Source organism: Pantoea phyllosphaerae (assembly GCF_051025595.1).
Lineage (GTDB): Bacteria > Pseudomonadota > Gammaproteobacteria > Enterobacterales > Enterobacteriaceae > Pantoea.
Genome location: NZ_JBPFDE010000001.1, coordinates 173015 through 230685, shown reverse-complemented (window position 1 = coordinate 230685; position 57671 = coordinate 173015). Strand labels below are relative to the sequence as shown.

The following is a 57671-nucleotide window of genomic DNA, read 5'->3' as shown; positions in this document are numbered from 1 at the left end:
TATGCGTAACTGAGGGGGAGTTCCAGGGTGCGTTCACATCCGTTTCCTGTGCCAGAAAACAAGAAAATCGTGATGAATACCAACAGATTACTCTGACTTAACCTGTCGTGACGCACTGATTGTTTTATAAACATAAAAGGCGTTTCATGCACGCTACCGCCCTTGGCTGTCGCTGCCAATACCGCTTTTGATATCCTGTTTCCAGCCTGTCTTTCTCGGGCCGGTTGCCTGATGCATACCCACGAGACAGATCACAATTCACTACATTGGGTGCCAAATCAGTGGGCGAATATCAACATAAGCGCAGACTTTTAACAGCACGTTGCTATACTAGTTATTACTGGCTTCTTTACAAGTAGGCCCCGCCGTCCCCTGACTATTTTAGGAAAAAGACTACCAGCCATTAGTATTGAGGCCCGCCATCCGGGAAAAATGAAAGTGCAATACCCTGCGCAAAAATCAGATTAATACCCTATTCGCCACGTTAATAAATTCTCCCGCCGCCGTGATACATTCAAAATGGATTCATCAATATTTCATCGGCCCGCCATCTTATGCTTTACCGAATGCTGGCTCAGTGCTGAAAGAAATCAGACGCTATCTTTTCATTATTCTCTGTGGACGCGCTAAACCACGGGCGCGACAGCCTGTTGTACCCTGCCCGCGGCTCCACTATCCTCAGACTTTACTGACTTCGATATATTCAGGCGGCTAAGGCATGTTGGAGGTGTTTGCGGATCCCTCGCTATGGGCGGGGTTAATTACGCTAATCGTTCTTGAACTGGTGCTGGGGATCGATAATTTGGTCTTCATCGCTATTCTGGTGGAAAAGCTGCCCGGCAAAGATCGCGACCGGGCGCGCGTTATCGGTTTACTGCTGGCATTGCTCTGTCGTTTGCTGCTGCTGGCGTCGCTTTCCTGGCTGGTTACCCTGACGCAGCCGCTGTTTACGCTACGCGGCCACCCCTTTAGCGCACGCGATCTGCTGCTGTTGCTCGGGGGGCTCTTCCTGCTCTTCAAGGCAACCACCGAGCTAAACACCCGGCTGGAAGGTCAGGATCATGACGATAATCAACAAAAACGCGGCGCTAAATTCTGGCCAGTCGTGGCGCAAATCGTGGTGCTGGACGCCATTTTCTCGCTGGATGCGGTGATCACCGCCGTCGGCATGGTGAATCAGCTGCCGGTGATGATGACCGCCGTGACCATCGCGATTCTGCTGATGCTGCTCGCCAGCAAGCCGCTGACGCGCTTCGTTAACCGCCATCCGACTATCGTTATTCTCTGCCTGAGCTTTCTGCTGATGATCGGCTTTAGCCTGGTGGCGGAAGGACTCGGCTTCGTTATCCCCAAAGGCTATCTTTATGCGGCAATCGGCTTCTCAATCGTGATCGAGGCGTTTAACCAGCTGGCGCAGCGCAACCGCCGCCGCGCGCTGTCGGCGGGTCGCCCGCTGCGTCAGCGCACGGCGGAAACCGTACTCAGGCTGCTGCGCGGCGAAGCGGACCACGCCGAGCTGGACCCGCAGAGCGCGATGCTGATCGCCGACAGCGATCGCCAGGCGCTGTTTAACCGCCAGGAGCGGGTTATGATCGCCCGGGTGCTCAACTTCGCCCAGCGCCACGTCAACAGCATCATGACCTCGCGTCACGATATCGAACACATCAATCTGGATGATGACCCGGCGGAGATTATGGCGCGGCTCGACCGCAATCAGCATACGCGCCTGCTGATCACCGACCAGAGCAACGAGCTGCTGGGCGTGGTGCACGCCATCGACCTGCTGCATCAGTCGCTGCACCATCAGTCACTGGATTTGCGCGCGCTGGTGCGTCAGCCGCTGGTGTTTCCCGAGCGGCTGACGCTGCTGCAGGCGCTGGAGCAGTTCCGCCAGGCGCGGACCCATTTTGCCTTTGTGGTCGATGAATTTGGCTCGGTGGAGGGCGTGGTCACGCTGAGCGATTTGATGGAAACCATCGCCGGCAACCTGCCCCTTGAGGGCGAGGAGATCGACGCCCGCTACGACGTGCAGACGCAGGGCGAAGGTCGCTGGATCGTTAACGGCAATATTCCGCTGGAGGATTTAGCGCTTTACGTCAGGCTACCTCTGGATGAACGGCGCAGCTACCATACGCTGGCAGGTCTGCTGATGGACAGCCTGCAGCATATTCCCGAAGAGGGTGAGACGCTGCAGGTCGGCAGCTATCAGCTGCGCACCCTGCAGGTGGAGAACCATCGCGTGCAGAAAGTAGAGATCCTGCAACAGACGCAGGATCTCGATTACGAAGTGTGACTCACGGCCGCAGCAGCTTGCGCAGGCTGTCGTCGTCCTCTTTTTTCGGCTGGCGGTCCAGCCACTGATTCAGGCGCGATTTCGCCTCGCTTTGCAGCTGCTGGCGCAGCACCTGGTCAACCGGCAGCGAATACTGCACATTATTCCAGCTGCCGTACATGCGCAGCGGAATCGCCTGCTGCGACAGCAGCGCGACCACCCTGTCGTCGCCTTTCCAGCCGGTGAGCGTCAGGCCGAAGGTCACATCCAGCTGCTGCGTCGGCATATTCACCTCGCCGCCGCCCTGCAGCTTGAGCCGATCGCCCTCGCCTTGCAGATTCGCCAGACGCAACACGCCGTTGTTCAACGCCAGCGTACCGCTAAGCTGGCGCATCCCCTGATCGGCGCTCTCCTCGCCGCTGACCCGGTCGCTGACGCGCGCCACCGCGCGACGCACCATCTGCTGCAGGTTAAGCTGCGCCAGCTTAACGTCGCTGGCATTCAGCTGCGCGTCGCCGCGCCAGTGATGTTTCGCCGCCTCCAGCGAAAGCCCCTCGCCGCTCAGGTCGCCCTTAAGCGAAACGGTGCCCTGAACGATCTGTGGCATGTCGAGGGCGGCGAGCAGCGGCTGAATCGCGACGTGGTTCAGCACCGGCTGCAGCGCGACGCGGGTTTCCGGCTGGCGAATATCGACGGTGCCCGGCACGGAGAAATCGCCGTCGCCCAGCTTGCCGCTCAGCGCGCGCAGGGCAATAAGCCCCTGCTGGCTGGTCACGTCCAGCCCAAAATTTTGCAGCGTCAGACCGTGCCACACCGCGCTGTCCGCTTTTAAATTCACGGCCAGATTCATATCGTTAAGCGGCGAATTGAGATTATTTTGCACGCGCGGCTCGGCAATGACCGGCGCACGGGCGACCGTGGCGTGCTGCGTTCCGCTGCTCGCCTGCGGCGCATTCCCCATCAGGTTATCGAGGTTCAGCTGCGTGGCGTGCAGCTGAAGCGCAAGCTGCTGTGGGGAGGTCAGCGAACCGGTCGCTTCACCCGTCAGCGCGCTGTCGTTAGCGCTCAGCTGCATCTGCGTTAGCGCAAACTGCTGCGTCTCTGCGCGCCAGCTACCCTGCGCGCTCAGCGTGCCTTTAATACCCTGCGGCGGCATACTGGCGCCGCTCAGCGCATAGTTAAGCTCGTCGATTTTGCCGCTCAGGCGGTGCGGATACTGCGACGCGTCAAGCTGGCCTTTTAGCGACAGCACCGCGCTGCGCTGGTTGCGCGTCAGGCTGGTGCTGAGCTCGACATTCGCCAGATGGCGCGCGTCCTGATTGAGAGTGAGGTTGAGGTTGCGGAAGTTGTACTCGTCGCCGCCCGGCTGGCGCCAGATCAGCAGACTATCGGCGACGCGCAGCTGGCTGATATCGAACGACCAGCCGCTGGCGGGCGCGTCGGCTTCGCTGCGGCCGGGCGCAACCGGGGCGTTTTGCGGCTGCTGCGGCGCGCTTTCCGGCGTGGCGCGCACCACGGCGTTGCTCAGCATCACCTGGCTGACGCTGAGCTGGTGCGACAGCAGCGGCCAGAGATTGACATCGAGACGCATATTTTCCGCCGTGACCAGCGGCTGCGACGCGCCGGGCGCGGTCAGGCTCATACGTCCGGCCAGAATGCTGAGCTTAGGCCAGACGTGCCAGCGTAAATCGCCGCTCACCGCCAGCCGATAACCACTACGCTGCTCGACCTGTTTCACCATGTAGGATCGAAAATCGTTTGGATTGACCAGCAGCACCAGCGCGGTCATGCCTGCAACGATGACCACCAGTAAAATGGCCAGCGTGGTTATCACTCTTTTCATCACATCCCCATGTTCGCGGTTTAATCTTTGTCGATACGACTGGCGACAGCACCCTGCTGTCCGCGATATTTAGCGTCTTCGCGACGGTTATAAGGCCGTGCCGCCGGACCAGAAAGCGGTTCGAAGCTCAGCGCGCCGATCAGCATGCCCGGGCGCAGCGCCAGCGGCAGCTTACCGGAATTATAGAACTCCAGCACGATGCGGCCCTGCCAGCCGGGATCGATACGGTGCGCGGTAACGTGCACCATCAGCCCGAGGCGCGCCAGCGAAGAGCGGCCGTCCAGCCAGCCGACCAGATCGTCTGGAATGGTGACCGACTCAAAGGTCACCGCCAGCGCCAGTTCGCCAGGATGCAGAAAAAAGGCTTCGCCCTCCGGCAGCACAATCTCATCGCTCATCACGCGATCCAGCGCCGCGCTGACCTCATCTTTCGGACCGCTTAAATCAATAAAAGCCGCCGTGTGGCCACGGAATGTCCGGAACTGGTTGCCCAGGCGCACATCTACGGTCGCGCCGTTAATGCGCTCGACCGGCGGACGCGGATCGATAGCCAGCCGGCCGTCATCCAGCCAGGCTTCAATATCGCGGTCACATAATCTCATTCACCTGTCTCCATGATATAAGTGTAGCGAACCACCTGAAACGCGCGTGGCAGGCGGCTCGCTGCGCGTCAGACCCGACGCGTCTATTCGAAAAACTGATTGATTCTGGACTTAAGAATATCAATGGCGATACGGTTTTTCCCGCCGCGCGGCACGATAATGTCGGCGTACTGCTTAGAAGGTTCAATAAACTGCAGGAACATCGGACGCACGGTTTTCTGATACTGGCTCATCACTGAATCCATCGAGCGGCCGCGCTCGTTCACGTCACGCTTCATGCGGCGCATCAGGCAGATGTCGAGCGGCGTATCGACGAAAATCGAGAAGTTCATCTCCTGGCGCAGGCGCGCGTCGGTCAGCAGCAGGATCCCCTCCAGAATAATCACCTTCTTCGGCTTCAGATGAATGCTGTCGCGGGTACGCGTATGCTCGACGTAGCTGTAGACCGGCAGATCGATAGCCTGACCCGCTTTTAGCGCCTGCAAATGCTGCAGCAGCAGATCGTGATCCATCGCGCTGGGATGGTCGTAGTTGGTTTTTACCCTCTCTTCCATGGTGAGGTGGCTCTGGTCCCTGTAATAAGCATCTTCCGGGATGACCCCGATATGCTCGTCACCGACCTGATCGCGGATTTCACGATAGAGCGTGCTGGCGATTAAACTTTTTCCGGATGCGGAGGCACCGGCAATGCCCACAATCACGCACTGATGAGACTTGTCAGTCATACTTTTTTTAAGACCTGATACTGGAGCCTGCGCTGTACGCGGATTAGGCGTTTTGACGCAGGACGGAATGGAGAGGGTTTAGTAGGCGCTAAGTATAGGGATTTCACGCTTTTGACGCCAGAGAAAAGCCGCGCGCGCCATTTCAGAATTTCCCCTTTTCAAACCGAAACCATTACCCGATAAACTACCTGACAGATCTGTTTTTACTTATGCGGCTGGCGTATCAGGCGACGGAAACGCGTTCCGCCCCGACGATGGCGCGGGAATATCACTGCCAGCCCACAATAAAGGAAGCTTATGCACTGGAGAACACTGACCTATTTCGGCGACAGCATGCTGCTGATCCCGACTGCGGTAATCATCGCCCTCATCCTGCCGTGGAAGAGCGATAACCGCCGCACGGTCTGGTACTGGCTGCTCGCCTTTGGCCTTGCCGGCCTGCTGGTGAGCCTGTCAAAAATTCTGTTTCTCGGCTTCGGCATCGGTAGCGCCCGCTTCAACTTTACCGGCTTCAGCGGGCACAGCGCGATGTCGGCGACGCTCTGGCCGGTGATGCTGTGGCTGGTCTCTGGCCGCTGGCCGACCCCGCTGCGGCTGATCGCCATCGGCGTCGGCTATTTCATTCCGCTGATGGTGGGCTTCTCGCGGCTGGTCATCCATGCGCACTCCGCCAGCGAAGTGGCAACCGGGCTGCTGCTGGGCTTTACGCTCAGCTCCGCGTTTCTGCTCAGCCAGCGCCGCACCGCGCTAAAGGGCTTTAGCTGGCCGCAGGTCGGCGCGGCCTTTTTAGTGCCGCTGCTGCTGCTGGGACACGGACGCATCGCCACCACGCAGCAGTTTCTTGAACGTTTCTCCGCCGATCTGGCTGGTCTGGAAAAACCCTTCACCCGCGCCGATCTCTTCCGGCAGTAGCCGCGCTGTGCTCTGTTGCGCCGCAGCAGGGCCAGTCAATTCGTTGAATAACGCGCTAATTTGATTTAACAGACCCTTAGAAGCATCAATGTGCTAGCATGCCCCCAAGAGTATGACTGGCGCATTTTTCGTCATCCAGACGCGGTGCGCGCTGCCGGGTTAGTGAATGAGTGTTGAACTGTTGTCCTCGCCGGACAAACCGCAAAGTCCCCTGTTGAACGCCCTGATTCTGGCGGCGCTCGCTTTTTTGCTGACGCTTTTCTGCCTGGAGCTGATCGTCTTTAGCGGCCGCATTTCGTCTCTCTGGTTCGCAACCGCGCTGATGACCATCGTGGTCTTTCGCTCACCCCCCCGACATGCGCCTCTGCTGATAGCGGGCTGTGCGGCAGGCACCGCGCTGGCAAATGGGCTGATACTCGGGTTGGATCTGGCCAATTTAAAATTTACCCTTGTTAATGTGCTGCAGGCGCTGGTGGGCGGCACGCTGCTACGCGCGCTGCTGAAGCCTCAGGCGCCGCTGAACTCGCTGCGCGACTGGCTGCGTTTTGTGATGCTGGTCGGCGCGATCGCGCCGCTCATGGGCGGCGTGCTGGCGCTGTGGATAATGAATATCAGCGGCAGCGGCATCTTCTCGTTTTTCTCGACCTGGGTGGTTTCTGAAATCATCGGTATGCTCGCGCTCGGTCCGGTACTGCTGCTGATGCCCTGGCCGCTGCGCCCCTTAACGATTCGCCTGCGCCGCCTGGCGGAGTTTCTCATTACCCTGTTGCTGACGGCTGGCGCGAGCTGGTTCGCGCTACGCTTTATGCCCTGGCCGTTCACTTTTATCGTGGTGATTCTTTTCTGGTGCGCCGTGCGGCTGCCGAAGCGCGATGCGTTTCTGGTGTTTCTGCTGAACGCCTGCGCGATATCGCTGACCCTGGCGCTCGGCCTGGCCACGCTCAGAACGCGCGGCGACCTGCCGGGGCAGGTTGCCAGCTGGCTCCCCTTTCTGCTGGTGCTGATCCCGAGCCATATCATGGCGCTGGTGATGGACGCCTTCCGGCGCGAAAAGCACCATATCAGCGAAAGCGAAACCCGGTTTCGCCACGCGATGGAATATTCCGCCATCGGCATGGCGCTGGTATCACCCAAGGGGGAGTGGCTTCAGGTTAATCACTCGCTCTGCCTGACGCTGGGCTTTCCCGCCGCCGAGCTGAAAAAGCTCACCTTCCAGCAGATCACTCATCCTGACGATCTGCAAAACGATCTGCAGCATGCCGACCGGCTGCTGCGCGGCGAGGTTGACGCTTATACCATCGAAAAACGCTACTTCCGCAAAAGCGGCGAAATCGTCTGGGTGCGCCTGACGGTGTCACTGGTGCGCGACGGCGCGCAACAGCCGCTCTATTTTATTGCGCAGATTATCGACATCTCGGAGCTGAAGCAGAGCGAGCAGGTGAACCGCCATCTGATGGAGCGCATTACGCTGGCTAACGAGGCGGGGGAAATCGGCGTCTATGAATGGAATCTGACGCGCAACGAGATGATGTGGGACCGCTATATGTACCGACTGTTTGACCTTCCCGCGCACCAGCCGCCCAGCCGCGAGCTGTGGCGCAGTCAGGTGCATCCGGCGGATCGCGAGCGGCTCGACCGCGCGCTGCAGCCGTCGGAAAAGGTCGACGTTTTCGATATTGAGTATCGCATCCTGCGCGTCGACGGCGTGCGCACCCTGCGCACCCAGGCGCGCCGCTTTTTCAACCAGGACGGCCGCATCGAACGCATGCTGGGGATCTGTCAGGATGTGACCCACCTGCGCAACCTGACCGACGCGCTGTTTGAGGAAAAAGAGCGCATGGCGATTACGCTCGACTCTATCGGCGAGGCGGTGATCAGCACCGACAGCGACATGCGCGTGACCTTTATGAACCCGGTGGCGGAGAAAATGAGCGGCTGGCGGCAGGAAGAGGCGGCGGGTATCCCGCTAAGCGAGCTGCTGCATATCACCCAAGGCCTCCACGGCGAGCCGGTGGAAAACCAGCGGCTTCGCCATCTGCCGATGGAGAAAGTCACGCCCGCGCTGGATGACGAGCTGGTGCTGCACGCGGCCGACGGCGGCGTTGTGGCGATCCACTACAGCATTACCCCGCTGCGTACGCTGCAGGGCGAAGAGATCGGCGCGGTCATGGTCATTCAGGACGTCAGCGAATCGCGCCGGATAATGCAGCGGCTCAGCTATAGCGCGCTGCATGACACCCTGACCCGGCTACCGAATCGCGCCAGCTTCGATCGTCATCTGCAGCGTCTGCTGGGCGAGGCGGTGACGCGCGGGCATCAGCACGTGCTGGCGTTTATCGACCTCGATAAGTTCAAAGCGGTCAATGACAGCGCCGGGCACGCGGCGGGCGACGCGCTGCTGCGCGAACTCGCCGAACTGATGCAGCGCCATCTGCGCGGCGCCGATTTTCTGGCGCGCATCGGCGGCGACGAATTCGCCCTGCTGATGCCGGAGTGCGCGCTCTCGCAGGGGCGTGAGGTGGTGCAGCGCATTGTCTCAGCGGTCAACCACTACGCCTTTAGCTGGCAGGGCAGCACGCATTACGTGGGTGCCAGCGCTGGACTGACGCAGATTGCCGCCGACAACGGCGTCGGCGCGGAGGTGCTGTCACAGGCGGACATCGCCTGCTATAACGCCAAAAAAGCGGGCCGTGGGCAGCTTATGGTATACATGCCGCCAGCGCGCTGAGCCGCTTGCCAGCCCTGCTCAGCTGCGCTAAAGTCGCCCCCTTTTTTCCGGGAGGGGCATCAGATGTTCATTGGTTTCGATTACGGTACAGCGAACTGTTCCATTGCCGTGTGCGACGAGGGCACGCCGCGTCTGCTGACGCTGGAGAAGGGCCAGCGCCTGCTGCCGTCGATGATTGCCGCACCGACGCGTGAAGCAGTAAGCGAATGGCTCTATCGCCACCATCAGGTTCCGACACCGGATGCAGAAACCACCGCGCTGCTGCAGCGCGCGCTGCGCTATAACCGCGAAGAGGACATCGAGGTGTCGGCCAACAGCGTGCAGTTCGGCCTGAGCGCGCTGCAGCACTATATGGCGGACCCGGAAGAGACATGGTTCGTAAAATCCCCAAAATCTTTTCTCGGCGCCAGCGGTCTGAAACCGCAGCAGATCGCGCTGTTTGAAGATCTGGTCTGCGCCATGATGCGCCATATCCGCGAGCAGGGCGAAGCGCAGCTCGACACCGCGATCGACCAGGCGGTTATCGGCCGTCCCATCAACTTCCAGGGACTCGGCGGCGATGATGCCAACGCCCAGGCGCAGGGTATTCTGCTGCGCGCCGCGCAGCGCGCCGGTTTCCGCGACGTGGAGTTTCAGTTCGAGCCGGTCGCGGCGGGACTCGATTTCGAGGCGACGCTGGAGAGAGAGACGCGCGTGCTGGTGGTGGATATCGGCGGCGGCACCACCGACTGCTCGATGCTGCTGATGGGGCCGGAGTGGCGCAAGCTGTCGGACCGCCGCGCGAGCCTGCTCGGCCACAGCGGCTGCCGCGTCGGCGGCAACGATCTCGATATTATGCTGGCGTTTAAGACCCTGATGCCGCTGCTCGGCCTGGGCGGCAGGACGCAGAAAGGCACCGCCCTGCCCGCGCTGCCGTGGTGGAACGCGGTGGCAATTAACGACGTGCCGGCGCAGAGCGAATTTTACTCCGCCGCCTGCGGCAAGCTGCTGCGCGATCTGGTGCGCGACGCGGAACAGGGCGCGCTGGTGGCGCATCTGCTGAAGGTGTGGCAGCAGAAGCTCGGCTATCGTCTGGTGCGCGCGGCGGAGGAGAGCAAGATCGCCCTTTCCGACCGCGCCGCTTTCGACGCCAGCCTGGAGTTCATCGCGCCACAGATGCACGCCGCCATTAGCGACACCCTGCTGCAGGAGGCGATCGCCCAGCCGCTGGAGCGGATTCTGGAGCAGGTGCATCTGGCGCTCGCCAGTTGCGACGCGAAACCTGAAGTGATTTATCTGACGGGCGGCAGCGCGCGTTCGCCGGTGCTGCGCGCCGCGCTACAGCAGGCGCTGCCGGAAACGCCGATCGCCAGCGGCGATGATTTCGGCTCGGTGACGGCCGGTCTGGCGCGCTGGGCAGAGGTGATGTTTCGCTAACGAATCTGTCTGGGTAACGCTTTCAGGCAGCTGAGAAGTTTAATACGCGGGAGGCAGGGTCCGAAGAGCAAAGCGTCCCGCGACAGGGATGTCGCGGGACGAGCGCGCAGGGAAGCCTTGAGCGACTTTGCGATCGGATCCTGCCTCCCGCGTAAGCGCCTTAATAGCAGCATTAAGCGGCCCATGGCAGCCGCTCGCTGCGCTATCAGAAGTTGATATTGGCGCTGATGCCGCCGACAAAGGCGTCTTTTACTTCGCTCACCGCACCCGGCGCGACAATATACTGCAGGTTCGGACGCACCTGCAGCCATTTCGCCAGCTTCACGTTGTAGTAAAGCTCGTAGTTATATTCCGAACCATCCTGAATTGGCAGATAGGTCGGGCTGTCGAAGTCCGTTTCGCCGTTGGCGGCGTTTTGCTGACGCTGCGCGCGAGTGTAATCGCTGTTGACATGAATGCGCGCCGCGGCAATGCCGATCTCATCTTCAGGACGGGCGTCGAACGGGCCCGCCCAGGTAAAGGCGATCGACTGATAGTTGTCGGTCTTCGAGGTTTTGTGATCGTTCATCACCGCCTGAACCGACACGCCGATGCCGCGGCTGGCGTCGCCGCCCTGCGCGGTCAGCTGCTGCTGCAACAGCACATAGCCGCCGTAAGCGTGATCTTTATCCTGATAGGCGCCGTCGCGCCAGCTGCCGTACACGTCGCCGTTGGCGGACGAATAGTAGTAGCCGATGCGGTAGTTACCCGGCAGCTTGTCCGGGCCCAGCGTCGGCTTCCAGCCCAGTTCCACCGGCACCAGGTTACCCTCGGAGTTGCTGGTGTCGAGGCGGAAACCGTCGCCGCGATCGTAGTTGGCGCGGTTCTGGTTATAGAAACCAACCTGGAAGAAGACGTCCGGCGTGATGTTGAGCTTGACGCGGCCGCCCCACTGCGACACCGGCCAGTTAAACCAGCGGTCGCCGCGCCAGTTGCCCGCCTGTCCGCTGCCGAACGCCAGGTTCTGGAACTTGCTGTTGAAGTTGTCGAAATCTTCGCCGACGGTGACGCGGCCCGCCTTCAGGTTGACGACGTCATCAAACAGCCCCTTGCTGAGCCAGAACTGCGTCAGACGCCAGGTCTGGCCGCGGCCATACACTTCCTGCACCGAAGAGAGCATGCCGGCACGACGATCGCCGACCTGCTCGGAAATATTGCGGCCGTCACGGTTGGTGATGGTGGCCTGGAACTGCGTATCCTGCCAGCCGAGCAGCTTTTCCAGATCGAGGTTGGCGCCGAATGCCCACTGATCGCTGTAGCGCATAGAGGTGTTGGTATCAGCGCCGCCGCCGAGGTTGGATGCGCTTTCCATGGTGTAGTTGACGTCAAATTTAACGCCGTCATTTTCCAGCTGCGTTCGCGAGCCGCCCCAGTCGCCAAACATATAAGGCGAGTCATAGCTAAAGGCATCTGCGGCCACAGCAGAGGCGCTCAGCATGGCAAACATCAGGGAGCCGGCCGCCACGCGGCGCAGCGGGAAGTGTTGCACTGCTTTTTTTCTGTTCATAATCGTTCTTCTTATCTGACTAAGGGTTATTTCCACGCAGAGAATAATGCTGCAGAAAGTTCAACTTTTGTAAAAATGTGCGCACGAATAAGCAAAGAGACAGTTTTTTCAGACAACTGTGAAGGGGATCGCTGAATGGAATCGCGGCCGGGATTAACGCATTATCTGGCACGCAAATTACAGACGAGGCGCTAGCGCCCCGCCTGGCGGGATTAGCGGCTGGCCTGCGCCAGTTTTTCACTCTCTTCCGGCGAGAGACGCAGCTGTGTTGCGCCGATCAGATCTTCGAGCTGGGCGAGCGAGGTGGCGCTGACGATTGGCGCAGTAATGCTCGGCCGCGCAATCTGCCACGCCAGCGCGACCTGGGCTGGCGTCACGCCGTGCGCCTCACTGATCTCGTCCAGCGCCGCCAGAATAGCCAGCCCGCGTGGGTTAAGGTACTTCTCAACCACGCCCTGCCCGCGCGCGCTTTTGCCAGCATCCGCCGCGCTGCGGTATTTGCCGCTCAGAAAGCCGCTGGCCAGCGAATAGTAGTTAATCACGCCCAGCCCGTGCTGCATCGCCACCGCTTCCAGCGCTGACTCGTAGCCTTCGCGATCGTAAAGATTGTACTCAGGCTGCAGGGTGGCGTAGCGCGCCAGGCCCTGCTCCTCGCTGATTTTCAGCGCCTCCTGCAGGCGCGGCGCACTGTAGTTCGAGGCGCCGATGGCGCGCACTTTGCCCTCTTTGATCAGCGAATCGAACGCCGCCAGGGTTTCCGCCAGCGGCGTATCCGTATCGTCGCGGTGCGCCTGGTAGAGATCGATATAGTCGGTTTGCAGACGGCGCAGCGAATCCTCCACCGCCTGACGGATATAGTGCGGCTTCAGGCCGGTTTTCTCCGGCGAGAGCGCCATGCCGACCTTGGTCGCCAGCACGATGCGGTCGCGCTTGCCGCTTTTTTTCAGCCAGTTGCCAATAATGGTTTCTGACTCGCCGCCTTTATTGCCTGGCGCCCAGCGCGAATAGACGTCGGCGGTGTCGATAAACCACAGCCCCTTTTCCACCAGCGCATCCAGCAATGAAAACGACGCCGCCTCGTCCAGGGTCCAGCCGAAGACGTTGCCGCCAAAGGTTAACAGCGGCACCTGAATGCCGGTATCGCCGAGCTGGCGGGTTTCAACCTGACTCATCCTCTTCTCCTTGTGTAAGAAATGCCCAGTCAAAGAGCATAGCAAAAGCAAAAAGCGCGCTTTATGCGTAATTCCTCGATAAGTTTGCTCTGAGAGGGATACTTACGTCGGGCTGACAGATATCCTTAATTCCTTCAACTTCTGCCCGCGTTGCGGGTCTACACTCTGCTATTTGCAGGCTGCCGCGTTTCAGCCTGCGTTTTGGGGATTTCGCTACTGCTGGAGAGCAACCGTTAAGATGAACCGACCTTCCTTGTTAAAAAAGAGCCTGCTGACGCTGTTAGTGCTGGCTGCCGCTGCAGGCGGCTATTACTGGTGGCACCATCCGGCACAGCCTGACGCCGATCCGCAGGCATCGACCCGGCCGCATCGCGGCAAGGGCGGCGCGGGCGCCCCGCCGGCGCCGGTGCAGGCCGCCACCGCCGTTAGCCAGAGCGTGCCGCACTTTCTGAGCGGGCTCGGCACCGTGACCGCCGCCAGCACCGTGACGGTGCGCAGCCGCGTCGACGGCGAGCTGATGGCGATCCACTTTCAGGAAGGAGAGCAGGTCAAAGCGGGCCAGCTGCTGGCGGAGATCGATCCCCGCCCCTATCAGGTCGTATTGACGCAGGCGCAGGGCCAGCTGGCAAAAGATCGCGCGACGCTGGCGAACGCCCGCCGCGATCTGGCGCGCTATGAAAAGCTGGCGAAAACCTCGCTGGTGTCGCAGCAGGAGCTCGATACGCAGCGTTCGCTGGTGAGCGAAACTCAGGGCACCATTAAGGCGGATGAAGGCAGCGTCGCCAGCGCCCAGCTCAACTTAACCTACAGCCGTATTACGTCGCCGATAGCGGGCCGCGTCGGCCTGAAACAGGTGGACGTCGGCAACTACATTACCAGCGGCGACACCAACGGGCTGGTGGTCATCACCCAGACGCATCCCATCGACGTGCTGTTTAGCCTGGCGGAAAATTACCTGCCCGACATCATGCAGGCGCAAAAGAGCGGCCAGCCGCTGGTGGTCGAGGCCTGGGATCGCAGCAACCAGACGCTGCTGACCCAGGGCACGCTGCTCAGCATCGACAACCAGATCGATGCCACCACCGGCACCATCAAGATGAAGGCGCGCTTCGACAATCAGGATGACACGCTCTTCCCAAATCAGTTTGTTAACGCGCGGCTGAAGGTCAACACCCTGCAGGATGCGATTGTTATTCCGACCGCCGCGCTGCAGATGGGCAATGAAGGCCACTTTGTCTGGGTGGTGAACAGCGACAACAAAGTGAGCAAGAAAAGCGTGACCGCCGGGCTGCAGGACAGCCATCAGGTAGTGATTAACGCGGGCCTGAGCGCAGGCGAACGCGTGGTCACCGACGGGCTGGATCGCCTGACGGAAGGGGCGCAGGTCGAAGTTGTCGCGCCGCAGAGCACCGCGCTGAAAAGCAGCCGCGCGGCGCAACCGGCCAGGGGAGCGAGCGAGTAATGCAGGTTACGCCTCCTGACGCCAGCGGCGGGCCGTCGCGTCAGTTTATTTTACGTCCGGTCGCCACCACGCTGCTGATGATCGCTATTCTGCTGGCGGGCGTGCTCGGCTACCGTTTTCTGCCGGTCTCGGCGCTGCCGGAGGTCGATTATCCCACCATTCAGGTGGTGACGCTCTATCCCGGCGCCAGCCCGGACGTCACCACCTCCGCGATTACCGCGCCGCTTGAGCGCCAGTTCGGCCAGATGTCAGGGCTGAAACAGATGGCGTCGCAAAGCTCCGGCGGCGCGTCGGTGATCACCCTGCAGTTCCAGCTGACGCTGCCGCTCGACGTCGCCGAGCAGGAAGTGCAGGCCGCCATTAATGCCGCCACCAGCCTGCTGCCCAACGATCTGCCTAACCCGCCGGTCTACAGCAAGGTCAATCCCGCCGATCCGCCGATCATGACGCTGGCGGTCACCACCAGCAGCATGCCGCTGACCCAGGTGCAGGATATGGTGGAGACGCGCGTCGCGCAGAAAATCTCCCAGGTCTCCGGCGTCGGGCTGGTGACGCTCTCCGGCGGTCAGCGACCGGCGGTGCGCGTGCAGATGAACGCCCAGGCGCTGGCGGCGCTCGGGCTGACCAGTGAAGAGGTGCGCACCGCCATCAGCAGCGCCAACGTCAACTCGGCGAAAGGGAGCCTCGACGGCCCGGAGCGCTCAATTACCCTCTCCGCCAATGACCAGATGAAATCGGCGGAGGATTACCGTCAGCTGATCCTCAGCTATAAAAACGGCGCGCCGGTCAGGCTCGGCGATGTCGCCACCATTGAACAGGGAGCGGAAAATCGCTGGCTTGGCGCCTGGGCAAACCGCGAAGCCGCTATCGTGCTCAACGTGCAGCGCCAGCCGGGCGCCAACATTATCGCCACCGCCGATAATATTCGCGCGCTGCTGCCTTCGCTCACCGCCTCGCTGCCGAAGTCGGTGAAGGTGCAGCTGCTGACCGACCGCACCACCAATATTCGCGCCTCGGTCACCGATACCCAGCACGAGCTGATGCTGGCAATCGGCCTGGTGGTGATGATTATCTATCTGTTCCTGCGCAACGTGCCGGCGACGATTATTCCCGCCGTCGCGGTGCCGCTGTCGCTGGTCGGCACCTTCGCCGCGATGTACTTCCTCGGCTTCTCTATCAATAACCTGACGCTGATGGCGCTGACTATCGCCACCGGCTTCGTGGTCGATGACGCCATCGTAGTCATTGAAAACATCACCCGCTATCTGGAAAAGGGCGAAAAGCCGCTCACCGCCGCGCTCAAAGGAGCGGGAGAAATCGGCTTTACCATTATCTCCCTTACCTTTTCGCTGATCGCGGTGCTGATCCCGCTGCTGTTTATGGGCGACGTGATCGGCCGCCTGTTCCGTGAGTTTGCCGTCACGCTGGCGGTGGCGATTCTGATTTCCGCGGTGGTCTCGCTGACGCTGACGCCAATGATGTGCGCGCGCATGCTGAGCGCCGAGTCGCTGCGCAAGCAGAACCGCTTTTCGCGCGCCTGTGAAGCCTTTTTCGACCGGTTAATCGCCGGGTACGGCGGCTGGCTGCGCAAGGTGCTGGCGCATCCCTGGCTGACGCTGTCGGTAGCGCTCGGCACGCTGCTGCTCACCGTGCTGCTGTGGATAGTGATCCCGAAAGGCTTTTTCCCACAGCAGGATAACTCGATTATTCAGGGCACACTGCAGGCGTCGCAGAGCGCCTCCTACGCCAGCATGGCGGAGCGCACGCGCGACGTCGCCTCGCTGATCGTGAAAGATCCGGCGGTGCAGAGCATGACCGCTTTCGTCGGCGTCGACGGCACCAACGCCGCGCTCAACAGCGCGCGCCTGCAGATCAACCTGAAGCCGCTGAGTGAGCGCGACGACCGTATCCCGCAGGTGCAGCAGCGGCTGCAGCAGCAGATAAGCCAGCTTCCCGGCGTTACGCTGTGGCTGCAGCCGGTACAGGATCTGACGATTGAAACCCAGGCGAGCCGCACGCCCTATCAGTTCACGCTGCAGTCCGGCTCGCTGGCGTCGCTCGGCACCTGGGTGCCGAAACTGCTGGAGGCGCTGCGCCAGTCGCCTGAGCTGCGCGACATCAGCAGCGACTGGCAGGATCAGGGGCTGGAGGCGTACGTCAATGTCGACCGCGACAGCGCCAGCCGCCTCGGCATCAGTATGGCGGACGTTGATAACGCGCTCTATAACGCCTTCGGCCAGCGCCTAATCTCCACCATTTATACCCAGGCGAACCAGTATCGCGTGGTGCTGGAGCAGGACAATCGCGCCACGCCGGGCCTGGCGGGCCTGGAAGGCATTCGGCTCAACAGCACCGACGGCGGCAGCGTGCCGCTCAGCGCCATCGCGAAAGTTGAGCAGCGCCACAGCGCGCTAAGCATCAACCATCTCGATCAGTTCCCGTCAGCAACCTTCTCTTTTAACGTTGCCGACGGCTATTCGCTGGGCGATGCGGTGAAAGCGGTCAGCGCGGCGGAAGAGCGTCTCGGCATGCCTGCCGAACTGATGACCCAGTTCCAGGGCAGCACCCTGGCGTTCGAGGCGGCGCTGACCAGCACCGTCTGGCTGATCGTCGCGGCCATCGTGGCGATGTATATCGTGCTGGGCGTGCTCTATGAGAGCTTTATCCACCCCATCACGATTTTGTCGACGCTGCCGACCGCGGGCGTCGGCGCGCTGCTGGCGCTGATGCTGAGCGGCGGCGAGCTGGATATTGTCGCCATCATCGGCATTATTCTGCTGATCGGCATCGTGAAGAAAAACGCCATTATGATGATCGACTTTGCGCTGGCCGCCGAACGCGAGCAGGGCATGACCTCCTATGACGCCATCTATCAGGCGTGCCTGCTGCGTTTTCGCCCAATCCTGATGACCACGCTGGCGGCGCTGCTGGGCGCGCTGCCGCTGATGCTCAGCACCGGCGTCGGCGCCGAGCTGCGCCACCCGCTCGGCATCGCCATGGTGGGCGGCCTGATCCTGAGCCAGGTGCTGACGCTGTTTACCACGCCGGTGATCTACCTGCTGTTCGATCGCCTCGGCCAGGCCGCGCGCCGCCGCTTTAGCGGCCGGGAGGCGGAGCAGTGAGATTCTTTGCGCTGTTTATCCACCGCCCGGTGGCCACCACGCTGCTGACCCTCGCCATTGCGCTGGCGGGCGTGCTCGGCTTTCGCCTGCTGCCGGTCGCTCCACTGCCGCAGGTCGACTTTCCGGTGATAGTGATTTCCGCCTCGCTGCCGGGCGCGTCGCCGGAAATCATGGCGTCGTCGGTGGCGACGCCGCTGGAGCGTTCGCTGGGCCGCATCGCCGGCGTGAGCGAAATGACCTCCACCAGCTCGCTCGGCAGCACGCGCATTATTCTGGTGCTCGATTTCGATCGCGACATCAACGGCGCGGCGCGCGACGTGCAGGCGGCCATTAACGCGGCGCAAAGCCTGCTGCCGACGGGAATGCCGAGCCGCCCCACTTACCGCAAGGTCAACCCCTCAGATGCGCCGATTATGATCATGACGCTGACCTCGGATATCTATAATCCGGGCCAGCTCTATGACTACGCCTCGACCCAGCTGGCGCAGAAGCTGTCGCAGATCGAAGGGGTCGGCGACGTCACGGTCGGCGGCAGCTCGCTGCCTGCGGTGCGCGTCGCGCTGAATCCGCAGGCGCTGTTTAACCAGGGGGTTTCGCTGGATGCGGTGCGCGAGGCGATCGCCAACGCCAACCAGCGTCGTCCGCAGGGTGCGGTGGAGGATCGCCAGCAGCGCTGGCAGCTGCGCACCAACGACGAGCTGAAAACCGCCAGCGACTACGCGCCGCTGGTGGTGCACTACAGCAAGGGCGCGGCGGTGAAGCTGGCGGACGTCGCCAGCGTACAGGACTCGGTGCAGGACGTGCGCAACGCCGGGATGGCGGACGGCAAGCCCGCGGTGCTGCTGCTGGTGCGCAAAACGCCAGAGGCGAACGTGATCGACACCGTCGACCGCATTCGCGCCGAGCTGCCAACGCTGCACCAGACCATTCCCGCCGCCATCGACCTGCAGATTGCGCAGGACCGCTCGCCCACCATTCGCGCCTCGCTGCATGAGGTCGAGCAGTCGCTGACCATCGCCGTGCTGCTGGTGATTATGGTGGTGTTCGTTTTCCTGCGCTCCGGCCGCGCCACGCTGATCCCGGCCGCCGCGGTGCCGGTCTCGCTGATCGGCACCTTCGCCGCGATGTACCTGTGCGGCTTCAGCCTGAATAACCTGTCGCTGATGGCGCTGACCATCGCCACCGGTTTCGTGGTGGATGACGCCATTGTGGTGCTGGAGAATATCGCGCGCCACGTCGAGGCGGGCATGAAACCCCTGCAGGCAGCGCTGACCGGCGTGCGCGAAGTAGGCTTTACCGTGCTGTCGATGAGCCTGTCGCTGATCGCCGTCTTTCTGCCGCTGCTGATGACAGGCGGGCTGATTGGCCGCTTCTTCTCTGAATTCGCCATTACGCTCTCGGTGGCGATCGCCATCTCAATGGTGATCTCCCTCACCCTGACGCCGATGATGTGCGCCTGGCTGCTGAAGCCGCATGCGCCACGCGCCCAGCCGCGTCGGCGCGGCGCAGGCCGGATGCTGCTGGCGATCCAGCAGGGCTACGGCCGCTCGCTGGGCTGGGTGCTGAATCATGCGCGCTGGGTGCTGCTGCTGCTGTTCGGCACCGTCGCTCTGACCGTCTGGCTCTTTATTCAGGTGCCGAAAACCTTTATGCCGGAGCAGGACACCGGCCGCCTGTCGGGCTTTATCTCCGCCGACCAGAGCATCTCCTTCCAGGCGATGCGCCAGAAGCTGCAGGATTTTATGGTGATCGTGAAGGCGGATCCGGCGGTCGAAAGCGTGGTGGGCTTTACCGGCGGCATGCGCACCAACAGCGGCTCGATGTTTATCTCGCTGAAGCCGCTCTCAGAGCGCAGCGAGAACGCCCAGGCGGTCATCGCCCGGCTGCGCGCGAAGCTGGCGAAAGAGCCCGGCGCCAGCCTCTATCTCAACGCGGTGCAGGACCTGCGCGCCGGCGGCCGCGAATCGAACGCCAGCTATCAGTATTCGCTGCTCTCCGACGATCTCGCCGCGCTGCGCGAGTGGGAGCCGAAAATCCGTCAGGCCTTCTCCGCGCTGCCGCAGCTGGCGGACGTCAATTCCGATCAGCAGGACAAAGGCAGCGAAATGGCGCTGATCTACGATCGCGAAAGCATGTCGCGCCTCGGCATTGACGTCTCTGAGGCAAACGCCCTGCTGAATAACGCCTTCGGCCAGCGGCAGATCTCCACCATCTATCAGCCGCTGAATCAGTATAAGGTGGTGATGGAGGTCGATCCGCGCTACACCCAGGACATCAGCGCGCTGGATCAGATGTTTGTGATTAACAGCGATGGCAAACCGATTCCCCTGTCGTGGTTCGCCCGCTGGCAGCCCGCCAACGCGCCGCTGTCGGTCAACCATGAAGGGCTCTCCGCCGCCTCGACCATCTCCTTTAACCTGCCGGAGGGTGTTTCGCTGTCCCAAGCTTCTGCGGCGATCGATCGCACCATGACGGCTATCGGCGTGCCCTCCAGCGTGCGCGGCAGCTTCGCCGGCACCGCGCAGGTGTTTGAGCAGTCGCAGAGCAGCCAGCTCTGGCTGATGCTCGCCGCCATCGCCGCCGTCTATATCGTGCTGGGCATCTTGTATGAGAGCTATGTCCATCCGCTGACCATTCTCTCGACGCTGCCCTCCGCGGGCGTCGGCGCGCTGCTGGCGCTGACGCTGTTCGATACGCCTTTTAGCCTGATCGCTCTTATCGGCATCCTGCTGCTGATCGGCATCGTGAAAAAGAACGCCATTATGATGGTGGATTTTGCGCTGGAGGCGCAGCGCAGCGGCAACCTGAGCGCGCGCGACGCCATTTTCCAGGCCTGCCTGCTGCGTTTTCGCCCGATTCTGATGACCACGCTCGCCGCGCTGTTCGGCGCGCTGCCGCTGGTGATCACCAGCGGCGACGGCGCGGAGCTGCGCCAGCCGCTCGGCATCACCATTGCTGGCGGGCTGATTATGAGCCAGCTGCTGACGCTCTATACCACGCCGGTGGTCTATCTCTATATGGACAAGCTGCGGCACAAGCGCGGTAAAATTGGCCGCCCGGTGGAGAGTTAAGGAGAGAGCAGAAGATGAACGCCCAAAACGCCACGGTTCGCTGGCAGCTATGGATTGTCGCTTTCGGCTTCTTTATGCAGACGCTGGACACCACCATCGTCAACACCGCCCTTCCCTCGATGGCGCAGGATCTGGGCGTCAGCCCGCTGCATATGCATGCGGTCATCGTCTCCTATCTGCTGACGGTGGCGGTGACCCTGCCAATGAGCGGCTGGCTGGCGGATCGCTTCGGCGTGCGCAACATCTTCTTCAGCGCTATCGTGCTGTTCAGCGTCGGTTCGCTGCTGTGCGGCTTCTCTTCAACGCTGGATCAGCTGGTGATGGCGCGCGTGGTGCAGGGCGTCGGCGGCGCGATGATGGTGCCGGTCGGCCGCCTGACCGTGATGAAAATCGTGCCGCGCGCGCAGTATATGTCGGCGATGACCTTCGTCACCCTGCCGGGACAGATCGGCCCGCTGGTCGGCCCGGCGCTCGGCGGCGTGCTGGTGGAGTATGCCAGCTGGCACTGGATCTTCCTGATTAATATTCCGGTCGGCATCGTCGGCGCTATCGCCACCCTGACGCTGATGCCAAATTACTCGATGCAGACGCGGCGCTTCGATTTTCTCGGCTTTCTGCTGCTGGCCGTCGGCATGGCGACGCTGACGCTGGCGCTCGACGGCCAGCGCAGCAGCGGCGGCTCTCCCCTGCTGCTGGGCGCGATGATCCTGACGGGCCTCTTTTCGCTGCTCTATTATCTGATGCACGCGCGCGGCAACGACAATGCGCTGTTCAGCCTGAAGCTGTTCGACAACCGCCTCTACTCTATTGGCCTGCTCGGCAGCTTTTTAGGCCGCATCGGCAGCGGCATGCTGCCGTTTATGACGCCAATTTTTTTGCAGGTCGGCATGGGCTTTACGCCGTTTCACGCCGGGCTGATGATGATCCCGATGGTGCTGGGCAATATGGGCATCAAACGCATGGTGGTGCGCATCGTTAACCTGTTCGGCTATCGCAATACGCTGGTCTGCACCACGCTGGCTCTCGCCGTGGTGGTGCTGCTCTTTCCGCTGGTGGCGCTGCTTGGCTGGCTGTGGCTGTTGCCGCTGGTGCTGCTTATGCAGGGCATGGTGAACGCGCTGCGCTTCTCCTCGATGAATACCCTGACGCTGAAGGATCTGCCAGACGCGCTCGCCTCCAGCGGCAACAGCCTGCTGTCGATGATTATGCAGCTGTCGATGAGCGTCGGCGTCACCCTCGCCGGCCTGCTGCTGGGCGCGTTCGGCCAGGATGCGCTGGGCAGCAGCGAGAACACCCATACGATGTTTGTCACCGCCTGGGCCTGCATGGCGCTGATTATCGCCCTGCCCGCGCTGGTGTTCTGGCGCGTGCCGAAGGAAACCAGTCAGAACGTCGATCTGCGACGCCGGAGAAAATCATGAAGTTGCCGTTGCGCCTGGGCATCAGCGCCAAACTCTTTTTAGCCATTTTTTCCACCTGCATGCTGGTGCTGATCACCATGCACTGGGGGGTGCGTCTGAGTTTTGAGCACGGCTTTGTCGACTACATCAAGCGCGGCAACGAGCAGCGGCTCGCCATGCTCGGCGACGCGCTGGCCGATCAGTATGAACAGCACGGCAACTGGGATTTTCTGCGGCATAACGATCGGCTGGTATTCACCATGCTGCGCTCGCTGGAGCAGAATCCCGACAGCAATAACCAGCTGCCGCCGCACGGCTGGCGCACCCAGTTCTGGATTATCGACCAGCAGTATAAGGTGCTGGTCGGGCCGCGCGCGCCGGTGCCGCAGGAAGGCTCGCGCCGCAATATCACCACCAGCAACGGTAAGGTGGTCGGCTGGGTGGTAGGCTCGCCGCCGGAGCGACTGACGCGCAGCACCGATATCAATTTCGATCACCAGCAGAAGCGCACCAGCTGGCTGATTGTCGGCCTGTCGACGCTGCTGGCGGCGCTGGTCACCTGGCTGATGTCGCGCGGCCTGCTGGCGCCGGTCAAGCGGCTGGTCGCAGGCACCCATCATCTGGCGGCGGGCAATTTCGCCACGCGCGTCGAGGTTGGCAGCCGCGACGAGCTGGGCCAGCTGGCGCAGGATTTTAACCGCCTGGCCAGCTCGCTGGAAAAGAACGAGAGCATGCGCCGCGCCTTTATGGCCGATATCTCCCACGAGCTGCGCACGCCGCTGGCAATCCTGCGCGGGGAGCTGGAAGCGATGCAGGACGGCGTGCGCAAGCTGACGCCAGCGGCGATCGGCTCGCTGCAGAGCGAGGTGGCGGTGCTCAGCAAGCTGGTAGACGATCTGCACCAGCTTTCACTCTCCGACGAAGGCGCCCTCGCCTATCGCAAACAGGCCACCGACCTGGTGCAGCTGATGGAGGTGGTCGCCGGCAGCTTCAACGAGCGCTATCGCAGCCACGGGCTGACGCTGACGCTGCAGATGCCGGACGAGGCGCCTTTCTTCGGCGATCCCGATCGCCTGATGCAGCTCTTCACCAATCTGCTGGAGAACAGCCTGCGCTATACCGACGCGCCGGGCCAGGTCGAGGTGCGGCTCCAGTATGTGGCGCCTTACTGGCAGATGAGCTTTGCCGACAGCGCGCCAGGCGTTGACGCGCAGCAGCAGGCGAAAATCTTCGAACGTTTTTTCCGCACCGAAGGATCGCGCAATCGCGCCAGCGGCGGCTCCGGGCTGGGACTGGCGATCTGCAAAAATATCGTCGACGCCCACGGCGGCCATATCGCTGCGGAGCACTCTGATTTAGGTGGACTGAAAATCGCGCTACAATTGCGCTATGTCCCCCAGCCGTAACTGACGATGACCGCCGAAAAAACCGACCCGCTGATTCTGGTAGTAGAAGATGAGCCGAAGCTGGCGCAGCTGATGATCGACTATCTTGACGCCTCTAACTACCGCACGCACCATATCGCCCACGGCAGCGACGTGCTGCCTTTCGTCCAGCAGACGCCGCCCGATTTGATGCTGCTGGATCTGATGCTGCCCGGCAAAGATGGCCTCTCGCTGTGCCGCGAAATCCGCCGCTTCTCTGAGCTGCCGATCATTATGGTGACGGCGCGCACCGAGGAGATAGACCGCCTGCTTGGCCTGGAGATCGGCGCGGATGACTACATCTGTAAGCCTTTCAGCCCGCGCGAAGTGGTGGCGCGCGTGAAAACCATTCTGCGCCGCGTGAAGCGCGCGCCGGAAGAGAGCGGCAAGGCGTCGCCGCTGAAAATTGACGAAGGCCGCTTCCAGGCAAGCTGGCGCGAACAGCCGCTGGAGCTGACGCCTGCCGAGTTCCGGCTGCTGAAGACCCTGGCGCTGGAGCCGGGCAAAGTCTTTTCACGCGAGCAGCTGCTCAATCATCTCTACGACGACTACCGCGTCGTGACCGATCGCACCATCGACAGCCATATCAAAAATCTGCGGCGCAAGCTGGAGAATCTCGACGCCGACCAGCCTTTTATCCGCGCCGTATACGGCATGGGCTATCGCTGGGAAGCGGATCTGTGCCAGTTGATCTAGATCAACTGACTGGCAGGCGTCGCCGCCTACAATTTCGCACCTTTTGCCGGGCCACCTACCTTGCGGCCGCGGCACGTGCCGCACCGGGCGGCATGCTGACCTGACATCAGTGAGACGATCATGAAACCAGAACTGCTTTCTCCAGCGGGAACGCTGAAGAATATGCGCTACGCCTTCGCCTATGGGGCCGACGCGGTTTATGCCGGCCAGCCGCGCTACAGCCTGCGCGTGCGCAATAACGAATTCACCCATGACAACCTCGCCAGAGGCATTGCCGAAGCGCACGCGCTGGGCAAGAAGTTCTATGTGGTGGTCAATATCGCACCGCATAACGCCAAGCTGAAGACCTTTATTCGCGACCTGACGCCGGTGGTGGAGATGCAGCCGGATGCGCTGATCATGTCCGATCCCGGTTTGATCATGCTGGTGCGCGAGGCCTTTCCGCAGATGCCGATCCATCTTTCAGTGCAGGCCAATGCGGTCAACTGGGCGACGGTGAAGTTCTGGCAGCAGATGGGGCTGACGCGCGTGATCCTGTCGCGCGAGCTGTCGCTGGAGGAGATCGCAGAGATCCGCCAGCAGGTGCCGGAGATGGAGATTGAGATCTTCGTACACGGCGCGCTCTGCATGGCCTACTCAGGCCGCTGTCTGCTCTCCGGCTATATGAACAAGCGCGACCCGAATCAGGGCACCTGCACCAACGCCTGCCGCTGGGAATATAAGGTCGAGGAAGGTAAACAGGACGAGGTCGGCAATATCGTTGAGGTGCAGACGGTGACGCCGACGCTGGGGCTTGGCCAGCCAACCGATAAAGTGTTTCTGCTGGAAGAAAAAATGAAGCCGGGCGAAGTGATGAGCGCCTTTGAAGATGAGCACGGCACCTACATCATGAACTCAAAAGATCTGCGCGCCGTGGCGCACGTTGAACGCCTGAGCGAAATGGGCGTCCATTCGCTGAAGATCGAAGGCCGCACCAAATCGTTTTACTACTGCGCGCGGACGGCGCAGGTTTACCGCCGCGCGATTGACGACGCCGCAGCCGGCATACCTTTCGATCCGGCCCTGCTGACCACGCTGGAAGGTCTGGCGCATCGCGGCTATACCGAGGGCTTTCTGCGCCGCCATACCCACGACAGCTATCAAAACTATGCGCAGGGCTATTCCATCTCCGAGCGTCAGCAGTTCGTTGGCGAATTTACCGGCGAGCGGCGCGGCGACTGGGCGGAAGTCGCGGTGAAAAATAAATTTCTGCTCGGCGACAGCCTGGAGATCATGACGCCGAGCGGCAACCTGAACTGCACGCTGGAGGCGCTGCAGGACGCACGCGGCGGCGCCATTGAGGTAGCGCCCGGCGACGGCCATCGCGTCTGGATACCGGTGCCCGCAGACGTCGATCTCGCCTTTGGTTTGCTGCTGCGCAATTTTACCGACGGCAGCAGCACGCGCGATCCCCATAGCAAATTATTCACGTCGCGCAAGTAAACCGATGAAGTTAGAACAGGATCACAGACCATCGCGACGCACTCCTTTATAGTCGCGCCTGCTGCGAACGAGTAACAACTAATAGCTGTTGTATCAGGAACCACCTCATTCACCCGCCCGGCTCCCCCGTGCGGGTTTTCTTTTTTGCGCTTTTCTCCCGTAATTTTTTCCCCCTGACTATGCTATAAGCAGAAATCTTTGTCGGTTTTCAAGGAACGGGAAATGGAAAAACAACCGCTTACTCTACTTATTCTGAATGGCAAAGGCGCAGGCAACGAGGATTTGCGCGCGGCCGTCACCGCGCTGCGTGATGAGGGCTTCGACGTCGCCGTGCGCGTGACCTGGGAGAAAGGCGACGGCGAACGCTACGTTGAAGAAGCGCTGCGGCTGGGCGCTGAGACGGTGGTCGCTGGCGGCGGCGACGGCACCATTAACGAGATCGCTACCGCGCTGGCCGCCGTTGAGGCCGCGCGTCGGCCGGTGCTCGGCATTCTTCCTTTAGGCACCGCCAATGATTTCGCCACCAGCGTCGGCATTCCCGCCGAGATGGAGCCTGCGCTGCGCCTCGCGATCCAGGGCAAAGCCCACGTCATCGATCTGGCGCGGGTCAATCAGGACCGCTATTTCATCAATATGGCGACCGGCGGTTTCGGCACCCGTATTACCACCGAAACGCCAGAAAAGTTAAAATCTGCGCTGGGCGGCGTCTCCTATTTTATTCACGGCCTGATGCGCATGGATACGCTGAAGCCTGACAGCTGCGAGATTTCCGGCCCCGGCTTTCAGTGGCAGGGCGACGCGCTGGCGATTGGCGTCGGCAACGGACGTCAGGCAGGTGGCGGACAGCGTTTATGCCCATCAGCGCTGATTAATGACGGCCAGCTTGATGTAAGCATCGTCACCGCGCAGGAGCTACTGCCCACGCTGCTGCACTCGCTGACCAGCAACGATGACAATCCGAATATCGTCACCGCGAAGCTGACCTCGCTGCGTATCGTTTCCCCTAATGAGATGACCTTTAATCTGGATGGCGAACCGCTCTCCGGCAATGCGTTTGAGATTGAGGTGATGCCCGGCGCGCTAAGCTGCCGCCTGCCGCCGCAGTGCGCGTTGTTAGCCTGAGGCCGCCTTTCATGCGGTAAGACAAACGCTTACGCGGGCAACGGGCCCGCGTTTTAACTTTTACCCGCCCTGTAACGCAATCGGGCTGCATTCTTCGCGATCGGCAGCGCCAAATTCTCTCTGTGATTGCCTTCACAACTCTGTTACATCAACTTGTATGGTAGTATAAATGCGCGTATTTTTTCAGCATTGATTGCTGAAAGAAGGCCATGAGAGATGAAAATTGTTAGTGCTGACGTCTTTGTTACCTGTGCAGGCAGAAACTTCGTTACGCTGAAAATCACCACCGACGACGGCATTACCGGCATCGGCGACGCCACGCTCAACGGCCGCGAACTGCCGGTCGCTTCCTACCTGAAAGATCATATTTGCCCACAGCTGATCGGCCGTGACGCGCATCAGATCGAAGATATCTGGCAGTACTTCTATAAAGGCGCCTACTGGCGTCGCGGGCCGGTCACCATGTCGGCAATCTCCGCGGTCGATATGGCGCTGTGGGATATCAAAGGCAAAGCCGCCAATATGCCGCTCTACCAGCTGCTGGGCGGTGCATCACGCACCGGCGTCATGGTGTATTGCCATACTACCGGCCATACCATCGACGAAGTAATGGACGACTACGCGAAGCATAAAGAGATGGGCTTCAAAGCGATCCGCGCCCAGTGCGGCGTGCCGGGCATGAAGACAACCTACGGCATGGCGAAAGGCAAAGGTCTTGCCTATGAGCCAGCGACCAAAGGCAACTGGCCGGAAGAGCAGCTCTGGTCCACGGAAAAATACCTCGACTTTACGCCGAAACTGTTTGAAGCGATCCGCGACAAATTCGGCTTCAATGAGCATCTGCTGCACGATATGCATCACCGTCTGACGCCGATCGAAGCGGCGCGCTTCGGCAAGAGCGTGGAGGATTACCGTCTGTTCTGGATGGAAGATCCGACGCCTGCGGAAAACCAGGCGTGCTTCCGCCTGATCCGCCAGCATACCGTGACGCCGATTGCGGTGGGCGAAGTCTTCAACAGCATCTGGGACTGCAAGCAGCTGATTGAAGAGCAGCTGATCGACTATATCCGCACCACCATCACCCACGCGGGCGGCATCACCGGCATGCGCCGCATCGCCGATTTCGCCTCGCTCTATCAGGTGCGCACCGGCTCGCACGGCCCGTCGGATCTTTCGCCGGTCTGCATGGCGGCGGCGCTGCACTTCGACCTGTGGGTGCCGAACTTTGGCGTGCAGGAGTATATGGGCTTCTCCGAGCAGATGATGGAGTTGTTCGACGCCAGCTGGACGTTCGAAGAGGGCTTTATGCATCCAGGCGACAAGCCCGGTCTGGGGATCGAGTTTAACGAGAAGCTGGCGGCGAAATATCCCTATGAGCCCGCCTGTCTGCCGGTGGCCCGTCTGGAAGACGGCACGCTGTGGAACTGGTAAGGAGCGCATCATGAAAAGTGTCGTGATTGAACAACCTGGCGAGCTGGTGCTGGCGGAGCGTCCGCTGCCGACGCCTGCAGTGGGCGAAGTGCGCGTCAAGGTGAAATACGCCAGCATCTGCGGCTCTGACGTGCATATCTGGCATGGCCATAACCCTTTCGCGAAATATCCGCGCGTTATCGGCCACGAGTTTTTCGGCGTGATTGACGCGGTCGGCGACGCGGTCGACGCCAGCCGCATCGGCGAGCGGGTAGCGGTCGATCCCGTCGTGAGCTGCGGTAGCTGCTATCCCTGCTCGGTGGGCCGCCCTAACGTCTGCACCACGCTGAGCGTTATCGGCGTGCACCGCGACGGCGGCTTTAGCGAATATGCGGTTGCGCCGGCTGGCAATGCGTACCCGTTGCCGGCGGCGATCCCGGACAAGCTCGCCAGCATGGTCGAGCCTTTCACTATCGCCGCCAATATCACCGCGTTCCTCAAGCCGCAGCCGCAGGATGTGGCGCTGATCTACGGCGCCGGACCCATGGGCCTGACGGCGATTCAGGTGCTGAAAGGCGTGTTTAAGGTGGCGCAAGTGCTGGTAGTGGATCGTCTGCCGGAACGCCTTGCGCTGGCGCAAGCCAACGGCGCAGATCGGGTGTTCAACAACGCCGAGGTGCCGCTGGCGGCCCAGCTGGAAGGCGTGCAGCCGACGCTGATTATCGACGCCGCCTGCCATCCTTCTATTCTGGCGGAAGCGGCGGCGCTCGCCTCGCCCGCCGCCCGTATCGGCCTGCTCGGCTTCTCCGGCGAGCCCTGTAGCATTACCCAACAAAGCCTGACCAGCAAAGAGCTGTCGCTCTTTACCTCCCGTCTTAACAGCCACCGCTTCCCGCAGGTGATTGAATGGATGGAGCAGAGCCTGATCCAGCCGGAAAAACTGGTTACGCACTATTTTTCGCTCGACGACATCGAACGCGCCATGACGCTGTTCGAAAAAGACCCCCGCACCTGCTGCAAGGTTGTGCTGGCCATGTAGCGGTTGCCCTACTCTCACCGGGGATTCAGCCGGCAGCGCGCTGCCGGCGTAATATCACTATAAAAAAGCGTTGGAGCCACCATGTTCAAAAATCTGCGCTGGACAATCGTACTGCTGCTGTTCCTTGTTTACATGATCAATTACCTCGATCGTGTTGCCCTCTCCCTTACCCTACCGCTGGTCGAAAAAGATCTGGCGATCAACGCCGAACAGTTCGGCATGATCTTTGGCAGTTTCTTCTTCGGCTATGCCCTGTTCAACTTCGTTGGTGGCATCGCCACTGACCGCTTTGGCCCCAAAATCGTGCTCGCCGTCGCGGTCGGCATGTGGTCGCTGTTCTGCGGCATGACCGCGCTGGCAACCGGCTTCTGGTCGATGTTGATCCTGCGCGTGCTGTTCGGCATGGCGGAAGGCCCTATTTGCGCCTCGGCCAACAAAGCGATTAACGGCTGGTTTCCGAAAAAACAGGCGGCGACCGCAATGGGCCTGCTGAGCGCTGGCTCGCCGCTGGGCGGCGCGATCGCCGGGCCGATTATCGGCTATCTCGCGCTCGCATTTGGCTGGCGTCCGGCCTTCGTGATCATCTGCCTGATCGGTCTGGTATGGATGGCGATCTGGCTGTTCGTTTCGGCGGATAACCCGGCGAAGAGCCGACGCGTTTCTGCCGAGGAGCGCGCGCTGGTCGACCAGCTGAAAGCGGAGCAGCCGGGCGAAGAAGCGGATCTGGCACAGGCGTCACACGGTTTCGGCTACTATCTGCGTCAGCCGATTATCCTGGTCACCGCTTTCGCCTTCTTCTGCTACAACTATATTCTGTTTTTCTTCCTGAGCTGGTTCCCTGCCTATCTGGTGCAGGCGCACGGCCTGGATATTAAATCGATGTCGATCACGACCATGATCCCGTGGATTGTCGGCTTCGTGGGCCTCGCGCTCGGCGGCTGGATCTCAGACAAGATCTTCAATATTACCGGCAGGTTACTGCTCTCACGTAAAATTGTGCTGGTGGTCTCACTGTTCGCCGCCGCCGTTTGTGTAGCGCTGGCGGGTACGGTAAAAGAGGTCAACTCTGCGGTTATGATGATGTCGATCTCTATCTTCTTCCTCTACATCACCGGCGCTATCTACTGGGCGATTATTCAGGACGTGGTGCACAAAAGCCGTGTCGGCAGCATCAGCGGCTTTATCCATCTGGTGGGCAGCCTGTCGGGCATTATCGGTCCGATTGTCACCGGCTTTATCGTGCAGCATACCGGCAAGTTCGACAGCGCCTTCGTGCTGGCAGGCGGCGTCGCTGCCGTGGGTGCCTTCCTGGTGCTGTTCGTTATCCGCAGCCCGAAAGCGAGCAAGAAGCCGATTTCGGCGTAAGCAGCAGGTTTTATATGACTGAATCACGGGGCGCAGGACGCCCCGTATGCCATAAGGACGAACTATGTTAGAGATTGATCGCCTTCCCGCCGACGTGCAGCGCCCGCGCTACGATCGCAGCCAACTGAAAACCCGCATGGTGCATATCGGCTTTGGCGCTTTTCATCGCGCGCACCAGGCGCTGTGCAGCGACAAGCTGGCGGAACAGGGCAGCGACTGGGGCTATTGTGAAGTTAATCTCAACAGCGGCGAGCTGATCCAGGCGCTGCGCCAGCAGGATCACCTCTATAGCCTGACGGAAATGGCCGACGATTCGCTCAACACGCGGATTATCGGCGTGATTACCTCGTCGCTGCACGGCAAAAGCGACGGCATCGAGGCGGTGATCGCCGCCATGAGCCAGCCGGAGGTAGCGATTGTCTCAATGACCGTTACCGAGAAAGGCTACTGCCACCATCCCGCCAGCGGCGATCTCAACCCGGACCATCCCGATATTGTGCATGACCTGGCCCACCCCGACGCGCCGCGCTCGCTGCCGGGCTTGATTCTGGCCGCCATCCGCCGCCGCCGCGACGCTGACCTGCCGCCCTTCAGCGTGATGTCCTGCGACAATATGCCGGAAAACGGCCACGTCACGCGCAAGGTGATCCTGCAGCTGGCGCAGCGGCAGGATAGCGCGCTGGCGGACTATATCCAGCAGCATGTCACCTTCCCCTCGACCATGGTCGATCGCATCGTTCCGGCGATGACCGACAGCGCCTTTGCCCAGCTTGCCGAGCGTCTCGGCAGCCGCGATCCGGTGGCGGTGGAAGCGGAGCCGTTTTTCCAGTGGGTTATCGAGGATAATTTCGTCAGCGGCCGTCCCGCCTGGGAGCAGGCAGGCGCAGAGCTGGTTAAGGACGTGCTGCCGTTTGAGGAGATGAAGCTGCGTATGCTTAACGGCAGCCATTCGTTTCTGGCCTATCTCGGCTTCCTCTCCGGCTATGAGCACATCAGCGACTGCATGGCGGACGCAAACCTGCGCACCGCCGCGCGCAGGCTGATGCTGGAGCAGCAGGCGCCGACGCTGCGCACCCAGGGCGTGGATCTCACCGCCTATGCCGACTCGCTGATCGCGCGCTATGAAAACCGCGCCATCAAACATCGCACCTATCAGATAGCGACCGACGGCACGCAGAAGCTGCCGCAGCGCCTGCTCGACAGCGTGCGCTGGCATCTGCGCAACGGCAGCAACTGCGACCTGCTGCTGCTGGGCGTTGCGGGCTGGATGCGCTACGTCGGCGGCGTGGACGAGCAAGGCGCGCCGATCGAGATCCGCGATCCGCTGAAGGCGGAACTGGCGGAGCGCGTGGCCGCCAGCGACGAAGGCGAAGCGCGCGTGAAGGCGCTGCTGGGGATGAAAGCGGTGTTTGGCGAGGATCTGGCGCAGAATGCGGAGGTGGTCGCGACGCTAACGCGCTTCTGGCTGCAGCTGCGCGAGCATGGCGCGCGCGCTACGGTGGCGCAGGCGGTGGGGTCGCCGTAATTGTTCAGTGTCAAAAGCGCTGGCGCAGTCGCAGCGCGCTGATTAGACTGACACTTTCCCAATGGGCTGGCTGCCGCCAGCCGTAATACGGATATGCCGCATGTCTATCGCCTATACCATCACCACCAGCGAACCGGTCAACCAGCAGATTTATCGTTATCTGCGTAAGGATATCGTGACCTGCGTTATTCAGCCGGGTTCACTGCTGTCAGAAAAAGAAGTGTCGGCCCGGTTTAACGTGTCGCGTCAGCCGGTGCGCGAAGCCTTTATCAAGCTGGCAGAAGCGGGTCTGGTGCAGGTGTTGCCGCAGCGCGGCACCTTCGTGCGTAAAATTTCCGCACGCCGCGTCGCGGACGGCCGGTTTATTCGCGAAGCGGTAGAGGTGTCGGTGGTACGGCGCGCGGCGCTGGAGATTGAGCCGGTGGCGCTGTTGGCGCTGGAGCATAACCTCCAGCTGCAGAAGATGGCCGCCGCTCGCCATGACAGCCAGGCGTTTCTCAGCCTCGACGATGAGTTTCACCGCCTGATTGCCGAGAGCATCAACTGCCTGCTGGCGTGGGAGACGGTAGAGAATATCAAAGCGGCGATGGACCGCGTACGCTTTCTGACGCTGAGCGAGGTCTCGCCGCCGGACAGCCTGATTGAGCAGCACGAAGAGATCCTGTCCGCGCTGAAAAACCACGATGCCGACGCGGCCGAAGCGGCGATGCGGCGCCATCTGCAGGAGATGATTTTCTCAATTACGCCGATCGCCGAGCGCAACAGCGAGTGGTTTGAGTCGCTGTAACCCCGCCCCGCACATTGATAAAAAGGCCAGCACGCTGCTGGCCTTTTCTGTCTGTGACCTTTACCACCAGCGATGAAAATGGTGCACCGGCCCAATTCCCTCGCCCACTTCCAGCGTATCGGCCTGCATCAGCGCCTGCTGCAGCCAGGCCTTTGCCTCGCGCAGCGTGTTTGCCCAGCTGCTATGGCGCGGACGCAGCGCCGCCAGCGCGGCGGAGAGTGAACAACCCGTGCCGTGAGTATGGCGCGTATTGACACGCGGCGCGGTAAAGCGCTCCGCGCCGTCACGAGTGATGAGCCAGTCCGGGCTCTCGCTGTCGCTGAGATGGCCACCCTTCATCAGCACCGCCTGACAGCCAAGCGCCAGCAGCGCTTCCCCCTGCTCCAGCATCGCCTCTTCGCTGTGTGCTGGCGCGCACTCCAGCAGCGCCGCCGCCTCCGGCAGATTGGGCGTAATCAGCGATACCTGCGGCAGCAGCAGTTCGCGCACGCTGGCGATGGCATCGGGCGAGAGCAAGGGATCGCCGCTTTTCGCCACCATCACCGTATCCAGCACCACATAAGGGATAGCGGCTCGCTTCAGCTTTTCCGCCACGATCTGCACAATCGCGGTTTCCGAAAGCATGCCGATTTTCGCCGTGTCGATGCGCACGTCGCTTAAAACTGAATCTAGCTGTGCGCCAACAAACTCAGGTTCTATGCGATAGACCGACTGCACGCCGCGGGTGTTTTGCGCCACCAGCGCGGTAATGACGCTGGTACCGTAGGCGCCGAGCGCCGAAAAAGCCTTGAGATCGGCCTGGATGCCGGCGCCGCCGCTGGGATCGGTGCCGGCAATGGTCAGAGCGTTAATACGCTTCATGCGCGCGCCTCCTGTGCCAGCTGCCACAGGGCGTCGATAAACAGCGTGGCGCAGCTGCCGGGCGCGGCGATCTGCGCGGCGGCGCGCTCCCCCGCCAGCGCCATGACGCGGCAGGCGCTGGCGACGTTGTTCAGTCGGTCGCCGGGCAGGCTGCAAAAGGCCGCCACCACGGCGGAGAGCGCGCAGCCGGTGCCGACCACGCGCGTCATCAGCGCGCTGCCGCCAGGCACGCTTAGCGTCTCGGTGCCGTCAGTGATGTAATCGACCTCGCCACTGATCGCCACCAGCGTCTGATGTTGCCGCGCCAGCGCGCGCGCCGCCTCAAGCGCCGCCTCCGACTGGTGCTGCGTATCCACGCCGCGTCCGCCTGCGCCCTGCTGCGCCAGCGCGAGGATTTCAGAGGCGTTGCCGCGTATGGCGGCAGGCCGCAGCGTCAGAAGCTGCTGGCAGAACTCAGTGCGCAACCGCAGCGCGCCGACCGCCACTGGATCGAGTACCCAGGGCGTCTGCGCTGCGTTGGCGGCCTGTACCGCTGCCAGCATGGCGTCGCGGCGATCGCGCGTCAGCGTGCCGACATTGATCAGTAAGGCGTCGGCCATGGCGGCAAACTGCGCGGCCTCATCGGGATCGATCACCATGGCGGGCGAAGCGTTGAGCGCCAGCAGGACGTTAGCGGTCATATTCTGCACCACGTCGTTGGTCATGCAGTGCACCAGCGGCTGGCGCTGAACGAAACGGGCGAGAACGGGCGCGAAGTGCGCGTCGGAAAAGCGTTGAGGTTGGCGGATCATCATAACTCCCAACCGGCGAACAAGAAGGCGAATGCGGTCAGGCATCTGACTTCCCTACGCTGGCATTATCCAGATCAGGTAATACGGGTCTTTCTCAGCCTTCACAAAGAAGGGCACCCCGAGTCGTGTTGATTACATTTCTTTATCAATTAGTAGGTTACGCCAGGTCTCGTGCTGATACAAGATTGAACTTATGAATATTACATTTTACGCTGTACCTCACCTTGTACCTTCATTAAGGATGATTCTATGGCTACTGGTCATTTTCTGAGGATTGGCGACAAAACAACGTGCGGCGGTAGTATTCTTTCAGGTTCCCCAAATCACAGCTTTGGAGGGATTGCGACCGCGAGAAATGGCGATTCTGTCTCTTGTGGTAAAGATGGCAAGGTATACCATATCGCAGGTGGTATACCCACTTACTCGATTCATGGAGTTGCCGCAGCAGGTACTTTGCATAGCCGCAGTACATGCCCCTGTAACGCAAGTTTCATTTCGTCATTCCCAAATGCTTCCTATTGGGTCGAGGAAAAGAAAGCAGTTAAGGCTGTCCCTGTAGTTACTGCTGCCCCTTTAGCTGCTCCTGAACCTGCAAAAATTGCAGAGCCTGAACAACATGCACAAGCCGCTAAAAAGAAGGTAGAAGCAAAACGCGAACCAGTAGATCCTGGCTTCTGTGTACTTCCTTACGGTGCTGATACTGGAGCCTATGAAAGATATCTGTTCGAAAGTGAACCGCCAGCAGGAACACGCGAGCTTTATCGCTCTCTTAACGGGGCAGGTAAGGAATACAAAGCAGGTTCTATTCTGCTGGTTGTTGATCCTGAAAAACAGGACAGTGATCAAATCGCACATATGCAGGCTGCAAAACAACGTATTGATACAGCATTAGAACCGCTTACACATAAAGAAGCCAATTTCTTACATAACCACTATGCAACAATAGCTAACTTTAGCAACATCGCCGATAAAGGAATTGGCCTTGCTGCCGAACCTGTCGGGAAGTATTTCGAAAATATAGAGAAGATCCTGAAAGAAATTCAAGAAACATACAAAAATACTTACATGACCAGAGGGGCTTTAATTGGCGAACAGTTCCATGTAAAACGTGCTCAACTATTCAATGAACTTGATCGTGTACTTAAAGTCGGTTTCCTTAATAAAGGTATGAAACTCGGTGAGTACAGCAACTTAAAAAGTGCACTTGGTCTATCAACTAAATCGATAACTCATAAATGGAATGAGACAGGAATAAGTGATATTGATGGTTATGCTACCCATTTAGAACGAGCTGCAAAATATGTAACAGCTATGCGATATGTTGGTTATTTAGGAATTGGATTTAGTGCTCTGCATTCAATCAATGAAATTAATGAGGCTTGTTCTGTTGGTCGTGAAGATGAATGTACCAAAAAGAAATACACCGAAGTTGGTAGCTTTTCTGGTGGCATAATTGGAAGCATCGGAGGCGGAGCAATAGGCACAGGTATATGCACTGTAGTATTAGGTGCTTTGACAATAGAAGCCGCTGGGGCTGGTGCATTAGCTTGTGGTGTAATTCTTGGTACTGGTGGAGGTTATGTAGGCGGTGAATTCCTATCGGATCAAGGTGAAAATCTCGGTGAACTTATTTATAAAACGGTAGGTGAATAGTGGGCATCCTATCTGCGACATCAACACTATTGTGTATAGTCTTCGGATTTATCGCAATCGGGTATTCTGTTCTAAAAAACAAACAACATCTTTTGTTGTGCGATATTTTTAAAGAACGATTCGGTTATGTACCAGCAGGAATAATTCTTGCACAAGCAGGTGGGATATTCTTAACCTTCCAGAAAGATTTTTATTTCATCTTCCCATTCGTATTTAAAAAGGGAACTTTTCCGGTCAGAAATATGGATTCTGATCATTATGATTTCATCAAAGGTTTACCCAATGAAAAGGTATCATGGCTAAAAATTAAGTTTACTTTGTTTTTATTAATGGTTGTTTTATTTCTTTTTACTATCATAACTTCTCTCCTCTCTATCTAAGCATTGTTTATAAAGCCGCTTATGCGGCTTTCCTTGTACGTATATCCGAAAGCGATTAGATTACTCGCCTTTAGATCACGAAATGTAGATTTTGAGATGCATAAGAATGGCTTCTGCGTAGCATTTTCTATTTATCCAGTTTTCCTTCGGCAATCAGGAGATGTAAGCAGGCGAAATCCTGGCCCCTACGCTGGCATTATTCAAATCAGGTTTCTTAGCCTTCACGCAGAAGCACATCCCGAGTCGAATGTTACGCCAGCAGCATAAGAGAGGCGGCGAGTGAAAGCAATATGACTACCTCTTAAGAGGTATTACCAGTTAGCACGGTTCTACATGATCTCGATCAACCAGCCACCGCCGAAAAACAAGCCTAATGCTCCGGGCCCGCAAACCATGCTGTTTAATCCTGGCTATCCGTTTCAGAGGAACCTGATGAAACTGCTCTCGCTTATCCCGCACTGGCACCACTGGCAGGATGTTGTAATTATTCGTGCTAATGCTGTTGCCCCGAATGGCAGAAGCTATTTTTCGACTCATATTACTGCCCGTTGCAGAAGCTGCGACCAGACGCTGCATCGCGTCTACTACCGCGATATCAGCGACGCGCAGGCGCGACGCTGGCTGGGCTAGAGAATGCGCTGCTGGGTGACGCTTTTCGCAACAACATGTTAGGCTGATGTTACCTGATGCCGATAACAGACGCGCTATGCCTGGCTTGCTTGATACCCTTACCCATCAGATTTACCTTTCCGCTCCGCTGTTTATTTTGATTTTTCTTGGCTATGCCCTGACGCGCATTGGCAAATGGCCGCTCACTATCAGCGAAGGCATGAACCGCTTTGTCTTTAACGTCGCCCTGCCCTGCATGCTGTTCCGCGTAATGAGCGACTTCTACAAAAGCCCGCCGGTGGATGTGCGGCTGCTGCTGGCCTTTTTCGGCAGCTGCTTGCTAATTTTTATCCTTGGCCGCCTGCTGGGGGCGCGGCTGTTCAAGCTCGACGGCGTCGCGGGCACGGTTTTCGCGCTCGGCGGCATCTTCTCCAACAATGTGATGCTCGGCATTCCGGTGGCAACGGTGCTGCTCGGCCCGCAGGCGCTGCCGTCGGTGGCGCTGGTGCTGGTGTTCAACAGCCTGATCCTCTGGACACTGCTGACGCTCTCGGTGGAGTGGGCGAAACAGGGCAGCTTCTCGCTGAAGGGCATCGGCCATACCCTGCTCATCGTGGCGAAGAATCCGCTGATTATCGGCATCCTCAGCGGCACCGCCTGGAGCTTTTTAAAGCAGCCGCTGCCGGCCATTGCCGCCGAGCCGCTGCGCATGCTCGGCGCTATCGCCGCGCCGCTCTCGCTGGTAACGCTCGGCATGAGCCTGGCGCACTATCGCGTGCGCGACGGGCTGCGTGAAAGCTATACCATCTGTTTGCTTAAGCTGATTTTGCAGCCGATGACCATCTGGGCGATCGCCTGGCTGGTGCATCTGCCGCCGCTGGAGAGTCGGGTTGTGGTGCTGCTCGGTTCGATGGCGGTTGGCGTCAACGTCTACCTGATGTCGCAGAAGTTCAACGTGCTGACCGGCCCGGCGGCGGCAAGCATGCTCTTTTCTACGCTATTCGCGGCGGTGACGACGCCGGTATGGATGATGCTGATGTCGTGGGCAGGCTATTAAAAAAAAGCCCCGAGACAGAGGTCACGGGGCGGTTGCGTGGCTATCGCAAAAGGTTATTCAGCCGGTTTGGTGCGGATCAGATAGTCAAAGGCGCTCAGTGAGGCTTTTGCACCTTCGCCGCTGGCAATGATGATCTGCTTGTACGGCACCGTGGTGCAGTCGCCCGCCGCGAATACGCCTTTCAGGCTGGTTTCGCATTTCGCATCAATCAGGATCTCGCCCATTTTGTTGCGCTCTACCGCGCCTTCCAGCCAGCTGGTGTTCGGCAGCAAACCGATCTGCACAAAGATACCGCTCAGCGCGATGTCGTGCGCCGTCTGATTGTTGCGATCGATATAGGCCAGGCCGGTCACTTTGCTGCCGTCGCCTTTCACTTCTGTCGTCTGCGCGTTCAGGATCACATCGACGTTTTTCAGGCTGCGCAGCTTGTTCTGCAGCACCTGGTCGGCGCGCATTTCGCCCGCGAACTCCAGCAGGGTCACGTGCTCGACGATGCCCGCCAGATCGATAGCCGCCTCAACGCCGGAGTTACCGCCGCCGATGACCGCAACGCGCTTGCCTTTGAACAGCGGACCGTCGCAGTGCGGGCAGTAGGTGACGCCTTTGGTGCGATACTGCTCTTCACCCGGCACGCCCATGTTGCGCCAGCGTGCGCCGGTGGCGATGATGATACTGCGTGATTTCAGCACGGCGCCGGAAGCGGTTTCAATGGCGTGCAGACCGCCCGCTTTCGCCGCCGGAATCAGCTTGATGGCGCTCTGGGTATCGATCACGTCAACGTCGTAGTCGTCAACGTGGGCGCGCAGCGAGCCAGCCAGCTTCGCGCCTTCGGTTTTCTGCACGGAGATATAGTTTTCAATGTCTACGGTGTCGAGCACCTGGCCGCCGAAACGCTCGCCCATCAGGCCGGTGCGGATGCCTTTACGCGCCGAGTAGATCGCCGCCGCCGCGCCTGCCGGGCCGCTGCCGACGATCAGCACTTCATAGGCGTCGCGCTTGTTCAGCTCTTCCGCCGCGCGCTTCTCAGCGTTGGTGTCAACTTTGCCGACGATCTCAGCGAGGCTCATGCGGCCCTGACCGAACGCTTTACCGTTCAGGTAGACGGCCGGCACGCCCATCACGTTGCGCTCGGTGATTTCATTCTGGAACATGCCGCCGTCAATCGCCGTGTGCGAGACGCGCGGGTTGATAATCGCCATCAGGTTCAGCGCCTGCACCACGTCAGGGCAGTTGTGGCATGACAGCGAGTAGTAAGTTTCGAAATGCAGGTCGCTATCCAGCGACGCCACCTGGTCAAGCAGGCTCTGCGCCTCTTTCGACGGATGACCGCCGGTCTGCAGCAGCGCCAGCACCAGAGAGGTAAATTCGTGACCCATCGGCGAACCGGCAAAGCGCGGGCCGCTGTGCGAGCCAGGGTTAGCGATCAGAAAAGAGGGTTTACGCACCGGACGATCGTTCTCTTCGCGGAAGCTGACTTTTTCAGACAGGCTTGCGATATCCGCCAGCAAATCGCGAATTTCCGCTGATTTGGCACCATCGTCCAGGGTGGCGATCAACTCAACAGGCTTGGTTAATTTCTCAAGGTAGGCCTTGAGCTGGGTTTTTAAATTTGTGTCGAGCATAGTGAGTTCCTGTCAGAAGAAATCGGGTGCCGCAGCACCCGATAGAGAAGATCGAAAAGCCGGTGTGGAAATTAGATTTTGCCAACCAGGTCCAGAGACGGAGCCAGGGTTGCGTCGCCTTCTTTCCACTTAGCCGGGCAAACTTCGCCTGGGTGGGAAGCGACATACTGAGCAGCTTTCACTTTACGCAGCAGGTCAGACGCGTCGCGACCAATACCTTCAGCAGTGATTTCGATCGCCTGGATGATGCCTTCCGGGTCAACGATAAAGGTACCGCGGTCAGCCAGACCTTCGGCTTCGCGCATGATTTCGAAGTTGCGGGTCAGCGCGCCAGTCGGGTCGCCGATCATGGCGTACTGGATTTTCGCGATGGTGTCAGAAGAACCGTGCCAGGCTTTGTGGGTAAAGTGGGTGTCGGTAGAAACAGAGTAGATATCTACGCCCAGTTTCTGGAATTCTTCGTAGTGGTCAGCCACGTCACCCAGTTCGGTCGGGCAAACGAAGGTGAAGTCAGCCGGATAAAAGAAGAACACACTCCATTTACCTTCAACGTCTTTCTCAGTTACGTCAATGAATTCACCGTTTTTAAACGCAGCGTTTTTGAACGGTTTGATTTTGGTATTAATGATAGACATCTGAAGTCCTCCGCTAAAAGATGTGATGTACGTTACAAAATTTTCGGGCCAACTTCTAATACGCAGTCGTTATCAATCAGATAAACGAAAGCTATCAAACGCGGCAAGCCGCACCGCTATTGACGCCGCACCGGCATTCTACACGCAAAGCACCTTGATTTAACGCGGTTTATCTTTTCTTCGCAGAACTGCTAATTTTGTAGAGACGCTTATTAATGACGAGCCAGCGCCCTCTCTCCCGCTTGCGGACAGGCCAGCACTCTGATTGCCGTTAAGGAAGTTTACCGTGCAGATACGTTCTTATACCGAAGCCGATCGTCCGTTCCTGCGCACGCTGTTTCTTGCCGCGCGTCGCCATAACTGGCGCTGGCTCGACGACAGCCACTGGCAGCTGGAAGATTTCGACAGCGTGATTCTGGGCGAAACCGTCTGGGTGGCCGAGCTTGAAGGACATCGCGTCGGTTTTGCCGGCGTGCTGGAAAATGACAACTTCCTTCACAGCCTCTACGTCGATCCCGCTTATCAGGGCCGCGGCGTCGGTGCCGCGCTGCTGGAGAGAGTGCAGGCGAATTTTACCAGCACCGGCGCGCTGAAATGTTTGTTGATGAACAACGCTGCGCAGGCGTTCTATTTAAAGCACGGCTGGAAGATCATCGCGCAGGGTGAGAGCGAGCAGGGAAAATATCTGCTGATGCACTTTCCGCTGGCGTCCTGAGTAGACGCCAGCGGCGCGCGGTTAAAGCGCGCGGAAAGCGATGTCGCCGGGGATCACTTCGCCCTGCCAGTAGAGACGCGAGGCGACGCGGCCCGCCAGCTGGCGGTAGAGCGCGGTAAATTCACTGTCGGGTCGGCGGATCACCGTCGGTTCGCCATCATCCAGATCTTCGCGCAGGTTGATATGCAGCGGCAGCTGCGCCAGCAGCTGCGTCTGATAGTCGGCCACCAGCTTTTCCGCGCCGCCGGTGCCGAAGATCGGCTCGTGGAAACCGCAATGGCTGCAGATATGCAGGCTCATATTCTCCACCACGCCGAGCACCGGCACGTTGACCTTCTCGAACATCACCATGCCTTTGCGCGCGTCGATCAAGGCAATATCCTGCGGCGTGGTGACGACAATCGCGCCGGTTACCGGCACGCTCTGCGCCAGCGTCAGCTGGATGTCGCCGGTGCCGGGCGGCATATCGAGCACCAGATAGTCGAGATCCGGCCACAGCGTCTCATTAAGCAGCTGCATCAGCGCCTTGCTCGCCATCGGTCCGCGCCACACCATCGCATTATCATCGGTCACCAGATAGCCGATGGAGTTGGTGGCGAGGCCGTGCGCCATAATCGGCGCCATATGAGTGCCGTCCGGCGAGGTGGGACGCTCATGCTCGGTACCCAGCATATTGGGCACCGACGGACCGTAAATATCCGCGTCGAGAATGCCGACGCGCGCCCCTTCCGCCGCCAGCGCCAGCGCCATATTGACGGCGGTGCTCGACTTGCCGACGCCGCCCTTGCCGGAGCTGACGGCAATAATGTTTTTCACGCCGTTTACGCCGGGCTGGCCTTTGACGCGCTTCAGGGTGGCGATATCGTGGCGCAGCCGCCAGTCGATCGCCTGGGCGCCGGTCAGGCGCAGCAGCTCGGCGCTGGCCTGCGCCTTCAGCTCTTCAAACGCGCTCGCCCAGGCGAAGGGCATGCAGAGTTCGATATGCAGCTTGCCGTCCAGCAGCGCCACATGATGCAGCGCTTTCAGTGCGGTGAGGTTGCGATCGAGGGTCGGATGCCGGAAGCCGCTTAACACGCCCATAACCATGGCGCGTAAGGCTTCAGGTGAATGTGATGTCCGGGATTGTGCTGTCATCCCCACTCCTTGTTATTTTTTCTGACGCTGGGTTCAGCGGTAACACAACAATGATATCAGATGTCGAGGCGGTCAACGCCAGACCGCCCTTGTGTTTACGCCCGCCAGGGCATGAGTTACCATCTAAGCCCGTTTTTTCAATCAACAGAAAGCTACGCAAACTATGACTCAAGTCGCTAAAAAAATAATGGTAACGTGCGCCCTGCCGTACGCGAACGGATCGATCCATCTCGGCCACATGCTCGAGCATATCCAGGCAGATATTTGGGTGCGTTACCAGCGAATGCGTGGCAATCAGGTCTATTTCATCTGCGCCGACGATGCGCACGGTACGCCGATCATGCTGAAAGCACAGCAGTTGGGCATCTCGCCGGAGCAGATGATTGCCGAAATGAGTCAGGAACATCAGGTCGATTTCGCCGGCTTCAACATCAGCTACGACAACTACCACTCGACGCACAGCGACGAAAACCGCGTGCTGTCGGAGCTGATCTATACCCGCCTGAAAGAGAACGGTTTTATTAAGAACCGCACCATCTCTCAGCTCTACGATCCGGAAAAAGGGATGTTCCTGCCGGATCGTTTTGTGAAGGGCACCTGCCCGAAATGCAAATCGCCGGATCAGTACGGCGACAACTGCGAAGTGTGCGGCGCGACCTACAGCCCCACCGAGCTGATCGAGCCGAAGTCGGTGGTTTCCGGCGCAACGCCAGAGATGCGCGACTCCGAGCACTTCTTCTTCGATCTGCCGTCGTTTAGCGCCATGCTGCAGGCCTGGACGCGCTCCGGCGCGCTGCAGGAGCAGGTAGCCAACAAGATGCAGGAGTGGTTCGAATCCGGGCTGCAGCAGTGGGATATCTCCCGCGATGCGCCCTACTTCGGCTTTGAGATCCCTGATGCGCCGGGCAAATATTTTTACGTCTGGCTGGACGCGCCGATCGGCTATATGGGCGCGTTCAAGAACCTGTGCGACAAGCGCGGCGATATCGATTTTGACGAGTTCTGGAAGAAAGATTCCACCACCGAGCTCTATCACTTTATCGGCAAGGATATCGTCTACTTCCACAGCCTGTTCTGGCCGGCGATGCTGGAAGGTAGCCAGTTCCGCAAGCCTAACAATCTGTTCGTGCACGGCTATGTGACGGTAAACGGCGCCAAAATGTCTAAGTCGCGCGGCACCTTTATTAAGGCGAGCACCTGGCTGCAACATCTGGACGCGGACAGCCTGCGCTACTACTACGCCGCCAAGCTCTCTTCACGCATCGATGACATCGACCTGAATCTGGAAGACTTCGTGCAGCGCGTGAACGCCGATATCGTCAACAAGGTGGTGAATCTGGCGTCGCGTAACGCTGGCTTCCTGACCAAGCGCTTTAACGGTCAGCTTTCAGCCGAACTGGCGGATCCGGCGCTCTACCAGACCTTTGTCGACGCCTCTGAGAAGATTGGCGAAGCCTGGGCGAGCCGTGAGTACAGCCGCGCCATTCGCGAAATCATGGCGCTGGCCGATCTGGCTAACCGCTATGTAGACGAGCAGGCGCCGTGGGTGGTGGCGAAGGAAGAGGGGCGCGACGCCGATCTGCAGGCGATCTGCTCAATGGGCATCAACCTGTTCCGCGTGCTGATGACCTGGCTGAAACCGGTGCTGCCGAGCCTGAGCGAGCGCGCCGAAGCGTTCCTTAACAGCGAACTGCGCTGGGATGCCATTGCGCAGCCGCTGCTTAATCACCAGGTGGCGCCATTCAAAGCGCTCTATGGACGTATCGAAATGACGAAAGTTAACGCGCTGATTGAAGCGTCGAAAGAAGATGCCGCCGCGGCCAGCCAGCCGGCAACCGGCCCGCTGGCGGATGCGCCGATTGGCGATACCATTACCATTGACGATTTCGCCAAAGTCGATATGCGCGTAGCGCTGATCGAACACGCCGAGCTGGTGGAAGGTTCTGATAAGCTGCTGCGTCTGCAGCTCGATCTGGGCGGCGAGAAGCGCCAGATCTTCTCCGGCATCCGCGCGGCCTATCCGGATCCGTCGGTGCTAATCGGCAAAATGACGATTATTGTCGCCAACCTCGCGCCGCGTAAGATGCGTTTCGGCGTGTCGGAAGGCATGGTGCTGTCAGCGGGTCCGGGCGGCAAAGATCTGTTTGTGCTCTCCGTCGACAGCGGCGCGCAGCCGGGCATGCCGGTTAAGTAAGGGGACTGGCTGTCGATTTGGCAGCCACGCTCAATGCCTCAGAGCGGGTGGCCTGGACCGAAGAGCAAAGCGTCCCGCGACAAGGATGTCGCGGGCCGAGCTGGCAGGGATGCCGCCTTTTGCGTCTTTGCGATCGGGCCAGGCCACCCGCGACGGGCACGTAGTTAAAGCCCCAGGGCGACAGCAATGTCGCCCTTTTTTATCCCATGTCGCGTATGATGTTGTGCAGTAAAAACAGGAGCCTGCTATGCCCACCGTGCTGTCTCTGTGCTGGCGCTACGTGCGCGCCTTCGTCATCATCTATCTCTGCCTCTATGCGGGCAACGCCCTCTCCTTGCTGCTGCCTGTCACCATTCCCGGCAGTATCCTCGGCATGCTGACGCTGTTTGCCCTGCTGGCGACGCAAATCCTTCCGGTGGAGTGGGTAAAACCCGGCTGCCACCTGCTGATCCGCTATATGGCGCTGCTGTTTGTGCCCATCAGCGTTGGGGTGATGAACTACACCGACGTTCTCAGCGCGCAGTTCGGTCCAGTCGTGGTCTCTATCGTGGTCAGCACTTTTCTGGTGTTGACGATAGTCGGCTGGAGCGCCCATAAAATTCATACGCGCAGCGTGCAGGAGAAGCCCAGTGAATGACATCTGGTGGTCGCTGCCGCTCAGCGTCGGGGTTTTTATGCTGGCGCGTCGCCTGGCGGCGAAGCTGAAAATCTCGCTGCTCAATCCGCTGCTGGTCGCGATGGCGATCATTATCCCGCTGCTGCTGGTGCTGCAGATCCCCTACGCGCGCTATTTCGCCGGCAGCCAGATCCTCAATCAGCTGCTGCAGCCCGCAGTGGTCGCGCTGGCGCTGCCGCTCTACGAGCAGATGCATCAAATCCGTGCGCGCTGGAAATCGCTGATCGGCGTCTGCTTTATCGGCAGCCTGACCGCGATGGTCTCCGGCACCGCTATCGCGCTGTGGATGGGCGCGACGCCGGAAATTGCCGCGACCATTCTGCCTAAATCGGTCACTACGCCCATTGCAATGGCGGTCTCCGCCTCGCTGCACGGCATCCCCGCGATCAGTGCTATTTGCGTGCTGATCGCCGGCGTGCTCGGCGCAGTCTTCGGCCATATGGTGCTGAACCTGCTGGGGATAAAAACTCGCGCGGCGCGCGGACTGGCAATCGGCAATGCCTCGCACGCGCTCGGCACGGCGCGCGCGGCGGAGGTGGATTACCAGGAAGGCGCGTTCAGCTCGCTGGCGCTGGTGCTGTGCGGCATCATCACCTCGCTGCTGGCGCCCTTTATTTTTCCGCTGCTGCTGCACGCGTTTGGGTAAAACTTTGCGATAGATCTCGCAAAGTTGAAACGATGCAAATCTGTTGCATTGTCAGAGCGATACAGATCACATATAACCCCTCTGGCGGCAATGGGCCGCCTGATATAAACGAGGCTATCATGCATCCACGTTTCACCTCCGCCTTCGACGCGCTGCCCGCCGATCTGCAAAGCGCGCTGCGCCCGATTCTTGACGACGCGCAGTTTCAGGCGGCGCTGACGCCGGAGCAGGTCGCATCGCTGATGCAGCAGACCCGGCTGGATGCCGACGCCCTTGCTCTGGCGCTGCTGCCGCTGGCGGCAGCTTGCGCGGTAGCGCCGGTCTCACGCTTCAACGTCGGCGCCGTAGCGCGCGGCGTCAGCGGTTGCTGGTACTTCGGCGCGAATATGGAGTTTGCAGGCGTGGCGATGCAGCAAACGGTCCACGCCGAACAGAGCGCGATTGCGCACGCCTGGCTACGCGGCGAGCCTCGCCTGGAGGCGGTCACGGTTAACTACACGCCGTGCGGCCACTGTCGCCAGTTTATGAACGAACTCAACAGCGGCACCGATCTGCGCATTAGCCTGCCCGGTCGCGGCGTCAGCACCCTGGCGAACTACCTGCCGGACGCCTTCGGCCCGCGCGATTTGAACATCACTACCCTACTGCTGGATAAGGTCGATCACGGCTATCAGGCGGAAGGCGATGCGCTCGCGCAGGCGGCCATCGCCGCCGCCAGCCAGAGCCATGCGCCATACAGCGGCTCGCACAGCGGCATTGCGCTGCGCACCGCGAGCGGCGCGACGGTTACCGGGCGCTACGCCGAGAACGCCGCCTTCAACCCGAGCCTGCCGCCGCTCCAGGCGGCGCTGATCCTGCTGAATATGCAGGGTGAAGCCTGCGAAAATATCGAGGCCGCCACGCTGGCCGAAGTGGAAAACGCCACGCTGAATCAGTTCGCCGCGACGCAGGCGACCCTGGCCGCGCTGGGATGCAAACAGCTGAGCTGCGTCACGCTGCACCGAGGCTGAGGCACAGCACACGCTTTCCAACACTGGCGCTATCTTTTATTTACAAAAGCTGTACATCGGCGAGAAATTTCATAGGATCGTGCGCCAGCAACACACAAAAAGAACGACTGGCGTCTGAGCTTTGCCAGACAACACCGCAACCGGAGCATCCCTTCATGGAACATGAGTACGAAAGTAAGCGTCCGCTGTACATCCCCTACGCTGGCCCGATCCTGCTGGAATTTCCCCTGCTGAATAAAGGCAGCGCCTTCTCACTGGAAGAGCGCAACGAATTTAACCTCAACGGCCTGCTGCCTGAAGCGGTTGAGAGCATTGAAGAGCAGGCAGAGCGCGCCTGGCGTCAGTTTCAGGACTTCAAAAACAATAACGATAAGCACGTCTACCTGCGCAACATTCAGGACACCAACGAAACCCTCTTCTATCGCCTGCTCGACAACCATCTCGAAGAGATGATGCCGATTATCTATACCCCAACCGTCGGCGCGGCCTGCGAACACTTCTCCGAGATCTACCGCCGCGCGCGCGGCGTTTTTATCTCCTATCCGAATCGCGATCGCATCGAAGACATGCTGCAGAACGCGACCAAGCAGAACGTAAAGGTGATTGTGGTCACCGACGGCGAGCGTATTCTCGGCCTCGGCGATTTGGGCATCGGCGGCATGGGCATTCCTATCGGCAAGCTGTCGCTCTATACCGCCTGCGGCGGCATTTCGCCAGCCTATACGCTGCCGGTCGTGCTGGACGCCGGCACCAACAATCAGCAGCTGCTTAACGATCCGCTCTATATGGGCTGGCGTCATCCGCGCATCACCGGCGAAGAGTACGACGCCTTTGTTAACGACTTTATCCAGGCGGTTAAACGCCGCTGGCCGAACGTGCTGCTGCAGTTTGAAGACTTTGCGCAGAAAAACGCCATGCCGCTGCTGCAGCGCTATCGCGACGAGATCTGCTGCTTCAACGACGATATTCAGGGCACCGCCGCCGTGACCGTCGGCACGCTGATCGCCGCCAGCCGCGCCGCAGGCAGCCGCCTGTGCGAGCAGAAAGTGGTGTTCCTCGGTGCAGGCTCCGCCGGATGCGGCATCGCCGAGCAAATTATCGCGCAGATGAAATCGGAAGGCCTGAGCGACGAAGAGGCGCGCGGCCGCGTGCTAATGGTCGATCGTTTCGGCCTGCTGACCGACAAGCTGCCGAACCTGCTCGATTTCCAGAGCAAGCTGGTGCAGAAGAGCGAGAACCTGAAAGCCTGGGACACCGCCAGCGATTCTATCTCGCTGCTGGACGTGGTGCGCAACGCCCGTCCCGATATTCTGATCGGCGTCTCCGGCCAGCCGGGCCTGTTTACCGAAGAGATTATCCGCGAGATGCATAAGCACTGCGCGCGTCCTATCGTAATGCCGCTGTCGAACCCGACATCGCGCGTCGAGGCGACGCCAGCGGATATTATCGCCTGGACCGACGGCGCGGCGCTGGTCGCGACCGGCAGCCCCTTCTCGCCGGTAAGCTGGAAAGGCAAAACCTATCCAATCGCCCAGTGCAACAACTCCTATATTTTCCCGGGCATTGGGCTGGGCGTCATCGCCTCTGGCGCGACGCGCGTCACCGACTCGATGCTGATGACGGCAAGCCGCGCGCTGGCCGACTGTTCGCCGCTGGTGAATGAGGGCGAAGGTCCGGTGCTGCCGGAGATCAAAGATATTCAGGGCGTGTCGAAACTCATCGCCATGGAAGTGGGCAAAGCGGCGCAGCTGGCGGGCGTCGCGGTGGTGACGTCGGAAGATGTGCTGTCGCAGGCGGTCGCCAACAATTTCTGGCTGCCGCAGTATCGTCACTATCGTCGTACCTCAATCTGACAACCGGTCGCCGGGCCGTTTCAGGCCCGGCTGCCGCGCAAAAATCCATCAGCCAACCGGCGTTGCCTTGCTTCGTAACCGCTCCTCAAGTAGCCTTGATGCACCCATTTTTCCCGATCTCGAGCGCTCGCGCGTATGTTGAAACGCGTTTTTATTGGTCTCTTATTCATCATCTTACTGATGGTGGCGACCGCGCTCGGCCTGGATCGCTGGATCAGCTGGAAAACTGCGCCCTATATTTATGAAGATGTCGCCTCGCTGCCGCACCGTCAGGTTGGCGTGGTGCTGGGCACCGCCAAGTATTACCGCACCGGCGTCTATAACCAGTATTACCTCTATCGCATTCAGGGCGCGCTGAACGCCTATAACAGCGGCAAGGTTAACTATCTGCTGCTGAGCGGCGACAACGCCATGAGCAGCTATAACGAGCCTATGACCATGCGTCGCGATCTGATCAAAGCTGGCGTCGATCCGCAGGATATCGTGCTGGACTACGCCGGTTTCCGCACGCTCGACTCTATCGTGCGCACGCGCAAGGTGTTCGACACCAACGACTTTATTATTATCACCCAGCGCTTCCACTGCGAGCGCGCCCTGTTTATCGCCCTGCATATGGGCATTCAGGCGCAGTGCTACGCGGTGCCGTCACCGAAGAATATGCTCAGCGTCCGCTTCCGCGAGGTGGGCGCGCGCCTCGGCGCGCTGGCCGATCTTTACGTGATGAAGCGCGAGCCGCGCTTCCTCGGCCCGCTGGTGCCGATCCCGGCGGTGCATGAGGTGCCGGAAGATGCGCAGAGCTATCCGGCGGTAACGCCGGAGCAGCTGCTGGAAAGCGAGCAGAAAGCGCGGAAATAGAAAATAGAAAGAGCGGCTCGCAGGCCGCTCTTAAAAACAGATAATGTGCTCACGCGGATGGCAGGGTTCGATCGCAAAGTCGCTCAAGGCATCCCTGCTCGCTCGACCCGCGACATCCCTGTCGCGGGACGCTTTGCTCTTCGAACCCTGCCACCCACGTTTTGACGCCCAGGCTGTCTGCAACAAGCCTGAGCGATCTCTTTGACTTACTTCTTGCGCGAATACTTCAGCGAATCCAGCGCCACGGCGAAGATAATAATGCCGCCCTTGATAATGTACTGCCAGTAAGGGTTAACGCCGATATAGGTCAGACCGTAGTTGATCACGGTAAAGATCAGCACGCCGGTCACTACGCCTGCTACCGTACCCACGCCGCCAGCAAAGGAAACGCCGCCCACCACGCACGCCGCGATGGCGTCCAGCTCATACATAAAGCCGAGGTTGTTGGTGGCGCTGCCGATACGGCCCGCTTCCAGCATGCCGCCGAAGGCGTAAAACACGCCGGACAGCGCATAGATCAGAATCAGGTTAAGGTTGACGTTCACGCCAGAGACCTTCGCCGCTTCCGGGTTGCCGCCGATAGCAAAAATATTCTTGCCGAAGCGGGTCTTGTTCCAGAGGATCCAGATGAAAATGATGGCGGCAATTGCGTAGAAGGTAATGTAAGAGAGCTTGAAGTCGCCAAAGCGCAGGAAGCCCTGAGCAAACTTCGAGAAGCCGCTGTCAAAGCCCGCAATCGGCGACGCGCCAACAAAATCGTAATAGAGCGAGTTGATGCCGTAGACGATAATCATGGTGCCGAGCGTGGTAATAAACGGCGTCACCTTGAGGTAGGCGATGATCAGGCCATTCACCAGACCAATAACGCCGCCGATCACGCACACCACCAGAATCACTACCGGAATCGGCACGGTATCCAGCGTCGGAAACACCTTGTTGGCGTTATCCATCGACTGCAGCAGCGTCGCCGCCACCACCGCCGCCAGCCCCACCTGACGACCGGCCGACAGGTCGGTGCCCTGCGTAACGATTAGTCCCGCCACGCCGAGCGCGATAATAATACGCACCGAGGACTGGGTCAGAATATTACTCAGGTTCATCAGGCTTAAAAAGGTCGGATCCTGGAAAATAATAATCGCCAGCAGAACCAGCAGAACGACATAAATGCCGCCCTCTTTCAGCCAGGTTAGCGCATTCTTTTTAGTAGTCGCTTTCATGTTAACAGCCCTTGCTTCATTAAAGGTGTAATGACGCTAAACGCAATATTTCGTTCTGCGTGGTTGTCTTGGTATCTACAATGCCCGCTACCTGACCGTTGCTCATCACCAGAATACGATCGGTAATGCCCAACAGCTCCGGCATTTCGGAAGAGATAATAATGATGCCCTTCTCTTTCTTCGCCAGCTCGGCAATCAGCTGGTAAATTTCGAACTTCGCGCCGACGTCAATGCCGCGCGTCGGTTCGTCAAGCATCAATATTTCAGGCTGGGTCAGTAGCCAGCGGCCGATAATCACCTTCTGCTGGTTGCCGCCCGAAAGCGATCCAATTTGCGTATGGTGGCCCGGCGTTTTTACGCGCATGGCGTCGATCACCCACTGGGTATCGCTTTTCATCCGCTTATTATCGAGCAGCCCGATATTGTTTTTATACTTCTTGATATTGGAGATTAGCGAGTTAAACCCGATATCGAGAAAGGCATAAATACCGGTCGAGCGGCGCTCTTCCGTCACCAGGGCGAAACCGTGGTTAATGGCTTCGTTGGCGCTGTGGTTATTAATCGCCTTGCCGTGCAGTTTAATGGTACCGCTCACCTTCTCGCGAATCCCGAACAGGGTTTCGACGATATCGGTACGCTTGGCGCCCACCAGCCCGGCGATGCCCAGAATCTCCCCTTTGCGCAAATCGAACGAAACGTCGCGGATCGACGGCTGACGCAGCGACGTTAAGTGGCGCACCTCAAGAATGGTTTCGCCCGGCACGTTGGTTTTGTCAGGAAAGCGCTGGTTCAGGGAGCGGCCGACCATCATGGAGATGATCTTATCCATATCCAGCCCTTCCAGCGGCTGGGTGGCGATCCACTGACCGTCGCGCAGAATAGTGATCTCGTCGCACAGCTGGAAAATCTCCTCCATCTTGTGCGAGATATAAACAATGCCGCAGCCGCGATCTTTCAGCTTGCGAATAATGGTGAACAGATGGTTCACCTCTTTTTCGGTCAGCGAAGAGGTTGGCTCGTCCATGATGACGATTTTGGCGTCATAGGAGAACGCCTTAGCGATTTCGATCATCTGCATCTGTGAAACAGAGAGCGTCGCCACTTTGTCGCGCGGATCGATATCGATATCCAGCTCGTCGAAGATCGCTTTGGTATCGCGATACATTTTGTCCTGATCGACAAACGGCCCTTTTTGCGGATAGCGACCCAGCCACATATTGTCCATAACGGTGCGCTGTAAAACCAGGTTCAGTTCCTGATGCACCATTGAAACGCCATTTTCCAGCGCCTCTTTTGAACTTTTAAAATCAATTTCCTCACCCTGAAACAGGATGCTCCCCGTATCTTTTTTATAAATACCAAACAGGCATTTCAATAATGTCGATTTACCGGCGCCGTTTTCACCCATCAATGCATGAACGGAGTGAGGCCGCACTTTTAAATTCACATTATCTAAGGCTTTAACCCCTGGAAATGATTTAGAGACGTTCGTCATTTCCAGCAGATATTCACGCTGCGCGGTCGGATTATCACTGGCCATAATTTACCTGGCTAAAAAAAGCGTTGGTCACGTGAAAACAGGGCGCGGCTTAGCCGCGCCCGGACAGGATTACTTCTGGAACTGAGACAGGTTCTCTTTGTCCACCGCCACGTAAGGCACGCGGACGATTTTATCGGCGATCTTATAGCTGGTGCCTTCGGTCGCGGCCTTGCCGTCCGCCAGGTTTTTCGCCATATCCAGCGTCGCTTTCGCCTGGTTCTCCGCATCGTTCAGCACGGTACCCGCCATCGCGCCCGACTTCACCAGCGCCAGCGCTTCCGGCAGCGCATCGACGCCGAACACCGGAATCGAGGTCTTGTTATGCGCTTTCAGCGCTTCGACCGCGCCCATCGCCATGGCGTCGTTGTTGGCGATCACCACTTCGATTTTATTGGCGTTCGGACCGGAGAGCCACGCATCCATTTTGTCTTTCGCCTGAGCGGTATCCCACATCGCCGTATCCATCGCCAGCTGCTGGGTCTTGATGCCGTCCTGATTCAGGGTATCGATAACGTATTTGGTGCGCGCTTCAGCATCCGGATGGCCCGGCTCGCCTTTCAGCAGCACGAACTGAATCTGACCATCTTTGTTCAGGTCCCAGTTCGGCGAGGCTTTCCAGTGCTTCTCAATCAGTTTGCCCTGAATAATGCCGGACTCTTTGGAGTCGGTGCCGACATAGTAGGCTTTGTCATAGCTGGCCAGCACTTTCGCGTTCGGCTCTTTGTTGAAGAACACCACCGGCACGTCATTACTGCGCGCCTTGTCAATCACCACGGCCGCCGCGGCCGGATCCACCAGGTTAATCGCCAGCGCCTTCACGCCTTTTGCCATCAGCACGTCGATCTGGTCGTTCTGTTTGGACTGGTCGTTCTGCGAGTCATTCATCAGCAGCTGTACGCCGCCAAGGTTTTTAGCCTCTTTCTCGATGTCCTTACGAACCATCGACATAAAGTTGTCGTCATACTTATAGATGGTCACGCCGATACGCGTGTCCGCTGCGTGTGCCGTTGCGCCGAACATCATGCTGGCAACCAAAGCTGTGAGCGTGAAAACCTTCTTATTCATGGTATCTCCGGTTTTTTGCAGGGTAGTACTGGCTCAGACGCGTCAGGCGCGCAGGAGCTTTCGGTAAAATAAGATTCGGCGAGTGGCAAAGAGGCGAGTGAAATCGCGCTGCCCCGCTGAATCGCCGTCCAGAAACCTGACTTCCATGTGCGACAACGCATCCTCAAGATGTGATGAACCTTTTCAACGGGTTGCTGAAACCACGCCTGCTGCGGTTAGTGCGGCGTTACATAATGTTTCAGTCCGGTAAGACGCTGCCATCATAGTGAGCGGCATGTTAATTAACTGTGAATACAATCACAGATTGAAAACGGTTACATGGCGCTATCGCCTGAATTAGTGACCGACTCCACATTTTGCCGCTGTGCCACAGAGTGACGACGCACCAGCGTCGGCATAAAGACGTGCTGCGCGCTGACGTCCAGCTGGCCTGCCGCGCCGCTCAGCGCCAGCTCGGTAGCAAGTTTGGCCATAGAAACAATGGGATAGCGCACCGTAGTCAGTTGCGGATCGGTGTAACGCGACATCGGGATATCATCGAAGCCGATGACAGAGAAGTGCTGTGGCACCTGAATACCGTTATCTTTCAGCGCGGTAAGTGCGCCAGCCGCCATGCCGTCGTTATAGGCGAAAATCGCGCTGAGGTGCACGTTGCGCCCCAGCAGCTCCACCATCGCCGCCTCGCCGCCCTGCATATCGGGCTCGGCGCTGGCGATCCAGCTCTCCTGCGGCCGAATCCCCTGCTCCGCCAGCGCCTGCTCCCAGCCCTCGCGCCGCTGCTGCACATCTTCAATGTCGTGGCTGGAGCAGAGGTAGCCGATGCGGCCGTGTCCCTGCTGCTGCAGCATGCGGGTCGCCATCAGCGCGCCTGCCACGTTATCCAGGCTGACGCAGCGATGAGCAAAACCAGGCACGATGCGGTTGACCATCACCATGCCTGGCACCTGCTGCATAAACGAGGCGAGCTCCTCGTCTGAAAGCGTTTTCGCGTGTACCACCAGCGCATTGCAGCGCTGACGGATCAGCACCTCAATCGCATGGCGCTCTTTATCTTCCTGATGCCAGGAGTTACTGATCAGCACATGTTTGTGCAGGCGCTGTGCCACGGTATCTACCGCTTTCACCAGCGCGCCAAAGAAGGGATCGGAGACGTCCATCACCACGACGCCGATGGTGTCGCTGATCTGCGTTGCCAGCGCCTGCGCGTTGGCGTTGGGCCGGTAGCCCAGTGAATCCACCGCCTGCAGCACCGCGTCGCGCGTCTCCGCGGTAACGGCGCTGCTGTTATTCAGCACGCGCGAGACGGTCGCCACCGACACGCCAGCCAGACGGGCAACATCACGAATCGTTATCATGCAGCTGTTCCACAGAGGAAAAAGGCATTACGCCAGGAAGTCATCCGGCGCTATTCTGGCAGGCGCGGCGAGGCAGCAGCGTGAATCACGTCACACTCATGAAAACGGTTACATACAATTATGTAACCTTTGTGATGAACATCATTATCTGAATGAGGAGCGATGCGGCGTTTTGCCCGCCGCCAGCTGCGTCAGGCGACGCCATAGCCATTCAAGCGGGCCCTGAGGAAAAAAGCGCAGCCATATCGTTGAGAAGAGAATATTGACCAGCCAGACAGCCGGCACAAACGCCAGCAGCTGCAGGCGATCGAAACGCATAAAGAGATCGAAGCGGTAGAAGAGCGTGGTGCAGATCAGCGTTTGCAGCAGATAGTTGCTGAGCGCCATGCGCCCGACGCACTGAATCGCCGACGTGAGGCGCCAGCGCGCCAGCTGCGGCCAGTAGCCGAGGATCAGCGCGGCGTAGCCAAGACTGATAAAAGGGCTGGCGAGATCGCGCGGCACCTGCAGGTAGAAGCCGCTCCAGCGAAACGACCAGTGCAGCATCCACTGCGACGCAACTCCCACCAGGGCGATGGCATAGCCGACGGCCAGCAGAAGCGCGGCGCAGCGGCGGTAGTGGCGCAGGCTAAACTCCCCGGTCAGCCAGCCGCAGCGCAGCAGCGCAGCGCCCATCATCATCAGCCCGGCCAGCTGCCAGCCATACTGCGCCGCCAGCGCCATCAGGCTGGAGGAGAGATGGTCGAGGCGGTTCTGCACCGCTTCCCAGCCGCCAGCCAGCTTCCAGAAGCGTTCATACTCCAGGTCAGCCGCGCCGGGCAGCCACGAGCGGCTCGGTTCGGGATCGGAGATGGAGCCGAAGATCAGCAGCACGCCGCAGCCCACCAGGTAGAGCAGCGCGCCGGTATGAAACAGGCTGCGCGTCGAGGGGACGTCGCGCAGCATACGCCAGACGATAAGACCGATAATGGCGTAATCGAGCAGGATATCCCCTTCCCACATCGCCACGGCGTGAAACAGGCCGATAAGCGCCAGCAGCGTCAGGCGCGCCGAGAGCCAGCGGCCGCCGCGCGGCAGCTGAAGCTGCAGGCCCGCGCCAAACAGCAGCGCGAATAAGGTCAGGAATTTCAGCTGTGCCAACAGGTCAAGCACCGCCCAGGTCCAGATCTCATCGGTGGCGGGATCGCCGCGCCAGGCGGGATTAAGATAGGCGGCAGAAGGTAAGGCGAAGCCAACAATGTTGAGCAACAAAATGCCGAGGATGGCGCAGCCGCGAATGAAATCCAGCACATGATAACGTTGCATAGCGATCCCTGTTAGCGTGAAGCACCGCCGCCTGAGAGCAGACGGCGGCTAAGGCTGCCGGTGTCCGTTAAATATGACGCACCGCGCGCAGGAACTCCTGACGGGTATTCTGGCTCGACTTAAACAGGCCGCCCAGCGAGGTGGTGGTGGTGGCGCTGGTGGCGTCTTTCACCCCGCGCGCTTTCACGCAGTAGTGCACCGCATCGATAGAGACCGCAACGTTGTTGGTGCCGAGCAGCGTCTGCAGCGCCACCAGCACCTGCTGAGTCAGACGCTCCTGCACCTGCGGGCGCTGGGCGAAGAACTGCACGATGCGGTTGATCTTCGACAGGCCGATCACCTTCTCTTTCGGAATATAGGCCACGGTCGCTTTGCCGTCGATAATCACGAAGTGATGCTCGCAGGTGCTGGTCAGGGTGATATCGCGCACCGTCACCATCTCATCCACTTTCATCTTGTTTTCGATGACGGTGATTTTGGGGAAGTTTGCGTAATCCAGACCGGAGAAAATCTCATCCACATACATTTTGGCGATGCGATGTGGCGTCTCCATCAGGCTGTCATCCTCAAGATCCAGATTCAGCAGCTGCATAACCTCAGTCATGTGGCCGGCGATCAGACGCTTCCGGGTTTCATCATCCATTTCACGCGTCGGCGCGCGTAACGGCGTTTCCAGACCTCGCGCCAGCAGCGCTTCGTGAACCAGGATTGCTTCCTGACTAAGGGTGCTCATCGTACTCATCTCCGCAGGTGTAACGCCCGCCGGGGAGACCGGCGGATTCAATTCTGAGCGCGTATTGTGAAGCTTTCCGCTGGGGTAATCCAGTAATCAATCCAATCGGCGATGAAAGCGTTTCACGACGACCGTCGCCACACCAGCAGTCCGGCCGCAGCCAGTGCCAGCCCGGCGATCCAGAGCGCCGGCTCGAGGCGATGCAGCAGCGCGGTGGAGAGCGACGACAGCACCGGCCCCACCAGCTGCCCGACGGCGTAGCCGGTGGTCAGCAGCCCGGCCATATAGCGCGTGTGCTGCGGCGCCAGCTCGCGCGCATAAGCCAGCGCCAGCTGCACTACGCAGAGGAAGCCGCCGCCCACCAGCAGCGCGCCGAGCAGCAGGCCGCTAAAGCCGGGCAGCGCCGCCGCCGCCGCGACGCCCAGCGCCTGCGCCCAGAGCACAAAGGCCAGCCGTCGGTTGCTGCTGGCAAGGCCGCGCGTCAGGATCCCCAGCGCGATGCCGACTATCGCCGCGCCGCCGAAGATCGGCCAGACGAACTGGGCGAAAGCGCCGTCGGGAAAGCGCGCCGCCGCCATCTGCGACAGAAAGGTGGCGGGCAGGATATAGCCGAAGCCCGCCAGGCCGTAGCTCAGCACCAGCCG

44 protein-coding genes and 1 riboswitch (1 of these 45 cut by a window edge) are annotated in these 57671 nt (G+C 59.6%); of the genes, 27 read left to right on the top strand and 17 right to left on the bottom strand.

Annotated features, from left to right (window positions below):
• Window positions 1-718: 718 nt before the first annotated feature.
• Window positions 719-2293 carry a TerC family protein gene (locus tag ACR6A7_RS00985; protein WP_434122884.1) on the top strand — a complete coding sequence of 525 codons (1575 nt, stop codon included), beginning with the start codon at window positions 719-721 and terminating at the stop codon, window positions 2291-2293.
• Between the two features lies 1 nt (window position 2294).
• On the opposite strand, the gene asmA is transcribed toward ACR6A7_RS00985, so the two are convergent.
• From asmA to udk, 3 genes are all read right to left on the bottom strand, one after another.
• On the bottom strand, window positions 2295-4115 hold the full coding sequence (asmA, locus tag ACR6A7_RS00980; protein ID WP_434122883.1) for an outer membrane assembly protein AsmA: 1821 nt from the start codon (window positions 4113-4115) through the stop codon (window positions 2295-2297).
• Window positions 4116-4135: 20 nt separating this feature from the next.
• Window positions 4136-4717: a dCTP deaminase gene (gene dcd, locus ACR6A7_RS00975; RefSeq protein WP_033750209.1), complete on the bottom strand. Its 582-nt coding sequence runs from the start codon at window positions 4715-4717 to the stop codon at window positions 4136-4138.
• Between the two features lie 83 nt (window positions 4718-4800).
• Window positions 4801-5442: a uridine kinase gene (gene udk, locus ACR6A7_RS00970; RefSeq protein ID WP_434122882.1), complete on the bottom strand. Its 642-nt coding sequence runs from the start codon at window positions 5440-5442 to the stop codon at window positions 4801-4803.
• Window positions 5443-5739: 297 nt separating this feature from the next.
• Between udk and ACR6A7_RS00965 the strand changes: the two genes are divergently transcribed.
• The 3 genes from ACR6A7_RS00965 to yegD all read left to right on the top strand — a co-directional run bounded on the left by ACR6A7_RS00965 (window position 5740) and on the right by yegD (window position 10498).
• Complete coding sequence (locus ACR6A7_RS00965; protein ID WP_434122881.1) at window positions 5740-6354, top strand: phosphatase PAP2 family protein; 615 nt, start codon at window positions 5740-5742, stop codon at window positions 6352-6354.
• Window positions 6355-6520: 166 nt separating this feature from the next.
• Window positions 6521-9082, top strand: a complete 2562-nt coding sequence (locus ACR6A7_RS00960) for a diguanylate cyclase (RefSeq protein ID WP_434122880.1) — start codon at window positions 6521-6523, stop codon at window positions 9080-9082.
• Window positions 9083-9145: 63 nt separating this feature from the next.
• Window positions 9146-10498, top strand: a complete 1353-nt coding sequence (gene yegD / locus ACR6A7_RS00955; RefSeq protein WP_434122879.1) for a molecular chaperone — start codon at window positions 9146-9148, stop codon at window positions 10496-10498.
• A gap of 205 nt (window positions 10499-10703) precedes the next feature.
• On the opposite strand, the gene ACR6A7_RS00950 is transcribed toward yegD, so the two are convergent.
• Together ACR6A7_RS00950 and ACR6A7_RS00945 are read right to left on the bottom strand one after the other, a co-directional pair.
• Window positions 10704-12044 (bottom strand): carbohydrate porin, encoded by a 1341-nt coding sequence (locus ACR6A7_RS00950; protein ID WP_434122877.1) that lies wholly within the window; start codon window positions 12042-12044, stop codon window positions 10704-10706.
• Between the two features lie 212 nt (window positions 12045-12256).
• On the bottom strand, window positions 12257-13216 hold the full coding sequence (locus ACR6A7_RS00945) for an aldo/keto reductase (RefSeq protein ID WP_434122876.1): 960 nt from the start codon (window positions 13214-13216) through the stop codon (window positions 12257-12259).
• A gap of 238 nt (window positions 13217-13454) precedes the next feature.
• On the opposite strand from ACR6A7_RS00945, the gene ACR6A7_RS00940 reads away from it, so the two are divergent.
• The 13 genes from ACR6A7_RS00940 to ACR6A7_RS00880 all read left to right on the top strand — a co-directional run bounded on the left by ACR6A7_RS00940 (window position 13455) and on the right by ACR6A7_RS00880 (window position 33121).
• On the top strand, window positions 13455-14678 hold the full coding sequence (locus ACR6A7_RS00940; protein WP_434122874.1) for an MdtA/MuxA family multidrug efflux RND transporter periplasmic adaptor subunit: 1224 nt from the start codon (window positions 13455-13457) through the stop codon (window positions 14676-14678).
• Window positions 14678-17800 (top strand): MdtB/MuxB family multidrug efflux RND transporter permease subunit, encoded by a 3123-nt coding sequence (locus ACR6A7_RS00935; protein ID WP_434122873.1) that lies wholly within the window; start codon window positions 14678-14680, stop codon window positions 17798-17800. Before ACR6A7_RS00940 ends, ACR6A7_RS00935 begins: the two co-directional genes overlap by 1 nt.
• Window positions 17797-20871: a multidrug efflux RND transporter permease subunit MdtC gene (gene mdtC / locus ACR6A7_RS00930; protein ID WP_434122872.1), complete on the top strand. Its 3075-nt coding sequence runs from the start codon at window positions 17797-17799 to the stop codon at window positions 20869-20871. Before ACR6A7_RS00935 ends, mdtC begins: the two co-directional genes overlap by 4 nt.
• Window positions 20872-20885: 14 nt before the next feature.
• A complete protein-coding gene (gene mdtD, locus ACR6A7_RS00925; RefSeq protein WP_434122871.1) occupies window positions 20886-22292 on the top strand; it encodes a multidrug transporter subunit MdtD in 1407 nt (468 codons plus the stop codon).
• Window positions 22289-23677, top strand: a complete 1389-nt coding sequence (gene baeS / locus ACR6A7_RS00920) for an envelope stress sensor histidine kinase BaeS (RefSeq protein ID WP_434122870.1) — start codon at window positions 22289-22291, stop codon at window positions 23675-23677. Before mdtD ends, baeS begins: the two co-directional genes overlap by 4 nt.
• A gap of 6 nt (window positions 23678-23683) precedes the next feature.
• Entirely contained in the window at window positions 23684-24391 is a 708-nt protein-coding gene (baeR, locus tag ACR6A7_RS00915; protein ID WP_434122869.1) for an envelope stress response regulator BaeR, read from the top strand.
• Between the two features lie 117 nt (window positions 24392-24508).
• Window positions 24509-25873: a prephenate-dependent tRNA uridine(34) hydroxylase TrhP gene (trhP, locus tag ACR6A7_RS00910; RefSeq protein ID WP_434123318.1), complete on the top strand. Its 1365-nt coding sequence runs from the start codon at window positions 24509-24511 to the stop codon at window positions 25871-25873.
• A gap of 222 nt (window positions 25874-26095) precedes the next feature.
• Window positions 26096-26995 carry a lipid kinase YegS gene (gene yegS, locus ACR6A7_RS00905; protein ID WP_434122868.1) on the top strand — a complete coding sequence of 300 codons (900 nt, stop codon included), beginning with the start codon at window positions 26096-26098 and terminating at the stop codon, window positions 26993-26995.
• Between the two features lie 216 nt (window positions 26996-27211).
• A complete protein-coding gene (gene manD / locus ACR6A7_RS00900; protein ID WP_434122867.1) occupies window positions 27212-28426 on the top strand; it encodes a D-mannonate dehydratase ManD in 1215 nt (404 codons plus the stop codon).
• A gap of 10 nt (window positions 28427-28436) precedes the next feature.
• Window positions 28437-29444 carry a Zn-dependent oxidoreductase gene (locus ACR6A7_RS00895; protein ID WP_434122866.1) on the top strand — a complete coding sequence of 336 codons (1008 nt, stop codon included), beginning with the start codon at window positions 28437-28439 and terminating at the stop codon, window positions 29442-29444.
• An 81-nt stretch (window positions 29445-29525) separates the two neighbouring features.
• Window positions 29526-30809 carry an MFS transporter gene (locus ACR6A7_RS00890; RefSeq protein WP_434122865.1) on the top strand — a complete coding sequence of 428 codons (1284 nt, stop codon included), beginning with the start codon at window positions 29526-29528 and terminating at the stop codon, window positions 30807-30809.
• Between the two features lie 64 nt (window positions 30810-30873).
• Window positions 30874-32334, top strand: a complete 1461-nt coding sequence (locus ACR6A7_RS00885) for a mannitol dehydrogenase family protein (protein WP_434122863.1) — start codon at window positions 30874-30876, stop codon at window positions 32332-32334.
• A gap of 100 nt (window positions 32335-32434) precedes the next feature.
• Complete coding sequence (locus ACR6A7_RS00880; protein WP_434122862.1) at window positions 32435-33121, top strand: GntR family transcriptional regulator; 687 nt, start codon at window positions 32435-32437, stop codon at window positions 33119-33121.
• 60 nt (window positions 33122-33181) lie between these two features.
• On the opposite strand, the gene thiD is transcribed toward ACR6A7_RS00880, so the two are convergent.
• Window positions 33182-33982 (bottom strand): bifunctional hydroxymethylpyrimidine kinase/phosphomethylpyrimidine kinase, encoded by an 801-nt coding sequence (gene thiD, locus ACR6A7_RS00875; RefSeq protein WP_434122860.1) that lies wholly within the window; start codon window positions 33980-33982, stop codon window positions 33182-33184.
• Window positions 33979-34773 (bottom strand): hydroxyethylthiazole kinase, encoded by a 795-nt coding sequence (gene thiM / locus ACR6A7_RS00870; protein WP_434123316.1) that lies wholly within the window; start codon window positions 34771-34773, stop codon window positions 33979-33981. The genes thiD and thiM overlap by 4 nt, the downstream gene beginning before the upstream one ends.
• Before the next feature lie 34 nt (window positions 34774-34807).
• Window positions 34808-34904: riboswitch (TPP riboswitch) on the bottom strand.
• Between the two features lie 118 nt (window positions 34905-35022).
• Between thiM and ACR6A7_RS00865 the strand changes: the two genes are divergently transcribed.
• The 3 genes from ACR6A7_RS00865 (at window position 35023) to ACR6A7_RS00855 (ending at window position 38472) form a co-directional block, all read left to right on the top strand.
• Window positions 35023-36426 (top strand): PAAR domain-containing protein, encoded by a 1404-nt coding sequence (locus ACR6A7_RS00865; RefSeq protein ID WP_434122859.1) that lies wholly within the window; start codon window positions 35023-35025, stop codon window positions 36424-36426.
• Between the two features lie 812 nt (window positions 36427-37238).
• A complete protein-coding gene (locus ACR6A7_RS00860; RefSeq protein ID WP_434122857.1) occupies window positions 37239-37436 on the top strand; it encodes a hypothetical protein in 198 nt (65 codons plus the stop codon).
• 76 nt (window positions 37437-37512) lie between these two features.
• Window positions 37513-38472 (top strand): AEC family transporter, encoded by a 960-nt coding sequence (locus ACR6A7_RS00855; protein WP_434122856.1) that lies wholly within the window; start codon window positions 37513-37515, stop codon window positions 38470-38472.
• A 53-nt stretch (window positions 38473-38525) separates the two neighbouring features.
• Here the strand turns inward: ACR6A7_RS00855 and ahpF are convergent, their stop codons facing one another.
• Both ahpF and ahpC read right to left on the bottom strand, forming a co-directional pair.
• Entirely contained in the window at window positions 38526-40094 is a 1569-nt protein-coding gene (ahpF, locus tag ACR6A7_RS00850; protein WP_434122855.1) for an alkyl hydroperoxide reductase subunit F, read from the bottom strand.
• Window positions 40095-40165: 71 nt separating this feature from the next.
• Complete coding sequence (gene ahpC, locus ACR6A7_RS00845; protein ID WP_010617942.1) at window positions 40166-40729, bottom strand: alkyl hydroperoxide reductase subunit C; 564 nt, start codon at window positions 40727-40729, stop codon at window positions 40166-40168.
• Window positions 40730-41015: 286 nt separating this feature from the next.
• On the opposite strand from ahpC, the gene ACR6A7_RS00840 reads away from it, so the two are divergent.
• A complete protein-coding gene (locus ACR6A7_RS00840) occupies window positions 41016-41444 on the top strand; it encodes a GNAT family N-acetyltransferase (protein ID WP_434122854.1) in 429 nt (142 codons plus the stop codon).
• 21 nt (window positions 41445-41465) lie between these two features.
• On the opposite strand, the gene apbC is transcribed toward ACR6A7_RS00840, so the two are convergent.
• Window positions 41466-42578 carry an iron-sulfur cluster carrier protein ApbC gene (gene apbC / locus ACR6A7_RS00835; RefSeq protein ID WP_434122852.1) on the bottom strand — a complete coding sequence of 371 codons (1113 nt, stop codon included), beginning with the start codon at window positions 42576-42578 and terminating at the stop codon, window positions 41466-41468.
• 163 nt (window positions 42579-42741) lie between these two features.
• Here apbC and metG point away from each other — a divergent pair, with 163 nt between their 5' ends.
• From metG to sanA, 6 genes are all read left to right on the top strand, one after another.
• Entirely contained in the window at window positions 42742-44772 is a 2031-nt protein-coding gene (gene metG / locus ACR6A7_RS00830; RefSeq protein ID WP_434122851.1) for a methionine--tRNA ligase, read from the top strand.
• 247 nt (window positions 44773-45019) lie between these two features.
• Window positions 45020-45409, top strand: a complete 390-nt coding sequence (locus ACR6A7_RS00825) for a CidA/LrgA family protein (RefSeq protein ID WP_434122850.1) — start codon at window positions 45020-45022, stop codon at window positions 45407-45409.
• Window positions 45402-46094: a CidB/LrgB family autolysis modulator gene (locus ACR6A7_RS00820; protein ID WP_434122848.1), complete on the top strand. Its 693-nt coding sequence runs from the start codon at window positions 45402-45404 to the stop codon at window positions 46092-46094. The genes ACR6A7_RS00825 and ACR6A7_RS00820 overlap by 8 nt, the downstream gene beginning before the upstream one ends.
• A gap of 119 nt (window positions 46095-46213) precedes the next feature.
• Complete coding sequence (cdd, locus tag ACR6A7_RS00815; RefSeq protein ID WP_434122847.1) at window positions 46214-47104, top strand: cytidine deaminase; 891 nt, start codon at window positions 46214-46216, stop codon at window positions 47102-47104.
• Window positions 47105-47259: 155 nt separating this feature from the next.
• Window positions 47260-48957, top strand: coding sequence for an NAD-dependent malic enzyme (locus tag ACR6A7_RS00810; RefSeq protein ID WP_434122846.1), 1698 nt, complete (start codon window positions 47260-47262; stop codon window positions 48955-48957).
• 135 nt (window positions 48958-49092) lie between these two features.
• Window positions 49093-49812 carry an outer membrane permeability protein SanA gene (gene sanA / locus ACR6A7_RS00805; RefSeq protein WP_434122845.1) on the top strand — a complete coding sequence of 240 codons (720 nt, stop codon included), beginning with the start codon at window positions 49093-49095 and terminating at the stop codon, window positions 49810-49812.
• Between the two features lie 206 nt (window positions 49813-50018).
• Here sanA and mglC read toward each other — a convergent pair whose 3' ends face one another.
• The 7 genes from mglC to ACR6A7_RS00770 all read right to left on the bottom strand — a co-directional run.
• Window positions 50019-51029, bottom strand: a complete 1011-nt coding sequence (mglC, locus tag ACR6A7_RS00800; RefSeq protein WP_434122843.1) for a galactose/methyl galactoside ABC transporter permease MglC — start codon at window positions 51027-51029, stop codon at window positions 50019-50021.
• A 19-nt stretch (window positions 51030-51048) separates the two neighbouring features.
• Window positions 51049-52569, bottom strand: a complete 1521-nt coding sequence (gene mglA, locus ACR6A7_RS00795) for a galactose/methyl galactoside ABC transporter ATP-binding protein MglA (protein ID WP_434122842.1) — start codon at window positions 52567-52569, stop codon at window positions 51049-51051.
• Between the two features lie 69 nt (window positions 52570-52638).
• Window positions 52639-53634: a galactose/glucose ABC transporter substrate-binding protein MglB gene (mglB, locus tag ACR6A7_RS00790; protein ID WP_434122841.1), complete on the bottom strand. Its 996-nt coding sequence runs from the start codon at window positions 53632-53634 to the stop codon at window positions 52639-52641.
• 314 nt (window positions 53635-53948) lie between these two features.
• Entirely contained in the window at window positions 53949-54989 is a 1041-nt protein-coding gene (gene galS / locus ACR6A7_RS00785) for an HTH-type transcriptional regulator GalS (RefSeq protein ID WP_434122840.1), read from the bottom strand.
• A gap of 144 nt (window positions 54990-55133) precedes the next feature.
• Entirely contained in the window at window positions 55134-56294 is a 1161-nt protein-coding gene (gene yeiB / locus ACR6A7_RS00780; RefSeq protein ID WP_434122839.1) for a DUF418 domain-containing protein YeiB, read from the bottom strand.
• A 67-nt stretch (window positions 56295-56361) separates the two neighbouring features.
• Window positions 56362-57027, bottom strand: a complete 666-nt coding sequence (gene folE, locus ACR6A7_RS00775) for a GTP cyclohydrolase I FolE (protein WP_434122838.1) — start codon at window positions 57025-57027, stop codon at window positions 56362-56364.
• 122 nt (window positions 57028-57149) lie between these two features.
• Window positions 57150-57671, bottom strand: partial view of a YbfB/YjiJ family MFS transporter gene (locus ACR6A7_RS00770; RefSeq protein WP_434122837.1) — the 3' portion only. The gene runs 609 nt beyond the window's last position; only the last 522 of its 1131 coding nucleotides appear in the window; its start codon lies off the right edge, out of view; it ends in the stop codon at window positions 57150-57152.

Bases quoted from the DNA above. Each gene is read 5' to 3' on its own strand.
- ACR6A7_RS00940 (WP_434122874.1), top strand. From the start codon at position 13,455: ATGAACCGACCTTCCTTGTTAAAAAAGAGCCTGCTGACGCTGTTAGTG.
- mglC (WP_434122843.1), bottom strand. From the start codon at position 51,029: ATGAAAGCGACTACTAAAAAGAATGCGCTAACCTGGCTGAAAGAGGGC.
- ACR6A7_RS00885 (WP_434122863.1), top strand. From the start codon at position 30,874: ATGTTAGAGATTGATCGCCTTCCCGCCGACGTGCAGCGCCCGCGCTAC.
- mdtD (WP_434122871.1), top strand. From the start codon at position 20,886: ATGAACGCCCAAAACGCCACGGTTCGCTGGCAGCTATGGATTGTCGCT.
- ahpF (WP_434122855.1), bottom strand. From the start codon at position 40,094: ATGCTCGACACAAATTTAAAAACCCAGCTCAAGGCCTACCTTGAGAAA.
- sanA (WP_434122845.1), top strand. From the start codon at position 49,093: ATGTTGAAACGCGTTTTTATTGGTCTCTTATTCATCATCTTACTGATG.
- yegS (WP_434122868.1), top strand. From the start codon at position 26,096: ATGGAAAAACAACCGCTTACTCTACTTATTCTGAATGGCAAAGGCGCA.
- ACR6A7_RS00825 (WP_434122850.1), top strand. From the start codon at position 45,020: ATGCCCACCGTGCTGTCTCTGTGCTGGCGCTACGTGCGCGCCTTCGTC.
- ACR6A7_RS00895 (WP_434122866.1), top strand. From the start codon at position 28,437: ATGAAAAGTGTCGTGATTGAACAACCTGGCGAGCTGGTGCTGGCGGAG.
- udk (WP_434122882.1), bottom strand. From the start codon at position 5,442: ATGACTGACAAGTCTCATCAGTGCGTGATTGTGGGCATTGCCGGTGCC.
- ACR6A7_RS00945 (WP_434122876.1), bottom strand. From the start codon at position 13,216: ATGAGTCAGGTTGAAACCCGCCAGCTCGGCGATACCGGCATTCAGGTG.
- ACR6A7_RS00890 (WP_434122865.1), top strand. From the start codon at position 29,526: ATGTTCAAAAATCTGCGCTGGACAATCGTACTGCTGCTGTTCCTTGTT.
- ACR6A7_RS00935 (WP_434122873.1), top strand. From the start codon at position 14,678: ATGCAGGTTACGCCTCCTGACGCCAGCGGCGGGCCGTCGCGTCAGTTT.
- mglA (WP_434122842.1), bottom strand. From the start codon at position 52,569: ATGGCCAGTGATAATCCGACCGCGCAGCGTGAATATCTGCTGGAAATG.
- thiM (WP_434123316.1), bottom strand. From the start codon at position 34,773: ATGATCCGCCAACCTCAACGCTTTTCCGACGCGCACTTCGCGCCCGTT.
- galS (WP_434122840.1), bottom strand. From the start codon at position 54,989: ATGATAACGATTCGTGATGTTGCCCGTCTGGCTGGCGTGTCGGTGGCG.
- yeiB (WP_434122839.1), bottom strand. From the start codon at position 56,294: ATGCAACGTTATCATGTGCTGGATTTCATTCGCGGCTGCGCCATCCTC.
- manD (WP_434122867.1), top strand. From the start codon at position 27,212: ATGAAAATTGTTAGTGCTGACGTCTTTGTTACCTGTGCAGGCAGAAAC.
- ACR6A7_RS00960 (WP_434122880.1), top strand. From the start codon at position 6,521: ATGAGTGTTGAACTGTTGTCCTCGCCGGACAAACCGCAAAGTCCCCTG.
- ACR6A7_RS00965 (WP_434122881.1), top strand. From the start codon at position 5,740: ATGCACTGGAGAACACTGACCTATTTCGGCGACAGCATGCTGCTGATC.
- mglB (WP_434122841.1), bottom strand. From the start codon at position 53,634: ATGAATAAGAAGGTTTTCACGCTCACAGCTTTGGTTGCCAGCATGATG.
- apbC (WP_434122852.1), bottom strand. From the start codon at position 42,578: ATGACAGCACAATCCCGGACATCACATTCACCTGAAGCCTTACGCGCC.
- ACR6A7_RS00855 (WP_434122856.1), top strand. From the start codon at position 37,513: ATGCCTGGCTTGCTTGATACCCTTACCCATCAGATTTACCTTTCCGCT.
- baeR (WP_434122869.1), top strand. From the start codon at position 23,684: ATGACCGCCGAAAAAACCGACCCGCTGATTCTGGTAGTAGAAGATGAG.
- cdd (WP_434122847.1), top strand. From the start codon at position 46,214: ATGCATCCACGTTTCACCTCCGCCTTCGACGCGCTGCCCGCCGATCTG.
- thiD (WP_434122860.1), bottom strand. From the start codon at position 33,982: ATGAAGCGTATTAACGCTCTGACCATTGCCGGCACCGATCCCAGCGGC.
- dcd (WP_033750209.1), bottom strand. From the start codon at position 4,717: ATGAGATTATGTGACCGCGATATTGAAGCCTGGCTGGATGACGGCCGG.
- ACR6A7_RS00880 (WP_434122862.1), top strand. From the start codon at position 32,435: ATGTCTATCGCCTATACCATCACCACCAGCGAACCGGTCAACCAGCAG.
- yegD (WP_434122879.1), top strand. From the start codon at position 9,146: ATGTTCATTGGTTTCGATTACGGTACAGCGAACTGTTCCATTGCCGTG.
- baeS (WP_434122870.1), top strand. From the start codon at position 22,289: ATGAAGTTGCCGTTGCGCCTGGGCATCAGCGCCAAACTCTTTTTAGCC.
- folE (WP_434122838.1), bottom strand. From the start codon at position 57,027: ATGAGCACCCTTAGTCAGGAAGCAATCCTGGTTCACGAAGCGCTGCTG.
- ACR6A7_RS00810 (WP_434122846.1), top strand. From the start codon at position 47,260: ATGGAACATGAGTACGAAAGTAAGCGTCCGCTGTACATCCCCTACGCT.
- ACR6A7_RS00950 (WP_434122877.1), bottom strand. From the start codon at position 12,044: ATGAACAGAAAAAAAGCAGTGCAACACTTCCCGCTGCGCCGCGTGGCG.
- metG (WP_434122851.1), top strand. From the start codon at position 42,742: ATGACTCAAGTCGCTAAAAAAATAATGGTAACGTGCGCCCTGCCGTAC.
- asmA (WP_434122883.1), bottom strand. From the start codon at position 4,115: ATGAAAAGAGTGATAACCACGCTGGCCATTTTACTGGTGGTCATCGTT.
- ACR6A7_RS00865 (WP_434122859.1), top strand. From the start codon at position 35,023: ATGGCTACTGGTCATTTTCTGAGGATTGGCGACAAAACAACGTGCGGC.
- ACR6A7_RS00985 (WP_434122884.1), top strand. From the start codon at position 719: ATGTTGGAGGTGTTTGCGGATCCCTCGCTATGGGCGGGGTTAATTACG.
- ahpC (WP_010617942.1), bottom strand. From the start codon at position 40,729: ATGTCTATCATTAATACCAAAATCAAACCGTTCAAAAACGCTGCGTTT.
- ACR6A7_RS00860 (WP_434122857.1), top strand. From the start codon at position 37,239: ATGAAACTGCTCTCGCTTATCCCGCACTGGCACCACTGGCAGGATGTT.